This window comes from Actibacterium atlanticum (genome assembly GCF_000671395.1).
GTDB classification, from domain to species: Bacteria; Pseudomonadota; Alphaproteobacteria; order Rhodobacterales; family Rhodobacteraceae; genus Actibacterium_D; species Actibacterium_D atlanticum.
Genome location: NZ_AQQY01000003.1, coordinates 227,096 through 282,846, shown reverse-complemented (window position 1 = coordinate 282,846; position 55,751 = coordinate 227,096). Strand labels below are relative to the sequence as shown.

General features: G+C 60.0%; 57 protein-coding genes and 2 tRNA genes (2 of these 59 running past the window's edge). 27 read left to right on the top strand and 32 right to left on the bottom strand.

Annotated features, from left to right (window positions below; translation table 11 throughout):
• Positions 1-2,192, bottom strand: the 5' portion of a protein-coding gene (gene clpB / locus ATO10_RS07165) for an ATP-dependent chaperone ClpB (protein WP_035249816.1). 424 nt of this gene lie to the left of the window's left edge; only the first 2,192 of its 2,616 coding nucleotides appear in the window; it begins with the start codon at positions 2,190-2,192; the stop codon falls past the left edge of the window.
• Positions 2,193-2,408: 216 nt separating this feature from the next.
• Here clpB and ATO10_RS07160 point away from each other — a divergent pair, with 216 nt between their 5' ends.
• Both ATO10_RS07160 and pyrF read left to right on the top strand, forming a co-directional pair.
• Positions 2,409-2,684, top strand: coding sequence for a hypothetical protein (locus ATO10_RS07160; protein WP_035249814.1), 276 nt, complete (start codon positions 2,409-2,411; stop codon positions 2,682-2,684).
• A 51-nt stretch (positions 2,685-2,735) separates the two neighbouring features.
• Entirely contained in the window at positions 2,736-3,455 is a 720-nt protein-coding gene (gene pyrF, locus ATO10_RS07155) for an orotidine-5'-phosphate decarboxylase (protein ID WP_035249811.1), read from the top strand.
• On the opposite strand, the gene ATO10_RS07150 is transcribed toward pyrF, so the two are convergent.
• Positions 3,456-4,082: an NAD(P)-dependent oxidoreductase gene (locus ATO10_RS07150; protein ID WP_035249809.1), complete on the bottom strand. Its 627-nt coding sequence runs from the start codon at positions 4,080-4,082 to the stop codon at positions 3,456-3,458.
• Positions 4,083-4,184: 102 nt separating this feature from the next.
• Between ATO10_RS07150 and ATO10_RS07145 the strand changes: the two genes are divergently transcribed.
• Positions 4,185-4,556 carry a winged helix-turn-helix transcriptional regulator gene (locus ATO10_RS07145; protein WP_035249807.1) on the top strand — a complete coding sequence of 124 codons (372 nt, stop codon included), beginning with the start codon at positions 4,185-4,187 and terminating at the stop codon, positions 4,554-4,556.
• Here the strand turns inward: ATO10_RS07145 and ATO10_RS07140 are convergent.
• Entirely contained in the window at positions 4,553-4,822 is a 270-nt protein-coding gene (locus tag ATO10_RS07140) for an NfeD family protein (protein ID WP_035249805.1), read from the bottom strand. The two genes, ATO10_RS07145 and ATO10_RS07140, sit on opposite strands and share 4 nt — an antisense overlap.
• The gene (locus tag ATO10_RS07135) at positions 4,822-5,718 is read right to left on the bottom strand and encodes an SPFH domain-containing protein (RefSeq protein WP_035249803.1); all 897 of its coding nucleotides are present in this window, start codon (positions 5,716-5,718) and stop codon (positions 4,822-4,824) included. Before ATO10_RS07135 ends, ATO10_RS07140 begins: the two co-directional genes overlap by 1 nt.
• Before the next feature lie 127 nt (positions 5,719-5,845).
• Here ATO10_RS07135 and ATO10_RS07130 point away from each other — a divergent pair, with 127 nt between their 5' ends.
• Positions 5,846-7,099, top strand: coding sequence for a DNA polymerase IV (locus ATO10_RS07130; RefSeq protein WP_035249800.1), 1,254 nt, complete (start codon positions 5,846-5,848; stop codon positions 7,097-7,099).
• A 16-nt stretch (positions 7,100-7,115) separates the two neighbouring features.
• On the opposite strand, the gene ATO10_RS07125 is transcribed toward ATO10_RS07130, so the two are convergent.
• Complete coding sequence (locus ATO10_RS07125; RefSeq protein WP_051597999.1) at positions 7,116-7,973, bottom strand: N-formylglutamate amidohydrolase; 858 nt, start codon at positions 7,971-7,973, stop codon at positions 7,116-7,118.
• A gap of 153 nt (positions 7,974-8,126) precedes the next feature.
• On the opposite strand from ATO10_RS07125, the gene ATO10_RS07120 reads away from it, so the two are divergent.
• From ATO10_RS07120 to ATO10_RS07110, 3 genes are all read left to right on the top strand, one after another.
• Positions 8,127-8,201, top strand: a tRNA-Val gene (locus tag ATO10_RS07120).
• 69 nt (positions 8,202-8,270) lie between these two features.
• On the top strand, positions 8,271-8,396 hold the full coding sequence (gene ykgO, locus ATO10_RS07115; protein WP_010141322.1) for a type B 50S ribosomal protein L36: 126 nt from the start codon (positions 8,271-8,273) through the stop codon (positions 8,394-8,396).
• 182 nt (positions 8,397-8,578) lie between these two features.
• Positions 8,579-10,372, top strand: a complete 1,794-nt coding sequence (locus tag ATO10_RS07110; RefSeq protein WP_081806456.1) for a PHA/PHB synthase family protein — start codon at positions 8,579-8,581, stop codon at positions 10,370-10,372.
• A 5-nt stretch (positions 10,373-10,377) separates the two neighbouring features.
• Here ATO10_RS07110 and ATO10_RS07105 read toward each other — a convergent pair whose 3' ends face one another.
• Complete coding sequence (locus ATO10_RS07105; protein WP_035249797.1) at positions 10,378-11,310, bottom strand: GlxA family transcriptional regulator; 933 nt, start codon at positions 11,308-11,310, stop codon at positions 10,378-10,380.
• Between the two features lie 57 nt (positions 11,311-11,367).
• Between ATO10_RS07105 and ATO10_RS07100 the strand changes: the two genes are divergently transcribed.
• Positions 11,368-11,919: a cysteine hydrolase family protein gene (locus tag ATO10_RS07100; RefSeq protein WP_035249794.1), complete on the top strand. Its 552-nt coding sequence runs from the start codon at positions 11,368-11,370 to the stop codon at positions 11,917-11,919.
• Between the two features lie 70 nt (positions 11,920-11,989).
• Here ATO10_RS07100 and ATO10_RS07095 read toward each other — a convergent pair whose 3' ends face one another.
• The 10 genes from ATO10_RS07095 to ATO10_RS07050 form a co-directional block, all read right to left on the bottom strand.
• Positions 11,990-12,307: a DUF3775 domain-containing protein gene (locus tag ATO10_RS07095; protein WP_035249791.1), complete on the bottom strand. Its 318-nt coding sequence runs from the start codon at positions 12,305-12,307 to the stop codon at positions 11,990-11,992.
• A gap of 95 nt (positions 12,308-12,402) precedes the next feature.
• On the bottom strand, positions 12,403-13,620 hold the full coding sequence (locus ATO10_RS07090) for a DNA recombination protein RmuC (RefSeq protein WP_035249790.1): 1,218 nt from the start codon (positions 13,618-13,620) through the stop codon (positions 12,403-12,405).
• The gene (gene mutL, locus ATO10_RS07085) at positions 13,617-15,434 is read right to left on the bottom strand and encodes a DNA mismatch repair endonuclease MutL (protein ID WP_035249786.1); all 1,818 of its coding nucleotides are present in this window, start codon (positions 15,432-15,434) and stop codon (positions 13,617-13,619) included. Before mutL ends, ATO10_RS07090 begins: the two co-directional genes overlap by 4 nt.
• A 134-nt stretch (positions 15,435-15,568) precedes the next feature.
• A complete protein-coding gene (locus ATO10_RS07080; protein ID WP_051597998.1) occupies positions 15,569-16,882 on the bottom strand; it encodes a M16 family metallopeptidase in 1,314 nt (437 codons plus the stop codon).
• Complete coding sequence (locus tag ATO10_RS07075) at positions 16,879-18,231, bottom strand: M16 family metallopeptidase (protein ID WP_035249784.1); 1,353 nt, start codon at positions 18,229-18,231, stop codon at positions 16,879-16,881. The genes ATO10_RS07080 and ATO10_RS07075 overlap by 4 nt, the downstream gene beginning before the upstream one ends.
• Before the next feature lie 88 nt (positions 18,232-18,319).
• Entirely contained in the window at positions 18,320-18,844 is a 525-nt protein-coding gene (locus tag ATO10_RS07070) for a DUF3035 domain-containing protein (RefSeq protein ID WP_035249782.1), read from the bottom strand.
• A 53-nt stretch (positions 18,845-18,897) separates the two neighbouring features.
• Positions 18,898-19,368 carry a signal peptidase II gene (gene lspA / locus ATO10_RS07065; protein ID WP_035249780.1) on the bottom strand — a complete coding sequence of 157 codons (471 nt, stop codon included), beginning with the start codon at positions 19,366-19,368 and terminating at the stop codon, positions 18,898-18,900.
• A 9-nt stretch (positions 19,369-19,377) separates the two neighbouring features.
• The gene (gene purH / locus ATO10_RS07060) at positions 19,378-20,967 is read right to left on the bottom strand and encodes a bifunctional phosphoribosylaminoimidazolecarboxamide formyltransferase/IMP cyclohydrolase (protein ID WP_035249778.1); all 1,590 of its coding nucleotides are present in this window, start codon (positions 20,965-20,967) and stop codon (positions 19,378-19,380) included.
• Positions 20,968-20,987: 20 nt separating this feature from the next.
• Positions 20,988-22,745, bottom strand: coding sequence for a heparinase II/III family protein (locus ATO10_RS07055; RefSeq protein WP_051597997.1), 1,758 nt, complete (start codon positions 22,743-22,745; stop codon positions 20,988-20,990).
• A 77-nt stretch (positions 22,746-22,822) separates the two neighbouring features.
• On the bottom strand, positions 22,823-24,100 hold the full coding sequence (locus ATO10_RS07050) for an RsmB/NOP family class I SAM-dependent RNA methyltransferase (protein WP_035249777.1): 1,278 nt from the start codon (positions 24,098-24,100) through the stop codon (positions 22,823-22,825).
• Positions 24,101-24,171: 71 nt separating this feature from the next.
• On the opposite strand from ATO10_RS07050, the gene ATO10_RS07045 reads away from it, so the two are divergent.
• Positions 24,172-24,357, top strand: coding sequence for a DUF1674 domain-containing protein (locus tag ATO10_RS07045; protein WP_035249775.1), 186 nt, complete (start codon positions 24,172-24,174; stop codon positions 24,355-24,357).
• Here ATO10_RS07045 and ATO10_RS07040 read toward each other — a convergent pair.
• Positions 24,354-24,635 (bottom strand): dihydrodipicolinate reductase, encoded by a 282-nt coding sequence (locus ATO10_RS07040; RefSeq protein WP_238323415.1) that lies wholly within the window; start codon positions 24,633-24,635, stop codon positions 24,354-24,356. The two genes, ATO10_RS07045 and ATO10_RS07040, sit on opposite strands and share 4 nt — an antisense overlap.
• 383 nt (positions 24,636-25,018) lie before the next feature.
• Here ATO10_RS07040 and ATO10_RS07035 point away from each other — a divergent pair, with 383 nt between their 5' ends.
• Entirely contained in the window at positions 25,019-26,356 is a 1,338-nt protein-coding gene (locus ATO10_RS07035; protein WP_051597996.1) for a DEAD/DEAH box helicase, read from the top strand.
• Between the two features lie 21 nt (positions 26,357-26,377).
• Here ATO10_RS07035 and dapB read toward each other — a convergent pair whose 3' ends face one another.
• The gene (dapB, locus tag ATO10_RS07030; protein ID WP_035249770.1) at positions 26,378-27,187 is read right to left on the bottom strand and encodes a 4-hydroxy-tetrahydrodipicolinate reductase; all 810 of its coding nucleotides are present in this window, start codon (positions 27,185-27,187) and stop codon (positions 26,378-26,380) included.
• 97 nt (positions 27,188-27,284) lie between these two features.
• On the opposite strand from dapB, the gene rbfA reads away from it, so the two are divergent.
• From rbfA to ATO10_RS07005, 5 genes are all read left to right on the top strand, one after another.
• On the top strand, positions 27,285-27,695 hold the full coding sequence (gene rbfA, locus ATO10_RS07025; protein ID WP_035249768.1) for a 30S ribosome-binding factor RbfA: 411 nt from the start codon (positions 27,285-27,287) through the stop codon (positions 27,693-27,695).
• Positions 27,682-28,425, top strand: a complete 744-nt coding sequence (locus ATO10_RS07020; RefSeq protein ID WP_051597995.1) for a phosphodiester glycosidase family protein — start codon at positions 27,682-27,684, stop codon at positions 28,423-28,425. The genes rbfA and ATO10_RS07020 overlap by 14 nt, the downstream gene beginning before the upstream one ends.
• Positions 28,426-28,480: 55 nt before the next feature.
• Complete coding sequence (gene truB, locus ATO10_RS07015) at positions 28,481-29,383, top strand: tRNA pseudouridine(55) synthase TruB (protein ID WP_035249766.1); 903 nt, start codon at positions 28,481-28,483, stop codon at positions 29,381-29,383.
• A gap of 146 nt (positions 29,384-29,529) precedes the next feature.
• Positions 29,530-30,387, top strand: coding sequence for a DUF2189 domain-containing protein (locus tag ATO10_RS07010; protein WP_035249764.1), 858 nt, complete (start codon positions 29,530-29,532; stop codon positions 30,385-30,387).
• 40 nt (positions 30,388-30,427) lie between these two features.
• Complete coding sequence (locus ATO10_RS07005) at positions 30,428-30,934, top strand: DUF1643 domain-containing protein (RefSeq protein WP_035249909.1); 507 nt, start codon at positions 30,428-30,430, stop codon at positions 30,932-30,934.
• On the opposite strand, the gene ATO10_RS07000 is transcribed toward ATO10_RS07005, so the two are convergent.
• Positions 30,931-31,323 (bottom strand): hypothetical protein, encoded by a 393-nt coding sequence (locus ATO10_RS07000; RefSeq protein ID WP_035249762.1) that lies wholly within the window; start codon positions 31,321-31,323, stop codon positions 30,931-30,933. The two genes, ATO10_RS07005 and ATO10_RS07000, sit on opposite strands and share 4 nt — an antisense overlap.
• A gap of 254 nt (positions 31,324-31,577) precedes the next feature.
• On the opposite strand from ATO10_RS07000, the gene ATO10_RS06995 reads away from it, so the two are divergent.
• The 3 genes from ATO10_RS06995 to rpsO all read left to right on the top strand — a co-directional run bounded on the left by ATO10_RS06995 (position 31,578) and on the right by rpsO (position 33,299).
• Positions 31,578-32,555, top strand: coding sequence for a calcium-binding protein (locus ATO10_RS06995; RefSeq protein WP_035249760.1), 978 nt, complete (start codon positions 31,578-31,580; stop codon positions 32,553-32,555).
• Between the two features lie 69 nt (positions 32,556-32,624).
• Positions 32,625-32,909, top strand: coding sequence for a DUF5665 domain-containing protein (locus ATO10_RS06990; protein ID WP_035249758.1), 285 nt, complete (start codon positions 32,625-32,627; stop codon positions 32,907-32,909).
• A gap of 120 nt (positions 32,910-33,029) precedes the next feature.
• Positions 33,030-33,299: a 30S ribosomal protein S15 gene (gene rpsO / locus ATO10_RS06985; RefSeq protein ID WP_035249756.1), complete on the top strand. Its 270-nt coding sequence runs from the start codon at positions 33,030-33,032 to the stop codon at positions 33,297-33,299.
• Positions 33,300-33,394: 95 nt separating this feature from the next.
• Here rpsO and ATO10_RS06980 read toward each other — a convergent pair whose 3' ends face one another.
• The 5 genes from ATO10_RS06980 to ATO10_RS06960 are packed head-to-tail and all read right to left on the bottom strand — an operon-like array spanning position 33,395 to position 38,353.
• Positions 33,395-33,808, bottom strand: a complete 414-nt coding sequence (locus ATO10_RS06980) for a globin family protein (protein ID WP_035249754.1) — start codon at positions 33,806-33,808, stop codon at positions 33,395-33,397.
• A 3-nt stretch (positions 33,809-33,811) separates the two neighbouring features.
• The gene (locus ATO10_RS15935) at positions 33,812-34,237 is read right to left on the bottom strand and encodes a c-type cytochrome (RefSeq protein WP_051597994.1); all 426 of its coding nucleotides are present in this window, start codon (positions 34,235-34,237) and stop codon (positions 33,812-33,814) included.
• The gene (locus tag ATO10_RS06970) at positions 34,237-34,812 is read right to left on the bottom strand and encodes a Tll0287-like domain-containing protein (RefSeq protein WP_051597993.1); all 576 of its coding nucleotides are present in this window, start codon (positions 34,810-34,812) and stop codon (positions 34,237-34,239) included. The genes ATO10_RS15935 and ATO10_RS06970 overlap by 1 nt, the downstream gene beginning before the upstream one ends.
• Before the next feature lie 49 nt (positions 34,813-34,861).
• Complete coding sequence (locus ATO10_RS06965) at positions 34,862-36,352, bottom strand: ammonia-forming cytochrome c nitrite reductase subunit c552 (RefSeq protein ID WP_035249752.1); 1,491 nt, start codon at positions 36,350-36,352, stop codon at positions 34,862-34,864.
• Positions 36,353-36,364: 12 nt separating this feature from the next.
• A complete protein-coding gene (locus tag ATO10_RS06960) occupies positions 36,365-38,353 on the bottom strand; it encodes an FAD-dependent oxidoreductase (protein ID WP_035249749.1) in 1,989 nt (662 codons plus the stop codon).
• Positions 38,354-38,820: 467 nt separating this feature from the next.
• On the opposite strand from ATO10_RS06960, the gene pnp reads away from it, so the two are divergent.
• Positions 38,821-40,947 carry a polyribonucleotide nucleotidyltransferase gene (gene pnp, locus ATO10_RS06955; protein ID WP_035249746.1) on the top strand — a complete coding sequence of 709 codons (2,127 nt, stop codon included), beginning with the start codon at positions 38,821-38,823 and terminating at the stop codon, positions 40,945-40,947.
• Positions 40,948-40,999: 52 nt separating this feature from the next.
• Here pnp and ATO10_RS06950 read toward each other — a convergent pair whose 3' ends face one another.
• A complete protein-coding gene (locus tag ATO10_RS06950) occupies positions 41,000-41,803 on the bottom strand; it encodes a hypothetical protein (RefSeq protein WP_051597992.1) in 804 nt (267 codons plus the stop codon).
• 278 nt (positions 41,804-42,081) lie between these two features.
• Between ATO10_RS06950 and ATO10_RS06945 the strand changes: the two genes are divergently transcribed.
• The gene (locus ATO10_RS06945) at positions 42,082-42,939 is read left to right on the top strand and encodes a calcium-binding protein (RefSeq protein ID WP_035249743.1); all 858 of its coding nucleotides are present in this window, start codon (positions 42,082-42,084) and stop codon (positions 42,937-42,939) included.
• A gap of 92 nt (positions 42,940-43,031) precedes the next feature.
• On the opposite strand, the gene ATO10_RS06940 is transcribed toward ATO10_RS06945, so the two are convergent.
• The 7 genes from ATO10_RS06940 to leuC all read right to left on the bottom strand — a co-directional run bounded on the left by ATO10_RS06940 (position 43,032) and on the right by leuC (position 49,534).
• A tRNA-Pro gene (locus ATO10_RS06940) sits at positions 43,032-43,108 on the bottom strand.
• 51 nt (positions 43,109-43,159) lie between these two features.
• On the bottom strand, positions 43,160-44,104 hold the full coding sequence (locus ATO10_RS06935) for a DMT family transporter (RefSeq protein ID WP_035249742.1): 945 nt from the start codon (positions 44,102-44,104) through the stop codon (positions 43,160-43,162).
• A gap of 128 nt (positions 44,105-44,232) precedes the next feature.
• Positions 44,233-45,339, bottom strand: coding sequence for a 3-isopropylmalate dehydrogenase (gene leuB, locus ATO10_RS06930; protein WP_035249739.1), 1,107 nt, complete (start codon positions 45,337-45,339; stop codon positions 44,233-44,235).
• Positions 45,340-45,412: 73 nt separating this feature from the next.
• A complete protein-coding gene (locus tag ATO10_RS06925; protein WP_238323419.1) occupies positions 45,413-46,318 on the bottom strand; it encodes an endonuclease/exonuclease/phosphatase family protein in 906 nt (301 codons plus the stop codon).
• Between the two features lie 89 nt (positions 46,319-46,407).
• On the bottom strand, positions 46,408-47,244 hold the full coding sequence (locus ATO10_RS16610; RefSeq protein ID WP_035249737.1) for a hypothetical protein: 837 nt from the start codon (positions 47,242-47,244) through the stop codon (positions 46,408-46,410).
• A 265-nt stretch (positions 47,245-47,509) separates the two neighbouring features.
• On the bottom strand, positions 47,510-48,115 hold the full coding sequence (gene leuD, locus ATO10_RS06915) for a 3-isopropylmalate dehydratase small subunit (protein ID WP_035249735.1): 606 nt from the start codon (positions 48,113-48,115) through the stop codon (positions 47,510-47,512).
• Between the two features lie 12 nt (positions 48,116-48,127).
• Positions 48,128-49,534, bottom strand: a complete 1,407-nt coding sequence (leuC, locus tag ATO10_RS06910) for a 3-isopropylmalate dehydratase large subunit (protein WP_035249733.1) — start codon at positions 49,532-49,534, stop codon at positions 48,128-48,130.
• A gap of 407 nt (positions 49,535-49,941) precedes the next feature.
• Between leuC and rsfS the strand changes: the two genes are divergently transcribed.
• The 7 genes from rsfS to ATO10_RS06875 all read left to right on the top strand — a co-directional run.
• Positions 49,942-50,307, top strand: a complete 366-nt coding sequence (rsfS, locus tag ATO10_RS06905; RefSeq protein WP_035249898.1) for a ribosome silencing factor — start codon at positions 49,942-49,944, stop codon at positions 50,305-50,307.
• A complete protein-coding gene (gene rlmH / locus ATO10_RS06900) occupies positions 50,308-50,778 on the top strand; it encodes a 23S rRNA (pseudouridine(1915)-N(3))-methyltransferase RlmH (RefSeq protein ID WP_035249731.1) in 471 nt (156 codons plus the stop codon).
• Positions 50,779-50,839: 61 nt separating this feature from the next.
• Complete coding sequence (gene gpmI / locus ATO10_RS06895; protein WP_035249729.1) at positions 50,840-52,357, top strand: 2,3-bisphosphoglycerate-independent phosphoglycerate mutase; 1,518 nt, start codon at positions 50,840-50,842, stop codon at positions 52,355-52,357.
• A complete protein-coding gene (locus ATO10_RS06890) occupies positions 52,357-53,493 on the top strand; it encodes a murein hydrolase activator EnvC family protein (protein ID WP_035249727.1) in 1,137 nt (378 codons plus the stop codon). The genes gpmI and ATO10_RS06890 overlap by 1 nt, the downstream gene beginning before the upstream one ends.
• Before the next feature lie 6 nt (positions 53,494-53,499).
• A complete protein-coding gene (locus ATO10_RS06885) occupies positions 53,500-54,840 on the top strand; it encodes a S41 family peptidase (protein ID WP_035249724.1) in 1,341 nt (446 codons plus the stop codon).
• 95 nt (positions 54,841-54,935) lie between these two features.
• Positions 54,936-55,427 carry an RNA pyrophosphohydrolase gene (locus ATO10_RS06880; protein ID WP_035249722.1) on the top strand — a complete coding sequence of 164 codons (492 nt, stop codon included), beginning with the start codon at positions 54,936-54,938 and terminating at the stop codon, positions 55,425-55,427.
• Positions 55,415-55,751 carry the 5' portion of a hypothetical protein gene (locus ATO10_RS06875; protein WP_035249720.1) on the top strand. Its footprint extends 146 nt past the window's final position, so only the first 337 of its 483 coding nucleotides appear in the window; it begins with the start codon at positions 55,415-55,417; its stop codon lies off the right edge, out of view. Before ATO10_RS06880 ends, ATO10_RS06875 begins: the two co-directional genes overlap by 13 nt.

Sequence of the window (55,751 nt, the reverse complement as noted above, 5' to 3'; positions counted from 1 at the left end):
TCCGCCCCATCCGGTAGCTGGCTCAGCGCTTGCGCGCCAAGGTTTGACGTCAGGATGATCAGCGTTTGCTTGAAGTCCACGGTGCGGCCCTGACCATCGGTCAGCACCCCATCGTCCAACACCTGCAACAGCACGTTAAAGACATCCGGGTGGGCTTTCTCGACCTCGTCAAACAGCACCACCTGATAGGGGCGACGGCGCACAGCTTCGGTCAGCACCCCGCCTTCGTCATAGCCAACATAGCCCGGAGGCGCACCGATCAGACGGGCGACGGCATGTTTCTCCATGAACTCTGACATGTCGATCCGCACCATGGCGCCGTCATCGTCAAACAGGTACTCGGCCACGGCTTTGGTCAGCTCGGTCTTACCAACGCCGGTCGGCCCCAGGAACAGGAAAGAGCCAAGCGGACGATTTTCATCGTTCAAACCAGCCCGCGCGCGGCGCACCGCATTGGCCACGGCGGTCACGGCAGATTTCTGGCCGATGACCCGCTTGTGCAGCTCGTCTTCCATACGCAGCAGTTTTTCGCGCTCGCCTTCCAGCATCTTGGAGGTCGGGATACCGGTCCAGCGTTCCACAACCTGCGCAATCTGTTCAGGGCGGACGGCCTCTTCGACCATCATATCGCCCTCGGCCTCTTCGGCCTCAGACAGCTTGCGCTCAAGTTCCGGGATCACGCCATAGGACAGCTCGCCGGCCTTGGCCAGATTGCCTTCACGCTTGGCGCCATCCAGTTCGGCGCGGGCACGGTCCAGCTGTTCTTTCAGCTCGCGCGCGCCTTCCAGCTTGTCGCGTTCTGACTGCCATTTGGCCGTCATTTCCGACGAGCGTTCCTGTAGATCGCCCAACTCGCGCTCCAGCTTTTCAAGACGATCTTTCGACGCCACGTCGTCTTCCAGTTTCAGCGCCTCGGCCTCGATCTGCATCTGCATGATCTGCCGGTCCAACGCGTCCAACTCTTCGGGCTTGCTGTCGACTTCCATCCGCAAACGGCTGGCGGCCTCGTCCACCAAGTCAATCGCCTTATCGGGCAGGAAACGGTCGGTGATGTAGCGGTGGCTCAGCGTCGACGCCGAGACAAGCGCGCTGTCGGAAATCCGCACGCCGTGGTGCAGTTCGTACTTTTCCTTAATGCCCCGCAGGATCGAGATCGTATCTTCGACCGTTGGTTCCTCGACCATCACCGGCTGGAAACGCCGTGCCAAAGCCGCGTCTTTTTCGACGTGCTTGCGGTATTCATCCAACGTAGTGGCGCCGACACAGTGCAGTTCGCCCCGCGCAAGCGAAGGCTTGATCAGGTTGGCGGCGTCCATCGCGCCATCGGTTTTACCGGCGCCGACCAGCGTGTGCATCTCGTCGATGAACAGGATGATCTCTCCGGCGGCGGCTTCGATTTCCTTGAGGATCGCCTTCAGGCGCTCTTCGAACTCGCCGCGATATTTCGCACCGGCGATCAGCGCACCCATATCCAGCGCCATCAGACTTTTATTCTTAAGGCTTTCGGGCACGTCGCCATCAATGATGCGCAGGGCCAGCCCTTCGGCAATCGCGGTTTTACCCACGCCCGGTTCGCCAATCAGAACAGGGTTGTTCTTGGTGCGGCGGCTTAGCACCTGCATGGCCCGGCGGATTTCTTCATCCCGGCCAATGATCGGGTCGATCTTGCCCTCCCGAGCGGCCTCGGTCAGGTCGCGGGCGTATTTCTTCAGCGCATCATACCCATCCTCGGCGCTGGCGCTGTCGGCCGTGCGACCCTTGCGGATGTCGTTGATTGCCCCGTTCAGCTTTTGCGGGGTCACGGCGCCGGCCTCTAGCGCCTCGCGCGCTTTCGACTTCACCACGGCCAGCGCAGTCAGAATACGTTCTACCGGGACAAAGCTGTCCCCTGCTTTGGTGGCCAGCTTTTCAGCCTCGTCCAAGACTTTGCCGGTGGCCTGATCCAGATAGGTCTGGCCCGCGTCGCCCGAAACTTTGGCAATCTTGCCCAAAGCCTGATCAACGGCCTCGACCACGCGTTCGGGCGCACCGCCCGCGCGTTTGATCAGGTTGCTGGCGAGCCCCTGATCGTCGTCCATCAATGCTTTCAGAAGGTGTTCGGGGGCCAACCGCTGATGGTTTTCCCGCATGGCAATGGTCTGAGCCGCCTGAATAAAGCCGCGCGACCGCTCCGTGAACTTCTCTAGGTTCATCGGTCTCTCCTTTTACTAAGCGCCCCTCGTTCAAGATGCCCGCATTGCGGCACACCCCTTTGGGCCTCGGGATAAATGTGTGCTTGCCTGCGCGCGGTTTCAACCCATGCCGGTGGCAAAATTGTCACATGTTGGCCCCGCCCTGTTGGACCAGAGGGGGAGAAGTCGTCTGACTCTCCCATGCTCCCCCTTTGCCGATCCTGTCAAGATAAGCGCATGATCGAGTCCCCCGTTCCCAGTACCTATCTCGCCCGGGTCGTGGTGTCAGAATTTGACAGCGCCTGCGCCCGCCACGTCGCCCAGCTGCAGCTTACCGCATGTAGCAATGTCACGATGATGGTAACCTGCCATTCCGATCTGCCCCAAAGCACCGAGACAACGCGCTTGCATTCCGAATTGCTGGCCGATGCAAGCCGGCAACTTTCGCGCCTCCCCGAACATCGCCGCCGCGCACCGCCGCAGTTGATCTATGACGACAGTGCACAGGGTTGAAGCGCACGCAGATCGCGACTAGGCAGGAGCAACCCAGCCAAGGAGCCTGAGATGACCGCCGATGACCGCCTGATCGTAGCAATGGACGTGCCCAACGCGTTAGAGGGGCTGCAACTGGCCGAAAGGATCGGCGATGCAGTATCCTTTTACAAGATCGGGCTGGGCATGCTGACCGGTGGCGGGCTGGCTTTGGCGAACGAGCTGAAGGCCGAACACGGCAAGCGCATCTTTCTGGATATGAAGCTGTTTGATATCGGCGCGACGGTGGAAAAGGCCGTGCGCGGGCTGGCGCAGTTCGATCTGGATTTCCTGACCGTACATGGTGACCCGTATGTGGTTCGCGCCGCGAAGGAGGGCTCCGGGGGCAAGGACATGAAAATTCTGGCGGTCACGATCCTAACTTCGCTGGATCGCGCTGATCTGGACGGCGCCCTGATCAAACCCGGTCAGATCAAAGATCTGGTGCAGGAACGCGCCGGAAATGCCTTTGCCGCAGGTGCGGATGGGGTGATTGCCTCGCCGCAGGAGGCCGCGTTGATCCGCGCCCTGCCCGAGGCCGAAGGTAAACTGATTGTCACCCCCGGCGTGCGCCCGGCCGGAGCCGATCTGGGTGATCAAAAACGTGTTGCAACTCCGGCCAACGCGGTGGCTGACGGGGCAGATCACATCGTCGTCGGGCGGCCGATCTGGCAGGCACCCGATCCGCGCGGCGCGGCGCAGGCCATTCAGGCCGAGCTGGCCTCGGCCCAGGCCACGCGCCGCAATCACTGATCAATAGCCGACGGTAAAGACCTGCCCCTTATGGGCGCGGGTTTCGACTTCGTCCGCAAAGGCGATGGCATAATCCTCGGCGCTGATGTGGCTGTTGCCTTCTGCATCACTCAGCAGGGTTGTCCCACCGACGCGGAAGGTTTCAGTCCGCTCGCCCGGCTCGATCATCGCTGAGGGGGCCAGATAGGTCCAATCCAGCCCGGCCTCTTGCAACGACTCCTTCACAGCGCGAATTCCCAAGGCTTCGGGTTTGATCTCGGGCGGCAACAGGTCCATCACCGGGTTCCCATCAGGCAAGGACAGCGTGCCAGCCCCACCCACCATGATGATCGGCAGGCCGGTTTCCTTGCCAGCCGCAACCAAAGCGGCGCCCAAAGCAGCAGCATCTGCAGTGGCATCCCCGCTAAAGCGGGGCGAGCTGGCAGACAGGATCAGCTCTGCCCCTTCCGCCGCCTTGATCACGGCGTCCCCATCGGTTGCCTGCAGGGCGACCTTTGTCACCCCCGGTAAGTCAGCAATGTTTTCGGGGCTGCGGGCGGCTGCGGTGATCTGATGTCCGCGCGCAGAGAGTTCTGCCAGAATGCGCGATCCGATCATGCCGCTTGCGCCAATCAAAAACAGGTTCATATGTACGGTCCTTTAGGTTACGGTTAGTAACCAAATACGCATTTAAGACCTACAGCGGAATACGAAGGATTAGGTCTTATAGTTACCCGAAGGGAACCGCCCATGCCCGCACGCCGCGCTGTGAACTACGCCTGCCCAATCCGGGATGTTCTGGACCGGATCGGCGATGCCTGGAGCCTGTTGGTGCTGATCGAGCTGCGCAATGGACCTTGCCGATTCAACGCGTTGCGCCGGGTGATCGACGGAATCTCGCAACGGATGTTGTCGGTCACGCTGCGCCATTTGGAACGTGACGGGCTGGTCACCCGCACCGTGTTGCCCTTGGCGCCGCCACAGGTGGAATATGCTCTGACCCCGATGGGCCAATCCCTGATCGAAACCGTCGAACCGATGCGCCTGTGGGCAGAGATAAACCAAAACGCCGTGCGAGAATCCCGCGCGGCGTTCGATGCTAAACTGGCGCAGATGGCCTAATTTTTGTTGATGTCGTGATCAATGCGGCGCACGGTGCCGCCTTTCAGGCCGAAAACCTTGCGCATCGCGATCCATGCAACCAGCGACGCCATCGCAAAGATCAACAGCATCCAAGGTAGGGTCAGGCTGACGCCAATCAGCGTCAGCACAGATACAAGCGCCGCACCGGCGGCAAAGCCCAGGAAGACATAGCCGGGGATCAGGGTTTCAAGGATCGCAAGACCAACGGCCGCAGCGGCCCAAACCCACCAGTTGTCCCAAAGCATCAAGCTCTCCCCTTCAGCAGTTTGAACGCATCACCGAAGGCTTCCAAAGCTTGCGCGGGCAGCACGATGGTCTGTTTGCCATCCCCATTGCCCAGCGCGTTGAGGGCTTCGACCTGTTTCAGCGCGACCTGATACTGCGCCGCCTCGATGCCGTTTTCCTTGATTGCCTTGGCCACAACCTCCGTCGCATAGGCTTCGGCATCAGCGGCGATACGGCGGGCTTCGGCCTCTTTTTGAGCGGCGTAAAGCTCGGCTTCGGCGGACAGTTCAACCGAGCGCTTATGACCCTCGGCCTCGGTCACCTGCGCGCGGCGGGCACGTTCCGCATTCAGCTGCTGCAACATGGCTTCGCGGGTGGCCTGATCCAGATTCACATCCAGAATTTCGGCACGGGTGACCTCAATCCCCCAGTCATCTACGGCGTCTTCGACCGATTCCTTGATCTTGCCAATCAGCTGGGCGCGGTTGGATTGCACCTCGTCCAGCTCCATCTTGCCGATCTCGGCCCGCACGATCCCGGCCACGGTGGTGGCGATGGCGCCATCCACATCGCGGATCCGGTACACAGTGCGTTCGGGCTGCAAAATCCGATAAAACACGCTGGTTTCGACCTGTACCAGAACGTTGTCGCTGGTAATTGCGTCCTGGCTGGCATTGGGCAGCTGGCGTTCCAGCACGGAAACCTGATGCGCAACACGATCCAGAAACGGCACAATCAGGTTGATCCCCGGCCCCAAAACCGAACGAAGCCGGCCAAACCGTTCCACCACATGCTGTTCAGACTGGGGCACAATGCGCACCCCTTTCAAGATGACCAGAATGATGAAACCAGCCACCAGCAGGGTGACAACAGAGCCCCCCGAAAGCGGCCCGATCAATTGCTCTAATTCATTCATCTTAAACTCCGAAACCCTAAATTCAGTTGCCCCAGACATAGGGGTTTGGCCCGCGCTCATCAAGCTTGTGTGATGGTGCGCCGACGATTGCACTGTTACACTAAAGGCGGTCTAACCCTGGTGCCACATGCAAACTTTATGCCGCGATTGCCTGTCTGAAATCCCGCCTTCCCCGCGCTGCCCCGCCTGCGCAAGCCCGCGGGTTATTGCGCATGAGGAACTGTTCAGCCTGTCCATCGCCCATATGGATTGCGACGCGTTTTTCGCCAGTGTCGAGAAACGCGAAAACCCTGATCTGGCGGACAAGCCGGTGATCATCGGCGGCGGGCGGCGCGGGGTTGTATCGACCGCGTGCTATGTCGCGCGCATTCGTGGTGTACGGTCTGCCATGCCGATGTTTCAGGCGCTGAAACTGTGCCCCGATGCGGTGGTGATCAAACCCAATGGCGCACTGTATTACGAAGTGTCCAAAGACATTCGCGCCTTGATGGCGGAGTTGACGCCCGACATCGAGCCTCTGTCGCTGGACGAAGCGTTCATCGACCTGACCGGTACCGAACGCCTGCATGGCCACCCGCCTGCGGTGATGCTGGCCCGACTGGTCAAACGTATGGAAGATGAACTGGGCATTTCCGGCTCCATCGGCCTGTCACATAACAAGTTTCTGGCCAAAGTAGCGTCTGATCTGGACAAGCCGCGCGGTTTCGCGGTGATCGGCAAGGCGGAAACGATGGACTTTCTGGCTGATAAACCTGTGCGTCTGATCTGGGGTGTCGGCGCGGCGGGGGGCGCGGCGCTTGAACGGGCGGGCATTCGCACCTTCGCCGACTTGCGCCGCTGGGAGAAAAGTGACCTGCAGGCACGGTTTGGCGCAATGGGAGAGCGACTGTACCATCTGGCCCGGGGGCAGGATCGGCGGCGTATTTCTGCACGCGCGCCGATTAAAAGCATCTCAAACGAGACCACATTTTTCGAGGATACCACGGACACCGGTTCGCTGGACGGGCATCTTTGGCGGCTGTCCGAGAAAGTCGCCGACCGGGCCAAAGCCCGTGATTTGGCCGGGTTGGTGGTGACGCTGAAACTGAAACGTTCAGATCATCGCGGCCTGACCCGGCGCCAGACGCTAAGCGATCCGACGCAAATCGCTGATCGCATCTACAGAACCGCACAAGCCATGTTGAAGCCAGCGTTGAAAGAAGGGCCCTTTCGGCTGATCGGGGTTGGGCTATCGCACCTAAGCGACGCCGCCGATGCGGATCGCAGCCCGGACCTGTTGGACCCCGACGCAACGAAACGCGCGCGTGCCGAGCGCGCCACAGACAAAATTCGGAATCGGTTCGGAAAAGAGGCCATCACCAAAGGCCGCGCGTTGCGATAGCAGGGGCTGGTACGGTTTACTCTGCCGCCAGACGCAGGTCTTTGCGACCGATATCGTTGATATCGGCAATCGCCCTCGAGATCAGCGACCGGAAGGTGTCAAAGTTACGATTCGGTTTGACTTCACGCTCGTGCATATAGAGCGAGCGATTAATCTCAATCTGAATGGCGTGTTGCCCCCGGGACGGGCTGCCATAATGTTGGGTGATGAACGCCCCGGCAAAGGGGGTGTTGCGCGCAACTTTCAGGCCCGAGCGGGAAAAAACCTCTTCAAGGCGGTCCAGAATGTCCGACCGGGCGCTGGCCCCAAAACGGTCCCCCAGAACGATGTCAGGACGGATGCGGCCGTTGCGGGCGACGTTGTCCAGCGCTTCGTGCGGCATGGAGTGGCAATCCACCAGGATCGCCTCGCCGAACATCTTGTGACTTTCGCCCAGCAGGCTTTGCAGGCGGGCATGGTAGGGATGCCAGAACTTTTCGATGCGCCGTTTGGCTTCAAGCTTGGATATTTTGCCTGATCGGATCACCCGCCCGTTTGACACAACGCGCGGCACAACACCCAGCCCCGAGGCAATGCGGGGATTGTGGCTTCGGCGTTCCACGCCTTCGATCAAAGCAGGGTCCAGTTCATCTGCTGCGCGGTTTGGATCCAGATAGGCACGCGGTGCGGTCGCCGCCAATAACGGCGCGCCCTGTCGCGGGGCATCGGAAAACAGCAGATCAATGAAAGCATCCTCGGATGAACGCAACGCACGTTCCCCCAACTGCGCCGTTTTCACAAAAGACCACGGGTAATCGCGCCCACTGTGGGGCGACGAATAAACCACGCTCGTGTCTCTGTGCGCGGGCAGGGCCAGTTTATAGGGGTCAGTCACCGTAAACGCTCCTCCTGTCACAATTAGTTAGTACTGGATTTCGTTCCATGTCAAAAGGCACTTGAACAGCAATCCGACTCCTTTTATAGACCCACCACCGACGCGGGCCTGCCGCGTCATTCTTGTTTGATAGGGCAGGCAAATGTTGGTCATGGGCGGTTAGCTCAGCGGTAGAGCACTACGTTGACATCGTAGTGGCCACTGGTTCGATCCCAGTACCGCCCACCATGAATTCTTTGCCCTTGTCAGGGCTGAACTGCAACCAGGCGCCCGCGCGCCGCGAATGAGGAGAAGACCATGAAGGTTCGTAACTCGCTCCGCTCGCTCAAGCAGCGTCACCGCGACTGTCGCGTCGTGCGCCGCAAAGGCCGTGTCTATGTGATCAACAAGACTCAGCGCCGCTTCAAAGCCCGCCAGGGCTGAGCGATCTAGCAAGATCAAACGCAAAGGCCACCCTTTTGGGTGGCCTTTTGCTTTGGAGGGCCGACTCGACGCTGCGTTTCTTTGCAATCGCAGCAATTCCTTGAGCCATCTCAAGGAAAGGGCGCAAAATCAGGGGCAACACTTGCGCAGACGTACCCGTCTGTAACAGCGCGAGCGTGATGATGACCCAGACCCAAACAAGTTTACCCGCCCCGATTGCAACCGCCAATCTGCCCACCCCGTTGCCCCCGGCTTTGCCCGAACCTCCCAGCCAGCATCCAATGGACACGCTGGATCGTGCCGTGCGCGCCATGACGGCGCGGATGACCCACGGGATATCGGTGCATGCTTCCAGCGCTGCTTGGGCCGACTGGATGATGCATCTTGGGCGCGCGCCGGGCAGGCAGATGGAACTTGCCGAACACGCCTCGCGCAATGCCTGGAAGCTGACCCGCTTTGCGATGAACATGGGTGCAGGCGCGCCGCCGTTTTCACCCCATGCCGGAGATCGTCGCTTCAATCACCCGGGCTGGAACGAGTCGCCCTTCAGCCTGTGGAAGCAGAGCTTTCTGGCGTCGCAAGACTGGTGGGATGCTGCCACCGAAGAAGTGCGCGGCACCCGCAACAAAAGCACGGACCGCGTTGCCTTTATGGTGCGCCAGATGCTGGATATCGTTTCGCCGTCCAACTCTCCGATTATGAACCCCGAGATTTTACAGGAAACGTTGAAAACACACGGGGCAAATCTGCGCGAAGGGGCGCAGAACTTTGCCAAGGACATGCTGGCGCAGATCACGCAGGAACATGAGGCCCCCAAAAGTCAGTTCCACGTCGGTGAAAATCTGGCCGCGACTCCGGGAGAAGTGGTCTATCGCAACGAATTGTTCGAACTGATCCAATACGCGCCGCAAACCGAACAGGTCCGGTCCGAGCCGGTGCTGATCGTCCCTGCGTGGATCATGAAATACTATATTCTGGACCTGCGGCAGCAGAACTCGCTGATCCGGCATCTGGTTGCGCAGGGCTTCACCGTATTCTGTATTTCATGGTGCAACCCCACCGCCGACCAGCGCGATTTGTCGATGGATGATTATCGCCGCCTGGGTGTGATGGAGGCCTTGGACACGGTGTCACAGATCGTGCCCGATCAGAAAATTCATAGCTGCGGCTACTGTCTGGGGGGGACGATCCTGTCAATTGCCGCCGCGACCATGGCGCGGGATGGGGATGAAAGGCTGGCCTCTGTCACCTTGTTGGCCGCCCAGACAGATTTCACCGAAGCCGGTGAACTGATGCTGTTTCTGGACGAAAGCCAGATCGCGTTTCTGGAAGACATGATGTGGGATCAGGGCTATCTCGCGCAGGAACAGATGGCCGGGGCATTTCAGGCGCTGCGCGCCGAGGATCTGATCTGGACCCGCGCGGTGCGGCGTTACCTGCTGGCGGCCGAGGATGGCGATTTCGACATTTCCGTCTGGAACATCGACGCCACCCGCATGCCATATCGGATGCATTCCGAATATCTGCGGTCCCTGTTCATGGAAAACCGCCTGACGTCAGGCCGGTTCGCGGTGGATGGCCGGGTGATCGCGCTGAAGGATATCAAAGCGCCGTTCTTTATTGTCGGCACCGAAAAAGACCATATCGCGCCATGGCATTCCGTTTACAAAACCACGCTGTTTACGGATGGGGACCTGACCTTTGTGCTGACCAAAGGCGGGCATAACGGTGGTATCGTGTCTGAACCGGGTCACAAGGGGCGGCATTTCCGGATCGGCCATCGCGCACCGGGTGCGCGGTACATGGACCCCGATACATGGCTGGCGAGTCACGACCGCCAAGAAGGTTCATGGTGGGACGAATGGTTTGGATGGCTGCACGACAAAAGCGGCGAACTGGGCACGCCCCCTGCCATGGGGCTGGAAAGCAAACCGCTGCTGGGCAAAGCGCCGGGCAGCTATATTTATCAAACCTAAGCGGGTTACTGCACCGAGAATCGCCGCCGGTACTCCCCGGTGCTGAGCCCGCAAATGGATTTGAACGTGCGGCAAAACGACGAAAGATCCTTGTAGCCGACGCTCCAACTGATCTCGGCGGCGCTCAGAGAGGTGCGTTCTAACAAGCCTTTGGCTTTTTCGATCCGCACCTGTTGAACATAGCGATTGACCGGCAGCCCGGTGGCTTCGGTAAAGCGCCGCTGCAATGAACGCTCGGACATGGCGACCTGCCCGGCCAGCGCCGCCAGGGTCAATTCACTGTCCGGGTGGGCTTCGATCCACAGCTGAACCTGCCGCACCGCATCGTCCTTATGGGTCAGATGCGGGCGGAAGCTGCGGTATTCTTCCTGCGCGCGACCAGCTGGATCAATCAGCATGTGGCGGCAGGTTTTGGTCACCACCTCGGCCCCTTGGTACAGTTTGATAACGTGAAGCCCCAGATCGATCCACGCCATGACCCCTCCGGCGGTGACAATGTCGTGGTCGTCGATCAACAGGTGTTCGGGGCACAGCCGCGCCGCCGGAAACTTTTGCTCGAACAGCTCGGCCAGAGTCCAATGCGTGGTCACGGGCCGTCCATCCAGAACCCCCGCATGCCCCAACCAGAACGCCCCGGCACAAGCAGAACACAGAACCGCGCCCGCGCGATGCTGCACCCCAAGCCAGGAATGAAGGTCTTGGTCATCTGATCCACGGACATCTGACAGGTTGGGCGGGACGATCACCACCGCGAAACGTTCATCTGCGGACAGCGCGCCGGGACGCAGGATATGACACTCGAGCTGCGCGGCGTCACTGCCCCGGGACATATCGTTGGCCACCGCAAACAGATCGCTCAGCCCAAGCACGGCGGACATCTGCACGCCTTCATAAGCGATGATCGCAATGCTTGGCGTGTGCTGCACATCATTCGTCATAATCGCCAATCGTAGGCCCCGCCAATCCGCCTGTATACGCTACTTCAGGAGGACAACATGACCCATTCAGCACTTATACTTGTCGACATTCAGAACGACTATTTCCCCAGCTATGCGGGCGCAAAAATGCCGCTGCCCGACATGGATGCCGCGGCCGAGAACGCCGCAAAGCTACTGGCCGCAGCCCGCAGCAATGGCACGCTTGTCGTGCATGTGCGCCATATCGCGGCCCCCGAAACCATCCCGTTTTTCCTGCCCGACACACCCGGAAGCGAGACCCACGCAAGCGTCGCGCCACAGCCGGGTGAAACGGTTGTGCAAAAACATGCGATCAACAGCTTTCAGAACACCAATCTGGAAAGCATGCTGAAAGAGGCGCAAATCAGCGATGTCACCGTTTGCGGCGCCATGAGTCACGTCTGCATTGATGGAACGGTCCGGGCCGCGTCGGATATGGGCTATGCCGTGACAGTCGCGGAAGATGCCTGCGCCGCGCCCGATGTCACTTACAACGGCGTCGATGTGCCTGCCAAACAGGTTCACGCCACGATCATGGCACCGCTGGCCATGGCTTATGCACAGGTGCTCAGCACACAAGAGTGTCTATAGGCACTTCGCATGCCACCGGATCTGACCGGATACCAAAATCTGGTCAGATCACAGACCGACGGCACGAGGTTCAAAGAAACTCTTCTTCCTCGTCCGTGGGCGAGATTCCCAGCTTTTCCAAGCCGTCTTCCAGATAATCCGCAAACAAAGGCATGCCCACCAGATAATCCTCGGTTGGGGCAGTGGCTTCGGCGCGGGCGGTGGCGATGGCCTCTTCCAGATCGTCGGCATCGAAAGTGTCGCGCCCGATCCATGTAATCGCTGTCAGGCTGGCTTTTTCGTCGTCGTTCAACCCAGCGATAAAGGCGCGCAGCTCTGCCTCGGCCCAGTTTTTCTCACGGGCCTGAAAGATGATATGCACCACTTTGCGGGGGCTAATATCAAGCATGTCCGTCCTCCTTTGGCGAAGCATAGTGGGTGTCGCGCTAAGAACAGAAAGGCACATGCGCCGGGCGGGCGCAAGAAGAAGCGGCGTAGGAACGGCTACTCAGTGCGTGTTAGCGGCACAACCCGGCCGCCGTCGTCGGGGGCCAGTTCTTCGAAGTCGAAATTGTCCAGCCGCTTGGCTCGGCGCCCTGCTTTTTCAGCCGAAATCTTAATTTCCGATATGTCTTTTGAAGCCTGATGGAAGTGGCGATCCAAGTTCTCAACCCGGTCGCCCAGACGGTTCACATCGGTAAACAACATAGACAATTCCTTGCGGATCGCTCCGGCTTGTTCACGCATGCGCGCGTCCTTCAGGATCGCGCGCATGGTATTCAGCGTCGCCATGCAGGTGGTCGGCGACACGATCCAGACCCTCTTGTCGAACCCTTCGCGCACCAGTTCGGGAAAGTTCGAATGAAGCTCGGCATAGACCGCTTCTGACGGCAGGAACATCAATGCCCCATCAGCGGTTTCGCCGTCGATGATGTAGCGTTCCGAAATCGCATTTATATGCGCCTTGACCGAGGTGCGCAGCATTTTCGCCGCCTCGTTCAGCTGCCGCTGATCCTGCGCGTTGCGCAGCGCCTCATAGGCTTCCAGCGGGAATTTGCTGTCGATCACGATCGGACCGGGTGGGTTGGGCAGGTGGATCAGGCAATCGGCGCGACGGTTGTTGGAGAGCGTCGCCTGCAGGGTGAAACTGTCGGCGGGCAAAGCCTTGCTGACAATGTCATTCAGCTGGATTTCACCAAAAGCGCCACGGGTCTGTTTGTTCGACAGAATGTCTTGCAGGCTCAGAACATCGCCTGACAGTTTTTCGATATTCGCCTGCGCTTTGTCGATTGTGGCCAGGCGTTCTTGCAGCTCGGTCAGCGACTTGGTGGTTTTCTCGCTGTTTGCGCCCAGAGTTTTATCGAGCTTCTCGTTCAGGTCCGCCATGGTGCGGACCGATTTTAGTGCACTGGCATGAAGGGTGTCGTTCATCCGCTGCTGCACTTCGGCAAGGCGCAGTTCCATGGTCTGCAAAACCTGCGACTGGCTGTTGGCCTGCGCTTCGGACACATGGTTCAACCCACCCGCCAGCTGATGCTGACCGTCCGAAAGCGATTGCACCCGTTTGTCCAGCTGGTCCATTTGGTAAATCAATGGCGCACTCATCTGAGCTGATTGCCCGGCACGGCGCACCGCCATGAACAGCAGAATCAACACCAAAAGGGCAAAGCCACCGGCGGCCCAGATCAGAGGATTTTGGGAAAGGGCGTTCAGATCAGTCATGTGCGGCCAAATAATTTTTCGATATCCGCCAGCTTTAGTTCAACATAGGTCGGGCGGCCATGGTTGCACTGGCCAGAATGGGGCGTGGCCTCCATTTCGCGCAGCAAGGCGTTCATTTCCTCGCCACGCATCCAACGGCCCGAACGGATAGAGCCATGGCAGGCCACGCGGCTTAAGATCGCCTCGATCTTGGCTTTCACGCTTTGGCTGTCGCCCAGATCGGACAGTTCATCCAATACATCGGTCAACATGGCTTTGGCGTTCACCTCACCCAGAACAGCGGGCGTTTCGCGCACTGCAATGGCGGCCCCGCCGAAGGGTTCGATCACCAGCCCCAGCTTGGCCAATTCATCGGCGATCTCAAGCAAACGCGCACAATCCCCCACGCTGAACTCGACAATCTCGGGGATCAGCAGCGCCTGCGAGGCCACCCCGTTTTCCGCCATCTGGCGTTTCAGCTTCTCATAGACCAGCCGTTCGTGGGCGGCGTGCTGATCGACAATCACAATTCCATCGCCCGTCTGCGCGATGATATAATTCTCATGCACCTGCGCGCGGGCGGCGCCCAGCGGCAGTTCCTCAACCGGTTGTGGCGGTTCAATGACTTCCTCAACCCGAGCCGAAGGCGCCATGGTTTCCGCAAACCCCGGGCTGGGCGGCATAGGGCGCTGGCCAAGGCTGGGCCGATCCATCTGATACACCCGCGGTTCCATCGGTTCAGGCCGCATCGCGCCCAAGGTCGCTCCGGCAACAGTGGTCGAGGCCCGATGCCCCGCGTCAGCCAAGGCATGGCGTAAGGCCGATACGATCAGCCCGCGCACCAAGCCCGGTTCACGGAACCGCACTTCGGATTTCGCGGGGTGAACGTTCACATCCACCCGATGCGGATCACAGGTGATGAACAAAGCCGCAGCCGGGTGACGGTCCCGAGACAAGAAATCGGCATAAGCGCCGCGCAACGCACCGATCAACAGCTTGTCACGCACCGGGCGGCCATTGACGAACAGGTACTGCGCCACGGCAGACCCACGCGAATAGGTCGGCAAGGCGGCATAGCCGGTCAGGCGGATGTCTTCGCGTTCGGCATCAATCGCCAACGCGTTCTCGGCGAACTCAGCGCCCAGAATACGAGCCAGACGCCCATGCAGGGCTTCAAACATATCTCCGGTTTCGGGGTCGGCGCGGAACGTCACCCGCCCCTCACCACCGCCTGACACATCGCGCAGTGTGAAGCCCACGTGCGGCTCAGCCATGGCAAGGCGCTTCACGACGTCAGAAATCGCCTGCATCTCAGCCCGGTCCGTGCGCAGAAACTTCAACCGCGCGGGCGTGGCATAAAACAGGTCGCGCAATTCCACGACCGTGCCTTTGCCCAAGGCCGCCGGACGTACCGTTTCATGCGCGCCGCCTGAAACAACGATTTCTCCGGCAGCAGCACCTGCACGCGACGTAATCTTCAACCGCCCGACCGCTCCCAAACTTGGCAACGCCTCGCCGCGAAACCCAAAGGAGTGGATATTCAGCAGGTCCGTGCCATCAATCTTGGAAGTCGCATGACGGCTCAGCGCCAAGGGCAGGTCTTCTGGCGCTATGCCATGACCATCATCAGTCACGCGGATCAGCGTCTTGCCGCCATCGGCGATGCAGACCTCAATCCGCCCCGCACCCGCGTCCAGAGCATTCTCAACCAACTCCTTCACCGCCGAGGCAGGCCGCTCCACAACTTCGCCCGCCGCAATCCGGTTGATCGCCGCTTCATCCAGCTGCCGAATAACGGGCCGATCTGGGCTTATATTGGGGTTGGGTGAGTTCATAACACTAGAACTAGCATACCCATGGCCGATTCGCCCATGCAAGAATTCTACTCACCACGGTGCGGCACCCACCCGCCCGAGCCGCCCCGCGGCGAGATATCTCTTCGCCCGCAGGGCGTCCGCTTAACAACGGATCAGTTGGTGCTCTCCAGCCCCTCGGGCTGACCAACGACGACAAAGAACAGGTTCTCAGGATCCAACAATTCTGCTGCCACGCGGTTCACGTCTTCCAGCGTCACTGCCCGGACCTTGTCGTTACGTGTCGCAATGTAATCCAGGCCCAATCCGTCCAATTGCATCCCGGCCAAGATATTGGCGATCCGACCATTGCCATCAAATCGCAGCGGATAGGCGCCCGTCAAATAGGTCTTGGCGCGCTCCAGCTCTTCGGCGCTCAACCCCTTGGACGCGGCTTTCGCCCATTCTGCGCGGATCACATCCACCGCCTCGGCCACCCGGTCATTGGCCGACGCCACCTGACCCATGATAATCTCAGCGTGATCAAAGCTCGCCAGATAGGAATATACCCCATAGGTCAGGCCCCGCTTTTCACGCACTTCTTCCATCAGACGCGAGGTCAGCCCGCCTGCCCCCACAACCGAGTTCAAAATGAACGCAGCAAAGAAATCGGGATCGTCCCGTTTGATTCCGCGCTGTCCGAAAATCGCGACGGACTGTGGCGTATCAAACGGCACCACCTGCACGCCCCCTGCCAGATCATAGATCACATCCTGAGGCATCGGTGCGCCGGTCTCGGGCAAGCCATCAACCAGTTTGTCCAGCAAGGCACCCAATGTTTCGGCGTCAATGTCTCCGACTGCCGACACCACCAAACGGTCACGTGCCATAACACGGGCCTTGGCGCTTAACAGATCATCCCGGGTCAACGCCTCGACGGTTTCCAGGGTCCCCTCGGTGGGAAGCCCATAGGGGTGATCCGGGAAAGCCAGCTCACGGAAAGCCCGCGCGGCAATGGTATCCGGGTCTTTCAGGTCAGACCGCAACGACGACATGACCTGACTGCGCACGCGTTCAAGAGCCGCGTCTTCGAACTTTGGATCCACCAGTGCCATGTGCAGAAGGTCCACTGCCGCATCCTGCGTTTCGGTCAGAAACTGCGCTGATACCGACATCGCATCGCGGCTGACATCAAAGCTGAACGACGCCGCCATGGCGTCGCGCGCCTTGGCAAACCCGCGTGCATCCAGATCGCCAGCCCCCTCTTCCAACAGGCCCGCCATCAGGTTGATTGCCCCGGTCTTGCCCGGCGCATCCAGACTGGCCCCGCCCTTGAACCGCAACTCAAGTGACACAATCGGAATTTCCGGCGCTTCCACCAGCCACGCGGTAATGCCACCGGGTGACGTGATCTCCTGAATGTCGACATCGGCCTGAACGGGCAGCGCGACCAATGCGGCGAAAGCCGCTGTCAAAGCAAAACGGATCATTGGGTCACCTCTACCGATTCAGCACGCTGCAACCAACCAGTCACGGCTTTGTTGCGATCAAAGATCATTTCAGCCGCCGCCATAACGTCTTCACGAGTCACCGCCTGCAGCACATCCGGCCAGGCCTGAACATCCTGAACGGTCAGCCCCGACGTCAGTGCTTCGCCATATTTGCGGGCAAGTCCCTGAATGCTGTCTTTTTCATAGATCGCGCTGGCGCGCAGTTGCATCTTAAGGCTTTCGAACAGCTCTTCGTCGATGCCGGTTTCCATGAAATCCGCAATCACCGCATCCATCGCGTCCTCGATCACTTGCAGGCCCACGCCTTCGGCAGGCACAACGATCAGGTTGAATGTCGTGTCATCCAAACGTGTCCCGTCATAGAAAGCCGCGCTGTAAATCGCGGATTTCTGTTCGAACTCAAGCTTTTCGCCCAGCACCGAGGTCGCCCCTTCGCCGCCCAGAATAGCCGCCAGATAAACCAGCGCAGCCGAGGTTTCCTGATCGCCCGGATCGCGTTCAGGGGCCAGATAGCTGCGGCTGACATAGGGCTGCGAAACGCGGGGGTCGCTGAACGCGATCCGCCGTTCGGCCAATTGTGGCGGCTCTTGCGGACGCGCCCGCGGCGCCAGATCAGGATTCGCCGGAATGCCACCGTAATAGGTGTCGGCCAAGGCCTTGACCTCTTGCGGCTCAACATCGCCAGCGACCACCAGAATGGCATTATTGGGCGCGTATTTCGCCCGATAGAACGCCAAAGCATCTTCGCGGTTTAGCGACTCGATCTCAGATTTCCAGCCGATGATCGGTATGCTGTAAGGATGGTTCAGATATTGTGCCGCCAGACGTTGTTCGCCGAACAAGGCGCCGGGGCTGTTTTCGGTGCGCTGGTTGCGCTCTTCCAGCACCACATTGCGTTCGGGCAGTACATCTTCGTCTGTCAGGGTCAGGCCGGTCATCCGATCTGACTCCATCTCCATCATCAGCGCCAGACGGTCCGCTGCGACACGCTGAAAATACCCCGTGTAATCCCACGAGGTAAACGCATTGTCCGATCCGCCATTGGCTTCGACGATGTCACCAAACGCGCCGCCGGGAAAAGCCTCTGTGCCTTTGAACATCAGATGTTCCGTAAAATGCGCGATGCCGGATTTTCCCGGGGGTTCGTCAGCTGCGCCGGCACGATACCACACCATATGCACAACGACCGGTGCGCGGTGATCCTCGATCACAACGACATCCATACCGTTGTCGAGCGTGAAACTGGTCACCTCGTCGGCCAGCGCAGGCAGGGCCATGAACGGGGCGCAGGCAAGCGCTTTCAGACACTGCCGAATAAATCGAGGCATGCGGATCTCCTGAATGACATATGTAGAAAGCTACGTCTTGATGGCGAAAAATCAATTGCCACCTACGCGGTTGTGACCGGGACAGATTTTACTGCGCCTCGGGCGGAGCACCAACATTGCGCACACCAAGACGGCGCCAACGTTCAAGCTCGGCGCGCTGATCAAGCGATTGCTCTGAATAGGCACGATAGTAAACGCTGACATTCAGCAGGCGTTCCAAAACGCGGCCCCTGTTGTCACGGCGAAACTCGAGGTCTTCTGCCGCAAGGGTTTGCCGGATGCCGGCGGCGGTGCCAAAGCGCGCGGCCTGACTGACCAGCGCACTGTCCGAACGCGGTACGCCTGTTTCCGCCAAACGGGCAGGATTGCCGCCCAGTGCAGCTACCAAATCGGCCTGTGGCGTTGGATCAACCCGGTTGGCGCCGCCCGGGGTGGGCGCAGGCAAAGCCGCCAGATCCTGAGGCAGTTCAATCGGTTTGTTGGGTAGAATCGCAAATTCGTCGGGGCCATCCGAGCGGATATTCATCAACTGCGGCGTCTTATCGCCACGCGAACAGCCTGACAGAACACCTGCCACTACGGCGATCAACGCTACGATCTGCACTGCACGCATTGAACTCTCCTTAACCCTTCTGGCGCTCTGTTTAACGCAAGCAGCGCGGCGCGTCACGTGGTCTTGTCACCATCGGCAAAAGCAATCAGCCCCAACGCCCCGACAAAGATCGTGATGTCGGCCAGATTGAACGAATAGGGGTTGGTAAAACCGCAACAGGACATGTTCAGAAAATCGGCGACAGCGCCAAACACCACGCGGTCCACAGCGTTGCCCAGCGCTCCGCCCACCAGCAAACCAACCGACAGGTAAACGCGCGTGCTGCGTGGGGCCCGCGCCGCCCAGACCAGCACGAAACCGCTGATTAACACCGCAATCGCGATCAAAACCCAGCGCATCACATCGGCGTCCGAGGTGAACAGGCCAAAGTTCACGCCGCGATTCCACGCCATGCGCAGATTCAGGAAAGGCGGCAGAACATCCACCGCCAACCTGTTTTGCAAATCCAGCCCATAGACCACAGCGTATTTCATCGCCTGATCGGCGATGAACACAATGGCGGCAATCAGGGCGGTCAAACGCATGAGCGAACCTTAGTGGCGGAAGTGGCGCATGCCGGTCATGACCATGGCCAGACCGGCCTCGTCTGCGGCTTCGATCACTTCTTTGTCGCGCATCGAGCCGCCGGGCTGGATCACGCTGGTTGCCCCCGCCGCTGCGGCTTCAAGCAAGCCGTCGGGGAAGGGGAAGAACGCATCCGACGCCACGGCCGAGCCTTGGGTCAGCGGTGCAGGCAGGCCCAGGGCCTCGGCCATGCGTTCAGCCTTTTTGGCGGCGATCAGGGCACTGTCGACGCGGCTCATCTGACCGGCGCCCACACCCACGGTTGCCTGATCTTTGACATAGACAATCGCGTTGGATTTCACGTGCTTGGCGACTTTCCAAGCAAACAGCAGATCGCGCATCTGTTCCTCGGTCGGGGCCTTTTTGGTGACGACCTTCAGGTCATCCATGCCCACAAAACCGGCATCCTTGTCCTGCACCAGCAGGCCACCAGCAACCTGACGCACGGTGTTCGAGCCAGCCAGCACATCGGGCAGGCCATCGGTGGTCAGCAGGCGCAGGTTTTTCTTGGCGGCGAAAATCTCTTTTGCCTCGTCCGAAGCACCCGGTGCGATTACCACCTCGGTGAAAATCTGGCTGATCTCGCGCGCGGTATCAGCGTCCAGCGGCTGGTTCAGCGCGACGATCCCGCCAAAGGCCGAGGTCTGATCGCAATCAAACGCGGCTTTGTAAGCCTCGGTCAAGGACGCGCCCTTGGCCACGCCACACGGGTTGGCGTGTTTGATGATGGCACAGGCTGCAGTGTCCGTCGGGTCAAACTCAGCAACCAGTTCAAACGCGGCGTCCGTGTCGTTGATGTTGTTGTACGACAGTTCCTTGCCCTGATGCTGCTGTGCGGTGGACACGCCGGGGCGGGCCGAACCGTCGGTGTAAAACGCCGCCGACTGGTGCGGGTTTTCACCGTAACGCAGGGTTTGCGAGATGGTGCCGGCAAAAGCGCGCCGGCGCGGGGCCTCGACGTTGATCGCATCGGCCATCCAGTTGCTGACCGCCGCGTCATAGGCCGCGGTGCGGGCATAGGCGTTTTGCGCCAGCTTCTGGCGGAAGCCCAAGGAGGTTTGGCCGTCATTGGCGTCCAGCTCAGCCAGAACCGCGCCGTAATCTTCGACATCCACCACCACGTTAACGAAACCATGGTTCTTTGCCGCCGCACGGATCATCGCCGGGCCGCCAATGTCGATGTTTTCAATGCAGGTGTCGTAATCGGCACCTTTGGCAACGGTTTCTTCGAACGGATAAAGGTTCACCACCAGCAGGTCGATGGCGTTGATGCCGTGTTCCTGCATGGCCGCGACGTGGTCATCGTTGTCGCGCAGCGCCAGCAAACCGCCATGCACCATCGGGTGCAGGGTCTTGACGCGGCCGTCCATCATCTCGGGAAAACCAGTGACCTCGGCCACGTCGGTCACGGGCAGGCCTGCGTCGCGGATTGCCTTGGCCGTGCCGCCCGTCGACAACAACGCCACCCCGCGCGCATCCAGCGCTTTGGCAAAGTCGATCAGCCCGGTTTTATCGGATACGGAAATAAGGGCGCGGCGCAGCGGCACGAGGTCGGTCATGAACGGTTCTTTCTCTAGGCTCATTCAAGCGACAGAGGGTCATCCATCGCCAGATCACGAATCCCCTGCGGTGTATCCTGTGCCTTCGCCAGCGTCCAGTTGATCTGGCTGGCATGTTTGGTTGCGCGGGCCGCCAAAACGATCTGTTGCGAGGCGCGCGGCTTTAAACGCCCGGTTTCCAGATAAACCGAAGGCTCTAACAACAGTTCGGCGTGGCCGTCATGGCGGAACACCCAGATCTCGCCGCTTTTCAGCGCAAGCGACACAGCCGTGCCGCCCATATCCAGCGCCGCGTCCACATCCGGGTGCAGATGGAACCGCAAAGCATAGGCGATGCCTTCGTTTCTGGACCCTTCGAACCGGCGGTCGAACATCTCGCGCTGTGCCCGGTTAAAGGCCCCCAGCGTATCCTCGCCGCCTAAAGACCGCCCGTCCGGCGACAAGGTCAGATCACGCGCATGCACAAGACCATGAGTCCGCCCATAACCGTTGTGCCAAACGGTCAAGGCATGGCCGCTTTCATCATCCACCTTCTGCATGCCGACCTCAGAAGGGGTATCAACCAGCAGTTCGCGCGCATGGCCCGCAATCAGGCGTTTGGGCCCCAACCGGGCCGAGGAATATCCTTCAATTGCCAGGGTCGAGTGGCTTTGCGTTGCCCGCCCCGCTCGGCGCCATTCCGGCCCAAACGAGGCCCCCGAGCCGCAGTTGACGATCAGTGGGCGACGTCCAGAGGTCAGTTCAAACGCCAGTGTCGAAGCATGGGCATTATAAGACACCTCCGCCATGGGTGGCCCACTGGCGTCTACAATCACCGAGGTGCGCCCGGCAGACAGCCGTCCATACCCCATCGATAATCCGGTGTTGGTGCGGGCCCGCACGCCAGATGCGGCCAGCGCATGATCCAGCCGTCCTTCCATGCCGCGGCCACCGCCGTGGAAGCGCGCCAAACCGCCATCGGCATGGCGCAGCGCCCGTAAGGTAGGGGCGATACGTTCAATCGCCTCCATATGCGCTTGCGAGGGCGACCGCCCCGCCGTTGCCAGTGCCTGCGCGGCCCAGGTCAACAGGGTAAACACATCAAGCAACTCTTCTGGGTTGCGGGTCGGGATACCGCCTTGATCATCGACCTGCTCGGCACATTCGCGGGCCAAGGCCTTGATCGCCGGGCCAACGTGTTTGTCCATGCCTTCCAACGCCAGCCCGGCATAAATCAGCCCGGTCAGCGCTTCGAACCGGGGCAATCCGGGCGCTGCGCTTTTCCAGCGGCGCGACAAAAAGATCGTTTGTTGGCCCAGCGAACGGAAAAACTCCCTAGAGGCGTCACTTTCCTGGCCAGACAGCAAAAACAAAGCGTGGTTGATCCATCGGATCAACCGGCGCCCGGTCAGATCAGGCGACCAGCCAACGCCCCGCCCGCGCCCATGACGCGCGATCCATTCCTGTGTCCAACCTTGCGCCCGGGCCCGCGCAGGCGCATCGCCCACCGCTGCAAGGTCATCAAGCCAGGTAAAGCCGTGCAGTTCTTCCTCGAACACTTCGGACGGCATGGGCAGATCCCAGACCATCGTATCCGGGGCTTCGACCAGATAGCCGGCAAGCAGGATATTACCGGCGCACAACTGTCGGCCTCGGGCAAAACTGCCAATGGTGCGCGGCTCTGGCTGCGAGGTGAACCCGGTCGCCGGCTCGGCCCGGGTGGCCAGCCGCGCATGCACCTTGTTCAAAAAGCCGCTGCGCCGGGTTTTCCAACTGCCGCTATGCGATGCCGTTACCATGGGGTCTGCTCTGATTGATCGCCGTTTTCGCGCGACCATACGCGGCGCGGGGGCCGCTGTCACCGATCAAGTCCGCCTTAGGCCGATTTGCGCAGATATGCGATATAGAAGCCATCCATCCCGCCACGTTCAGCCCAGAAATCAGGCCGCAACCGCAGGCCACCTTGCGCATCGCGCCAGCCATCCTCGATCCATTCGTGGCTCAGGGCTTCGGTGGACAGATCCGCATGACGCTCCAAAGCGCCTTTCAGCTGATCCTCGCCCTCTTCCGGGAGCAGCGAACAGGTGCAGTAAACCATGCGCCCACCGGGTTTAAGCAGGTCAACGGCCCGGTCGATCATCTGCGCTTGCAGTTCAAACAAGGGTTTGATGTCTTTGCCGTTGCGCACATGGGGCAAGTCGGGATGGCGGCGCAGGGTACCGGTGGCCGAACAGGGCGCATCCAGCAGAATCGCGTCGAACGGCCCTGCCGTCCACGTCAGAAAATCACCACGCTGAACCTCGGCTTTCAGCTTGGTACGGGTCAGGTTTTCGTCCAGCCGCGCCAAACGCGATTTGGAAATATCCAGCGCCGTCACATCCGCCCCGGCCGCAGCCAGTTGCATGGTTTTACCCCCCGGCGCAGCGCAGATATCGGCGACTTTTTCGCCTGGTTGCGCGTTTAACAGTTTGGCGGGCATTGCAGCAGCGGCATCCTGCACCCACCAATCGCCGGTATCGAATCCGGGCAGTTTTGACACTTGTTTGGCGTCTTGCAACCGAACCGAGCCTTGCGGCAAGGCCTCGCCGCCCAACAGGTCTGCCAATTTGGCGGCGTCGCCATCCTTGGGCGTCAGGTCCAGCGGCGCGGGTTTGGCATGGGCAACCTCAAGCGACACCACGCTGGCGCGTCCCAGCTTGCTTTCCAAGCGGCCTCGCAGCCAGCCTTTCATCCGAGTCGGTTCCAACGCCTGCCATTGTTCGGGCGTGTATTCAGAGGCGCGGCGCAGCACCGCATTGGCCAGCCCCCCCAATGATCGGGTGCGGGGGTGCATGTTCAGCAGATCGACGCAGGCGCTGACCACCCCATGCGGGGCAGAGCCTTCTTCAAGCATCTCGACAATGCCCAGATACAGGACCAGCCGCACATCCATCGGCGGGTGCTTGCGTAGCAGCGGCTTCATGATGGCATCTGCCTTGCCCATGTGGCGCAGTGCCGACAGGGCCAGACGTTGCGCCCGCGCCTTTGCGGCGGGCTCCATTCCGTCCAGCGGCCCAAATTCACCCGTCATTTCAGCCATCGACAGGCGCTCTTCCAACACGCCATGCATCAATTGCACCGCCGCGAGCCGTATCTGATCAGGTGCTTTTGCCATTAAGGGGCCTCATCTTGCCGAACCATCTGCTGCACGTATATCAAGGCAGACAAGCCCACAAGGAGTCGAAAATGTCGCAAGACACGCCCAAAGACCTGCCCCCCGCCGCCCAGCGCGCGCTGGCCGAGGCCGCAGAACGCCGCAAGAAGGCCGAAGCCGAAGCCCAAAAGCGCCCGGTGGAACTGGGTGGGCGCGATGGCCCCGAGCCTGTCCGCTACGGCGATTGGGAGAAAAAGGGAATCGCGATTGATTTCTAACGCAGGCGCAGATCAGCCCTGTCGCCCTGCCCGCGGTCAGAAATAAACCGCAGCGTATCATCGCGCTCCAGCACCATCTGGCAATTGTCCGGCACATCGCCCGAACCATAGCTCATGGTGCGGCAGAAATAGCCGTTCTCCCACCGCCACTGGCCGGTGATGTCATAGCCAAAAGCGCTGCCTGCTATGGCACCTTCCGGTGACACCCGCAGAACAACCCCAAAACGTTTCAGGTTTTTATCCTGAATCAGTTCCACAAATCGGTTTTTATCTGTCACTGGCTGAAATCCGTCCGCCATCGCCGAGGCAGGCAACAAACAAAGTAAAAAGACTGAAATTACGCGCATCTTCATGCCCTCCTACTTGCTCTACGCAAAGAGTGCGGGTTTGGATCACTCTTGCTTTTTCCCCAATAACCTATAGATCAGCCCTATCGCTGCGCTGCCGCGTGAGCAGGCCGCGCCCCGGATTTGATACCGGCGGGCGCAACAGCGATACCTCCCGGTTCCCATCACGCAGGGTTCTGTTGGCCGGACCAGTCCATGCAGGAGTCGCCTGTATGTGTCCTTGATTTCGGCGAACCCTGACTGCGCCGCCCACGGTGGGCGGCCTGATATTGGTGCGCGGGCAATGGCCTGTTGCGCCTCGCAAAGGATGACACGTGTCAAATTTCCCCTCGCTCGGGCTTAGCCCCGCGATATTGACGGCGTTGGAGAACGCCAACTTCACCCAACCGACCCCGATTCAGCAAAAGGCGATCCCGCTGGCGCTGGATGGGCATGATATTCTGGGCCTCGCCCAAACCGGCACTGGTAAGACGCTGGCCTTTGGCCTGCCGATCGTCGACCAGCTGCTGGCTGAACAAGGGCGCCCAGCGCCCAAAACCGCCAAAGCACTGGTGCTGGCGCCGACTCGCGAACTGGTCAACCAGATCGCCGACAACCTGCGTCCGCTGGTGAAAGGCACCAAAACCAAGGTCACGACCATTGTCGGCGGCCAGTCCATCAACCGTCAGATCAACGCCTTAGAGCGCGGCACCGATATTGTGGTTGCCACACCGGGCCGTTTGATCGACCTGATGGATCGCGGCGCAGTAAAGCTGTCGACCGTGCGCTATCTTGTGCTGGACGAGGCCGACCAGATGCTGGACATGGGCTTTATTCATGCGCTGCGCAAAATCGCGCCCCAACTGGGCACGCCGCGCCAGACCATGCTGTTTTCGGCCACCATGCCCAAGCAGCTGGAGCAGCTAAGCCAGCAGTATCTGACCAACCCTCAAAAGGTTCAGGTCTCGCCCCCGGGGAAAACCGCGGACAAGATCGAACAAGCGGTCGAATTCTTGGAGCAGGGGCAAAAGCCGCATCGCTTGCGTGAAATCCTTTCCGAGGATCTGGATGCGCTTACGCTGGTCTTTGCCCGCACCAAACACGGCGCTGAGCGGCTGATGAAAAAGCTGGTCGCCGATGGCTATAACGCCGCCTCGATCCATGGCAACAAAAGTCAGGGTCAGCGCGACCGCGCGATCAAAGCCTTCCGCGAGGGCGAGATCACTATTCTGGTCGCCACCGATGTGGCCGCACGCGGCATCGACATCCCCGGCGTGGCCTATGTGATCAACTATGATCTGCCCAATGTGCCCGAAAGCTATGTCCACCGCATCGGCCGCACCGCGCGCGCCGGACGCGAAGGTAAGGCGATTGCCTTTTGCAGCAACGAAGAACGCCTGCTGCTGCGCGACATCGAAAAACTGGTTGGCAAGAACTTTGGCGCAATGGATGGCGAGGGCGCGGCTCTGGCAAAATCCAAAAAGCCAGCCAAGAAGCAGGGCAATCGCAACAAAAGCCGCCGCAACCCGGCGCCTAAATCCGAAGCACGCCGTGAAGGCGCCCCTGCAAAGCGTAACCGCAATCGGCGTCGCCGCGGCAAGGGTGGCAACTCGGGCGGGGGCGATGCACCCCGTGCCGGTTTGACCCGGATGCTGGGCGCAGACGGCAGCTAAACCAAGAAAACAGTGTTGGGCTTACAGGCCCAACACATCCACCATGTCATATTCGCCGGGATGCTTGTCCTGGCCCCACAGGGCGGCTTTCAGCGCCCCGCGCGCAAAGATACGACGGTCGGTGGCGATGTGGCGCAGCACGATGCGCTCGCCATCCGCGGCGAACAACACGTCATGTTCGCCCACGATATCCCCGCCCCGAATGGCACTGTAACCGATGGTGCCGCGTTCACGCGCGCCGGTGATCCCGTCGCGGCCCCGCACGGCCATTTCATCATGATCCACCCCGCGCCCTTCAGCGGCGGCCTCACCCAGCATCAGCGCAGTGCCCGAAGGCGCATCAACCTTGTGACGGTGGTGGCCTTCGATGATCTCAATGTCGAAATCGGCATCCAGTGCGGCGGCGACCTTTTTGGTAAGCTGGGTCAACAGGTTTACACCCAGGCTCATATTGCCTGCACGCACAACAATCGCATGGCGGGCGGCGGCTTTGATTTTGGCCAGATCGTCGGGCATCAACCCGGTGGTGCCGATCACATGCACGGCGCGCGCCTGCGCCGCCAAAGCGGCGAATTCGACTGTCGCGGCGGGGCTGGTGAAATCAATCACCGCCTGTGCCTTGGCCATCGCCTCAAGCGGGTCATCGGTGACGGTGACGCCCAAATCTTCTTCGCCGATCAAAACGCCCGCGTCCTTGCCGATGTATTCGCTTCCCGCACGCTCCACCGCACCCACAAGGCGCGCGTCCGGGCTTTCCACCACGGCGCGCAGCAACATCCGGCCCATCCGGCCCGAGGCACCGGCGATTACGATACCGGGAAGATCAGTCATGGCACTCTCCTGCATTCGACCCGCACGGTTTAGCCCAGCCACCCGCCCAAGCAAAGCCCCGCTTGCGCGGCCGCGTTCAAAGCCTTAGATGCAGCCCATGGCAAAGAACAACTTTAATAGCGGCCGCGGGCCGTCGCAGCGCCAGTTGCGCGTGGGTGAACTGATCCGCCGGACCTTATCCGAGGTGTTGGCGCGCGGCGATGTGCATGACCCGGAACTGGGCCGGATGTCGATCACCGTGGGCGAAGTGCGCACCACGCCTGATCTGAAAATGGCCACGGCCTTTGTGCTGCCGCTGGGCGGGGAGCATGCCGAAGAGGCTTTGTCCGCCCTGCGCCGCAACAAATCGGAGCTGCGCCGTCTGGTCGGCAAGCAGATGGCGTTGAAACACACGCCGGACCTGAAGTTTCAGCTGGATGTGACCTTCGATCAGATGGACGAAACCCGCCGTCTGTTGTCGCAAGACAACGTGCGGCGTGATCTGGGTAGGGACAATGAAGAGGCTTAAGCGCCTCTGCCTGTCCTTGTTGCTGCTGGCTGTGCCAGCAATCGCCCATGCAGACTGCCGCGACCTGACCAAGGACGGCAATTCCTATACCGTTTGCAGCTTTGACCCTGCCCGCGCTGATCTGCGTCTGTTCAGGGTTGATGGCGACGACCTTCTGGGCAGCTTTCGCCGTGTTGATCAAATGCTGGAACGCGACGGCAAAGCGCTGAGCTTTGCGATGAACGCGGGCATGTTTCACCAAGACCGCAGCCCGGTCGGCCTTTATGTCGAAGAGTTTGACCAACAGATGCGGATCATCACCTCGGAAGGGCCGGGGAACTTCGGCTTGCTGCCCAATGGGGTGTTCTGTCTTGCGCCGGGCGGCAGTGCCGCCGTGATCGAATCGCGCGGCTTTGCGGATCGCGAAGGGACATGTCGTTTCGCCACGCAGTCCGGGCCGATGCTGGTAATCGACGGCGCGTTGCACCCCCGTTTTCTGCCCGAAAGCGACTCTTTGTACACCCGCAACGGGGTGGGCGTGGATGAACAGGGATTGGTACATTTCGCGATCTCAAACCAGCCGGTGCGGTTTTATGATTTCGGCCTGCTGTTTCGCGATGCGCTGAAAACACCCAATGCGTTGTATTTCGATGGCAAGGTCTCGCGCCTTTATGCGCCGGACCTGAACCGCCACGACGGTGGCTTTCCGATGGGGCCGATTGTCGGCGCCGTCGTTGATTTGCCCCGTTGACGGGCGCGCATCGCTTTTGTAGCACCCGCAGCTTATCGCAATCGGAGACACGCACATGGGCCGCCGCAAGGGACGCGACATTTCTGGATGGTTGGTGGTGGATAAACCCGCCGGGATCAGCTCGAACGCTGTGGTCAACAAGGTGCGTTGGGCGCTGAACGCGAAAAAGGCCGGGCACGCGGGCACGCTGGACCCCGAGGCCACCGGTGTTCTGGCCGTCGCCGTGGGCGAGGCCACCAAGACAGTGCCCTACATCACTGACGCTTTGAAAGCCTATGTTTTTGACGTGCGTCTGGGGCAGGCCACCAACACCGACGATCAAGAGGGCGAAGTGATCTCTGAAAGCGATCTGCGCCCATCGGATGATGACATCCGCGCTGCCCTGCCCCAGTTCATTGGCGATATCATGCAGATCCCGCCCAAGTTCTCGGCGGTGAAAATCGACGGCGAGCGCGCCTATAAATTGGCCCGCGACGACGAAGAATTCGAGATCGCCGCGCGTCCGCTGTTCGTGGAAAGCCTGGTCATGCTGGGCCGCCCCGATGCCGATCACGTAACGCTTGAGATGGTCTGTGGCAAAGGCGGCTACGTTCGTTCGATTGCCCGCGATCTGGGCGACGCGCTGGGCTGCTTTGGCCATGTGCGCCAACTGCGCCGGGTATGGTCCGGCCCGTTTGAGGCCAAAGATGGCATCACCATGGAGCAGGTCGACGCGCTGGCCAAAGACCCGGCGCTGGACGCGCATCTGGTGCCGCTGGAAACCGGGCTGGCCGACTTGCCTGAACTGACCTGCACCCCTGAAGGCGCCGCAAAGCTGCGCAACGGCAATCCGGGCATGGTGATCGCCTCGGACGTGGAATATGGCGACGAGGCTTGGGCATCTTATCAAGGCAAAGCCGTGGCCGTGGGCCGCTATAAGGCGGGCGAACTGCACCCCAGCCGCGTGTTCAACCAGTAACCTCTCGCGGTTGTGTTCGAAAAAAGTTCGAAAATCTGATAGGTTAGGACAAACGGGTTCGCCGCGGCCTTCCGCCAGCCTTGCCCAACCCGCACCATGGCGGAACGCCGAGACGGCCTATCACGGCCAGTCTAGGGAGGAACATCATGGTCAAAACTATCGGAAACCCACTTAGCTGGAGCGTCGATGCCATTGGCGCGACGGGACGCTATGTCGGAGAAGCCGCCGCCCATGTCGGCGGCGATCGCGAACATGCCCCGCCCAAAGTGCAAAAGATCGAGCTTCAGGATATCAGCATCGCGCTGCGCAAAGGCGTGCAGGACTTCGTCGCGCTGCGCACTGATGTGATGTTTATCGTGATCATGTACCCGCTGATCGGCGCGCTAATGGCGCTTGCCGCGTTCAACAGCAGCTTCGCGCCCTACCTGTTCCCCTTCGCGTCGGGCTTTGCCTTGCTGGGTCCGCTTGCCGCCATCGCGCTGTATGAAATGAGCCGACGGCGCGAAATGGGGCGTCCCAGCACTTGGGCGCATGGGCTTCATGTGATCAGATCGCCCCGGATCGGGCCGATTGTCGTGCTGGGCATGTATCTGGTGGTGATTTTCACCGCCTGGATGATCGCCGCCCATGTGATTTTGCGCGAAACCGTTGGGCCGGTTTCCGGAATGGGGCTGATGGCCTTCATGGAAATGGTCTTCAGCACCGAAGCCGGGGCTGGGCTGATCCTCATCGGCGTGCCCGTGGGCGCCCTGTTTGCGGCGCTGGTGCTGGTGGTGGGCAACGTGGCCTTTCCGCTGTTGCTGGACCGTAATGTCGGCGTGCCCCAAGCCGTAGCCACATCCATCAAAGTGGCCCGCAAAAACCCCGTGACCATTGGTGCATGGGGCTTTGTCATCGCCGTGCTGCTGGTGCTGGGTTCGCTGCCGATGTTTCTGGGCCTGATCGTGGTGATGCCCGTTCTGGGCCACGCCAGCTGGCATCTCTATCGCCGCGCGGTGCACTGACCGCTTGCAAAGGATCATGGCGTTTGTCACACCTTGCGCCATGATCACCCGGACCTTTCAAAAAGACGATGCCGCCTCGACCGCAATCTACTCCGACTGCGAGAAATACCGCTATGCCCTGACCCGCATCTGGGCGCCAGAGGGCCGCAAGGCGCTGTTCATCATGCTGAACCCGTCAACCGCGACCGAGGTCCAGAATGACCCCACCGTTGAACGCTGCGAACGCCGCGCACGGGCGCTGGGTTTTGGGGCTTTTCGGGTGACCAACATCTTTGCCTGGCGCGATACAGACCCGCGCAAAATGCGCGCGGCGGCTGATCCGGTGGGGCCGGAAAATGATCGCACCATTCTGGACAGCTGCCCTTGGGCCGATCAGATCGTCTGTGCCTGGGGCACGCATGGCGCGCATCTGGATCGTGGCGCGCGGATGGAGAGCCTGCTGCGCGAAACCGGCCTGCCGCTGTATCATCTGGGGCTGTCCAAGGCGGGGCATCCCAAGCATCCGCTCTACATTGCCTATACGCAGCAGCCCGAACTCTGGGCTTAACCCGCGCGACCCATAAATACATCCGCAGGGTCCAAGCCCGCATTCGCGTCGACGGCGGCAATCACCGCGCCATTTAGCCAAAGCTCGGTCAGGGTCTGGGTCTGTCGTAATTCGATTTCTTGCGTCTCCGCGTCCGCATCATCGTCCAACAGCACAACCAACACATCTTCACCGGCTACAAAATCAGGGATTACCGGCACCTCGGCCAGAGGCGGAACAGGTTCTGCCAAGGTCTCTTGTATGTTGATGTCGTCCAAAAGGTTCTCTTCGGGCCGCTGCGCCTCCTCGGCCTCGGGTTCAGACGTTGAAGACTCCTCAGAGTCCGAGAACGCGTCCATCACCATCCCGGCGGTCAGGTACCCCAGCATCAGCAGCAATGCGGCAATCATAGGCGTGCACTCCTTTAGACAGCGCAGCCTATCACGTTCAGGCAGAGCCGCCAAAATACCGGCGCAAGCCCGCGATTTTACGCGTCAAACAGCGTGATCACCCGGTTCTGTTAACCAATTGGAAACCAATTCGGGATTTCACAGCAACACTCGTTTAACCATCGAATCACAAACATCTACCTCGGGATTTGTGTTGGTGATATGATCTGGTTGACTTTCCCGCTATGGGCGAGTCGAGTTGCAAGGAACGTAACATGTTGGGTTTGGCCGGTCTTCTTGGCGCTTTGATGGTTGGAATGTCTCTGGACGTTGGCGATTTGCTGGGCAAAGGCGAAAACGGACAAGAGGATGATCTAGATACCAGTCGCGACGAAAATGGCGACGATCAGATGCCGATTGAAGGGACCGATGAGTCCGAAACGCTGCAGGGCGGGGCTGGCGACGACTCGATCTATGCCTTCTGGGGCAATGATGTCGGATATGGCTCGGCCGGGGATGACATGCTGGACGGTGGCGCGGGTGACGACACCCTGCTGGGCGGCGCAGATGACGATATCCTGCTGGGCGGCGAAGGTGACGACCTGTTGGAAGGCGATACTGGTGACGACACCATCATCGGTGGGAATGGATTTGATGAACTGCTGGGCCAATCCGGGGATGATACTCTGGAGGGCGGTGCAGGAAATGACACCCTGATCGGCGGCCCTGGCCATGACCAACTGGATGCGGGCGACGGGGATGACAATGCCATGGGGGGCGAAGGTGATGACACCGTCATCGGCGGCACGGGCATGGACAACGTGAACGGCAATCTGGGGGATGACGTGCTGGTTGGCGGCACGGTGGATGCCGATACTGGTGAGATTTCAGACGACGGTGTACGGGACTATCTGAACGGCGGTGAAGGCGATGATCTGCTGGTTTTGGGCAGTGACGACTATGCCACCGGCGATCTGGGTGCCGATACCTTTGCGGTTGGCGACTGGATAGATGATGCCCCTGCTTTCATTGCAGATTTCAACAGTGATGAAGATGCCTTGGTGGTTCTTTATGATGACACCGCCCATCCGGACCCCGAAGTGACGATCGAGCCTTCGGCTGAGAACCCGGACAATGTCATCGTGTTGTTGGACGGACTGCTGCTGACCGAAGTTGCCGGGGCCGATGGATTGGCAAGCGATCACATCACGCTGGTTGCCGAAAGCACGCTGAACGCTGCAATAGCGGCCTGATCCGCCCTTGGCGCTGCGCGGATCGCGGGGTAACCTGCCCCCGATCATTTCGCAGCAAGGGTGCGGGTTTTGGAACAAAATCAATCAGATACCGAAAGTTTGAGGGCAGAACTGGCCGCGCTGCGGCAGGAGCTGGACCTGCTGAACAACCACCGTTTCGTGCGCGCGCATGACTCGTGGTTCGGGCTGGTGGGTTTCAATTTTTTGCGCGGCCTGGCGATGGGGTTGGGCACGGTGATCGGCGCGACTTTTCTGGTTTCTGTCGCGGTTTACTTCCTAAGCCAGATCGAATTGATCCCGATCATCGGCGAATGGGCCAAAATGATCGCTCAGGAAATACAGAACGGGCAGTAACCCCTTCCCATCACCGACAAAATCCCCTATACGCGCGCATCCGGTCGATTCTGACCATTCCCTCCATGGGCCCTGCTGGACGACATCCCGGCTTGCGCCATCAACAAGAAGGAGACCCCGATGTCGATTACTGTTGAAGAAAAAACACGCCTGATCAAAGAGTTCGCGACCAAAGAAGGCGACACCGGTTCGCCCGAAGTTCAGATCGCAATCCTGACCTCGCGCATCAACACCCTGACCGAGCACTTCAAGACGCACAAGAAAGACAACCACGGCCGTCGCGGCCTGCTGAAAATGGTTGCTCAGCGTCGTAAGCTGCTGGACTACACCAAGGCCAAAGACGAGGCGCGTTACACCGACCTCATCCAAAAGCTGGGCATCCGCCGCTAAGGCCAAGGTTTACAGAATGTATTAACGAACCCGCCCTTTTGGGGGCGGATTTTTTAATGGTTTAAACCTTTGAAGACAGCCCGTATCGGACCGGCTTACTCGGGGTAAGCGGCTTCGATCATCACCGAGGACAAGGTGCCATAAGCGGTGGTCCAGGCCGATTTGACCTCGGGTGTGAACGCCTCGCCCAGACCCTTTTCAAGGGTGCGCAAAAGCGACGCGCCGACCTTGCCATAGTCTTCGGCTTTCACGCCGTAGTCGACATGGCCGATGGCCAGCTGCTGTGCGACGGGCACGATCTTGTCCAGATCGCGCAGCCCGTTGACGACAACGCCCAACGTTGCCATCAGCTTGGAGCCTTGTTCTTTCATGTCCGAGTTGGCGAAATAGGGCTTCACCTCGGGCGCGGTTTCGAAAAGATCCGCATAGAAAATCTCGGCGGCGGCGTCCTTGATGGGCACCACTTTGGCAAAGCTTTCCTGGATCAGTGTGATTTCAGAATCGTTCATGTCTCATTCCGTTGCGATGTTTTGCTCGGCATATGGAATGGCGCTGTCCGCTCCGCCACTTGCCCAGACCATAAACGCCACCGCGGCTTTGACCGCGTCGTCGCTGAGATCCGAGTTCCCCCCACGGGCCGGCATTTCTTTGTAAGTTGGTCCAATGAACCCGTCGATTGCATGGGCGACCAGTACGTCCATGCCTTTTTCGATCCGCCGCGCCCAAGCCTTGTCAGAGGTGATCTTGGGCGCGCCAGTAAGTTTGTTCCCGCCATGGCAGTTTTCGCACGTGTCTGCCCAAACCTCGCCCCCCATCACAAGGGCGGGCAAGTTGGGATCAGGCAGACGATCACGCGTGATGAAACCTTCCAGTTCCTGCGCTTGCGCCACAGAAACCGGAAGGCTCAGCAAACCCGCAAGAAACAGCGGGCGCAGCATCAGCTATCCATCGGGATGCGGATGACCACGCCGCCCATTACGTCACCGGCTTCAAAGTCGGTTTTCGGGCTGTCTTTGTGATCGTTGTGGCAAGCCCAGCAGGCTTCGGCCACGGCCACGTCCGGGTAAACGGCGGTGAAGTAGGTGGTGCCACCCAGTTCTTCTTCGCCATAGAAGTTTTCACCGGGGTTCGCGGCGATATATTCCAGACCTTCTTTTTCCATGTCGGTGGTCGGTGCGTTCTGCTTGTTGATCGGCCACAGCGACAGCAGCGAGTAGGAGAATGCGTCGGTTTCTTCAGCGACCATTTCCGAGCCAAAGCGGAACATCTGCGCCGGCAGAACCAGTGCTTTGTCATCTTCGAAGTGTTCCGAAGCTTTGATCACGCCTTCCTGAACGGCCAGACGGTTCACGATCATGCGCGTATAGACCGTACGGTCCGAGCTCATGACCAGGTGCAGAAGATCAGTAACTGTCTGAAATTCCATACCTTCTGCCGAAGCGCTGGTGCCAGCGCCCAGTGCAAGTGCACCGCTCAGAAAAGCGGCTTTGATTTTTCCCAATTTTACACCCATTTTGAGTACTCCTGTTCCTTCGGGGTTGCAGGGGAGCGTGGCCAGCTGGTCATTGGTTGGCGCCTTCGTCCGGCTGGTCCACGCGATTCACCGCCCAATCCATACTTTGGATGTGGCGATCCGGTTTGCCCGCAAAGTTCCGTTTCACCAGCTCTGCATCGGCCAGCGCGTCGATCGAGAATTCGAGACTGTGGCATTCAAGGCAGGTGGCGCGGATCATTTTTTCATTCGGGCGTAAAGTTTCATTCTGGTTGTGGTTGGTCGTGACCGTGTCTTTTCTGACGGTTTTGGGCATGTGGCAGGTGGCGCATGTGACGCCCGAGCCGGGCGGCAGGTCCCCGGCCAATTCTGCGGTCCACAGCGCGTGGTGTGGGCTGCCTTCGTAGGCCGCGCTGTGATCATCTGAATGGCAGGTCAGGCAGGCGCCGGTAGACGCAAAGGTCAGGTCTTGTTCATGCGGCTTGTGACAGGTGTTGCAGGTGACTTCCAAACCATGCGCATCCTCGTGCAGCGGCACGCGGGCTTCGGCGGTGCTCATCAGAGGGGCGGGGGACGGATCATCCAGATAGGCCTCAATCGCGGCGATGGCACTGTCGGGCGGGTCTTTCAGGCCCAGACGTTTCAGCATCGACTTGGCCTTGCGGGGCTTGGCGATTTCGGGGTGACGGCGCATGCCGTGGCGCCCCATGGCGAAGGTTTTCATTTCGGCCCGGTGGCAGGACGCGCAGACTTTTTCGCCCGGGGCGTCGATCCAGTTGGCTTCGATTTCTTCTTCGGTTTCCATCTTGGGCGCATGGCACCCGGCACAGCCAACGTCGGCGGCGGCATGGGCCGAGGCGGCCCAGTGGACCTCAACTTCGGCGTCGCGATGGGCGACGGGGGCGGCGGCTTTGGCCAGGTAGGTTTCGATCTCGTCCAGCGCGGGGCGCGGACGGGCGCGGGCCATGGATTCACCGGCGTGGGTGGGATCGTCTTTCAGCCAGGGCTGGCCTGCGTGTTTGACCAGAAAATCTTCGTACAGGGCGCGATTGTCATGAAAGTTATGGCAGCCAGCCGAGGCGCAGGTGTCAAATTCCAGCCCGGCGTGGCTGGGCCGGTTCACGCGAACGTCCTGTTCCCCCTCGGAGTGGCAGGCGACACAGAAATCTCCGGGCAGCGTGACAAGGCCGGCGAGGGTGATTTCCGGCTGGTGTTCAGAGTGGCACGAGGTGCAGAATCGCGCGTCGATCCGATCCCAATAGGCCGCCATGCGCGGGTTTTTGAACTTTTTGATCGGGTGGCTGTCGTTGGCTGCTTTCAGCTCTTCTTTGTGGCAGGTGGTGCAGGTCTTGTTGATGTCCTTGCGCACTTTCGACTGTTTGGCGAAGGGTTTGGAGGTGTGGCAGGTTTCACAGGCCAGTTCGATCTGGTGGTGCACACCGGCGGTTTCACCGGGCAGGAATGTGGTGCGCTCGCCGCCCAGATAGAGCCGCGCGAAGGCGCCGCCGGCAAGCACCAGCGTAAAGGCAATCCAGATTATCCAAAGCGTGCGGGTCTTCATCTTTGTCTTTCCTTAGAACGCATAGGAGGCCAGGACGTGGAACAGCAGCAAAGCTGGCAGCGGCCACAGCGTCAGGATGTGCACCCATGTGGGCAGTTTGCGGGGCGGTTTGCGCGAAGAGCCGATCCGGCGCGCGCGCAGTTCGTGATCACCACCGGTGGCAAGGCCAGCCACCGCACCGATCAGGATCGAGCCAACAAAGGTCAGGCCCAGCGCCAGATTCCAGCCCGAGCCCAGATTGAAGCCGGTATGGGCAAAGAAACCTGCCAGCGCGGCCAGTCCGATGACGTTGTGCACCAGCCGCCATCCGGCGAAGCCGCCCAGACGATCCATGAACCGGATGCGTTTACGCAGGCCCAGTACAAAAGCGGCCAGTGTCATCCCCAGCAGGATGAAGCCGCTCCATTGTTTGACGATGTTGTCGCGCCACAGCCACGTGCGCAGGCTGTCGGCATCATAGCTTTCCGGCAGCGGCACATAGCCCAGCAGCAGCGGATATATGGCGCCCAGAAATGCCAGCGCTGAAAAGGCCAGAACCGGTTTCCACAGCGGCAAAGGCTGTGGTTTGGCCCCGGCATCGACCAGCTCTTCTATTAAGGGCCGGCAGGTGCCACACACGCCGCCTGCGCCGGTCTCAAGGCTAACAGCGTCGACGGAGGTGCAGCCACCTGCCAGCGCACCACGCACCTGCCCACAGGTTACCCCGGTACAGTTGCACAGCGTTGCGGTATCGGGCATCCCATCGGGCGCCAGATCTTCTTCGGGCCAAAACACACCCGTGCGGCGGAATCGGAACAGGTTCCATGGATAGATCGAAAGGCCTTGTTCGACGGCATCCTGAATGCGGCTGGCCTGGCTCCAGCCACCCACGGCGATGGCCCCTGCCAAGGTGCCTCGATCAATAAAGACCCGGCGATAGGTACCGTCTTCGCTCCAGCTGTAGCTTTTGACACCGGGTTTGACTTCAAGCTGCTCGACCTCACCCACGGAAAACACCTCGGCACCGATCACCTTAAGCTTGGTGGCGGGCAGTTGCGGGGTGAAGCGGGATTCTTGCCCGGTCAGTGTGGCGACGGCCACATCGGCCTGCGCATAGCCGGGGCCAACCAGCCCATAAAGCTGCGACTGATGTTCGGCGCATTCGCCGACTGCAAAAATATCAGGGTCAGACGTGCGCATCTGATCATCGACAATGATGCCCCGGTTGAAGGCCAACTTGGACTCTTGCGCCAGTTTCAGATTGGCGCGCACGCCGGTACAGATGATAACCGTGTCACAGTCGATGGTTTCCCCGTTCGACAGCGACAGACCGGTCACGCGATAGGGGCCAGAGATTTCTTTCACCGCCTGCCCGGTGACAACCTGAACGCCGATCTCTTCGATTTTGTCTTTCAGACGCGCGCCGCCCTGTGCATCCAGCTGGCGCGGCATCAGGCGGTTTTCATGTTCGATCACGGTGACGTCGCAGCCGCGCTGGCGCATGCCGCGCGCGGCCTCGAGCCCCAGCAAGCCCCCCCCGATGACCGCGACCCGACGGGCCGAGAACGACCGCGCCAACAGGGCCGAGGCATCCTCGGCACTGCGGAAGGTATAAACGCCGGGCAGGTCCTTGCCGGGAATGCCGGGCACAAAGGCCGAAGAGCCTGTGGCGATGATCAGCGTGTCATAGGTCCAGACCGAGCCATCCGCAGCGATGACGCGTTTGTCTTCGCGTTCGATCCGGCGCACGCGCTGGCCCAGCTCAAGGTGGAAAGAGTCAGAATTTTCGGGCGCATCCGGCAGGGTGATTTCACCAAACTGCACATCACCGCCCAAAAGCGGTGTCAGACGGACGCGGTTATAGGGGGGAAGGGCCTCGGCGCTGAGCACGGTCACGGATTGACCGGCGCGCTGAAGGCTTTGTGCAGCCCGCATTCCCACGGGACCACCACCAATCACCAGCACGGGGGCATGGGTCGGTGTCTGTTGAAGACCTGGCGTTTGTTCAGTTCGCGTTAGCATTGCTCAGCTCAAGATAGGTGGCCACCCGAAGGTGCTACCGATAGAGAGCAACGTTGCCCGAATTGAATGCCAGTGACCGCCATTGGCCGCAGCACGTTCAATCCGATGCAGTTAACCATTGAAGTCAAGTTCTGCGCTGCAGAGAAAGCCGCGTTGCCCGAGATGGCGACGGCGTTTACACCGCATTGCCCGCGATTTAGGCGCGAAATGAATCGTTAACCTTTTGCATGCCGTCGGGAGCAGCGACAGATTCGGAGCCGAAATTGCCGCGCTTGCAAAGGCAATGGTTGCGCAAACTCCCGGCTTTCCAAATCACTGATTTTCCTATATGGCCCTTCCATCCAAGACCATGGCGCACGGGCCCCGACGCGATGGACGGATACGACAACAGGGGCCGGCGGCAATGGGGCCGTCATGCAAAACGGGAGACCCGGAGGGCCGGGTGTGCTCCCAACTAGGAAAACACGATGTTCAACGAAGTTAAGAAAAGCATGCAGTGGGGCGATGAAACGCTGACACTGGAAACGGGCAAGGTTGCCCGTCAGGCAGACGGCACTGTGATTGCCACGCTGGGCGAAACCAGCGTCATGGCGAACGTGACCTTTGCCAAGGAACAAAAGCCCGGTCAGGATTTCTTTCCGCTGACCGTGCACTATCAGGAAAAATACTATGCTGCCGGTAAAGTCCCCGGTGGTTTCTTCAAGCGTGAGGCCCGCCCCACCGAGAAGGAAACTCTGACGGCGCGTCTGATCGACCGTCCGATCCGCCCGCTGTTTGTTCCCGGCTTCAAGCACGAAGTTCTGGTGATGTGCACCGTGTTGAGCCACGATCTGGTCAATGACCCCGACATCGTTGCGATGATCGCTGCGTCGGCTGCGCTGACGATTTCGGGTGTGCCGTTCATGGGCCCGATCGCCTGTGCCCGCGTTGGGTTTGTGGATGGCGACTATGTGCTGAACCCCGAAGTGGATGACATGCACGATCTGCGCAACAACCCTGAACAGCGTCTGGATCTGGTTGTTGCCGGCACCAAAGACGCCGTGATGATGGTTGAATCCGAGGCCTATGAACTGACCGAAGCCGAGATGCTGGGTGCGGTGAACTTTGCCCACGCGCAAATCCAGCCGGTCATCGACCTGATCATTGATCTGGCCGAAGAAACCGCCAAAGAACCGTTCACCTTTGACGCGCCCGACTACAGCGAACTGTTTGAGGTGGTGAAAGCCGCAGGCGAAGAGCAGATGCGCGCCGCCTATGCGATCACTGACAAGCAGGAACGCGTTGCAGCCGTGTCTGCCGCCAAAGAGGCCATCAAAGCTGGCCTGACCGAAGAGCAACTGGAAGACCAGAACCTGGGTTCGGCGCTGAAAAAGCTGGAATCGAGCGTTCTGCGTGGGTCGGTTGTGAAAGAAGGCAAGCGGATTGACGGTCGTGCTCTGGATCAGGTGCGCCCGATCGTGTGCGAAACCGGCCTGCTGCCGCGGACCCATGGTTCGGCCCTGTTCACCCGCGGTGAAACGCAGGGTCTGGTTGTGACCACGCTGGGCACTGGCGATGACGAACAGTTCATCGACGCGCTGCACGGCAACTTCAAATCGAACTTCATGCTGCACTATAACTTCCCGCCCTATTCGGTTGGTGAAGTTGGCCGCGTAGGTGGCCCCGGCCGCCGCGAGATCGGTCACGGTAAGCTGGCATGGCGTGCGCTGCAGGCTGTTCTGCCCGCCGCGACTGACTTCCCGTACACCCTGCGTCTGGTGTCGGAAATCACCGAATCGAACGGCTCGTCCTCGATGGCGTCGGTCTGCGGTGGCTCGCTGTCGATGATGGACGCTGGTGTGCCGCTGAAAGCTGCTGTGGCCGGTGTGGCCATGGGGCTGGTTCTGGAAGAAGATGGCTCGTACGGCATCCTGACCGACATTCTGGGTGACGAAGACCACCTGGGCGACATGGACTTCAAGGTCGCCGGGACCGAAGCGGGCATCACCTCGCTGCAGATGGACATCAAGGTCGCAGGCATCACGCCCGAGATCATGGAGAAAGCCCTGGCACAAGCCAAGGAAGGCCGTCTGCACATTCTGGGTGAGATGAACAAAGCCCTGTCGGGCACCGCTGAGTTCAGCGTGCATGCTCCGCGCATCGAAACCATGACTGTCCCCACCGACAAGATCCGCGAAGTGATCGGCTCGGGTGGTAAGGTCATCCGCGAGATCGTGGAAGTTTCGGGTGCCAAGGTCGACATCAACGACGACGGTGTGATCAAGATCGCTTCGCCCGATGGTGAGTCGATCAAGAAGGCCTATGACATGATCCATTCGATCGTGGCCGAGCCCGAAGAAGGCAAGATCTATAAAGGTAAGGTCGTAAAGATCGTCGACTTCGGCGCCTTTGTGAACTTCTTTGGCAAGCGCGACGGTCTGGTGCACGTCAGCCAGATCGAAAACCGCCGCCTGAACCACCCTTCGGACGTTCTGAAAGAAGGTCAGGAAGTCTGGGTCAAGCTGCTGGGCTTTGACGATCGCGGCAAGGTTCGCCTGTCGATGAAAGTCGTCGATCAGGCCACCGGCGAAGAGGCCAAGCAAGAAGACGCGTAAGCGACTTTCTAAACCAAACATCGGAAAGCCCCGGCCATCGCGCCGGGGCTTTTCAGTTTCCGGGCTGTGGTGGCTTGCGCTCGATCCTATCAAGCGGGTTGAACACGTCGCAATAGGTGTTGCGGCCGACCCAGAAGCCTTCGAAATACGCGGCGGGATTTGCGCGGCGCTTCATGTCGTCGGTCAGCGCCAGCAGTCCGAAAACATCATCGTGTGACCAACACAGTACCATCCCCGGTGCGGCAACGGCACAAAGCATCTTGCCTTTAACATTGACACAAGGGGCGCCTTTGCGCAGCAAACTCACCGGCTTAGTCTCTACCGCCTGTCGCCATTCATCCCAATAGTCGACCTGCTCCTGCCCTAGCGCCGACAGGTACTGCTCAAGCGTGGGTTCCAGAACAGCTGCAAGCGTATCATCCTCGGGCGGGTAAGTGCCCGTTTCCCTTTGGTAATGATCCAAGGCTTTGTAGATTGCCGGATCGGTGTCGTTGCGCGTGACCTGAACGGCCCATAGCCAGGCGTTTCGTGCAAAGGTCTGGAAATCCTGCACCCCGATGGCCTTCTGGACCTCAGCCCAGGGCACAATCTGGCCGGTTTCCTTGATTATATCGTCAAAATCTTCGGGGGCCTCGTTGGGGCGCGGCTGATGGGGCCGTGTTACCAGTTCTACAATGTCGGTCGCGCTGGTAACGTCAGATCGTATAGGGCCATAAGCCGCCGTCGCTGGCGTGTAGCCCGGCACGCGAAAGAACGGGTTCAGCACAACGAAAACATGGTCATAGCACCCGGCCCACCAATCAAGGATGGGAATATCGACTGGTGGTTCCGCCAAATGGCGCGGTGTCTTTGTCATGGGGAATCCGTCTCAATGAAAGGATGTCAAAAACTGGTTTATTGAAAACCATCTCTTTTAAGTGGCTGGGCTTCAACCCTGTCGGCAGAACAACCGATGAGTTCGCGATCACAACACCAAAAGGCCCGTTTGATTCCGGTCATATCGGCCTCTAAACCAATGTTATAAATTGAATATGTTTCAGGGTTTATACCGCCCGGCCTATGGGACCGGTGCCAAGGCGCGGTTAGCGTCAGCTTGGGGAACGGAAGCGCGCGCATCGAGGAAAGGACACTGGGATGAGAACAAGCACCCAAACCGGCGCGTTGGCCGCCGGGGCATGGAATTTTGAGATCGGCACCCAGAACGCAGATGTGCTTGTGGGATCAGGCCTGCGCGATCTGTTTCTGGGACGCGGCGGGGATGACCGGCTGATTGCCGGGGCGGGCAATGATATTCTGATCGGAGGCCATGGTGGGGACTCCTATGAAATCTCCACAACGGATGGCGGTACCGATCTGATCTGGGATCGCGGCAGCGCGCCGACGGGCACCGGATACTATGCCACGGGCGAGGACCGGGTCGTGCTGGATGGGTTCACCTCGACGGACGCTGCGCTGCACAGCATTGGGCTTCAGATCAGTGGCGACGACCTGATCCTGACCTATGACAACGCAGGTACCACCGGGCAGATCGTGATGCGCGACTTTTACGCCGGGAACGGTTTCTTCATCGAAGAACTGGATATCGGCACCGGCGCGCCCGCGTATCACTTCTCTTATCTGAGTGGCGATAACCACACCTATAGCGTCCACAGCGGCCCTGATCAGGGCGGTGAGGACATCGTGGTCGGGTCAAACGCCAGCGAAGAGATTTACGCAGGCATCGGCAATGACATCATCTTTGGAGGGGGCGGTGCGGATACCTTCATGTTCCACGACGAAGAAGAGGCCGGCGGTGGCACGGATATTATCCTCGACTTTGACCCTTTGTTCGACGCCATTGATTTCACCGATATTCACACGTTGAACATGTCGGGCGTGGCCGTCACAGAAAACAGCTATGGCAATGCGGTGATCACTACCGACTATGGCGTCATCGAGCTGGCCGGTGTCAGCGCCGTGGATGTTACCGAGGATATCTTCAACTTTGCCTGAACGCCGTAAGCAGCGTCGTTGTGCCCTGCCGGCTTGAACCCAAAGGGGCATCCGCGTTGCGCAGGCTTAGGGGCTGTTATGTGATGTGAATTTGGTCGGAGTGAGAGGATTCGAACCTCCGACCCCTGCCTCCCGAAGACAGTGCTCTACCAGGCTGAGCTACACTCCGACCGTGGCGGGCGTCGTACGCCTTTCGATGGGGCTTGGCAAGCCCAAATGCTTAGGATTTCCGGCGCAATGCGACGGAAATCCTGAACGCACCGGGGGTAAAGCCACGGGTGCGCGTCCGCAGCACCGGCGTTTCCACCGAGGTGCCGCCTGCGGCTTCGCGCACCACGATATAAAGGCCGCTTGCGACGATGATGCTGGTGCCGAGGATCGTTGTTGTATCAACCAGTTCGTCGAACAGCACATAGCCATAAAAAGCGGCCCAGATGATCTGGGAATACTGCATTGGGGCGACGATGGCGGCCTCGGCGTGCGTGTATGCCGCGACCAGAAAGAAAGACGCAATAAAGCCAAGCAAGGCGATGACGGCCATGCTGCCCAGATCAATCAGCGGCATTGGTTCATAGGTCAGGGCCAAGGCGCCCCCCATCATCAGAAAGGTTGTCGCCAGCGGAAACAACAGCATCACCACGCTGCGTTCTTTGGAGCCAATGCGGCGCGCGATGATGGATTGCACCGCGTTGAACATCGCTGCCAGAAAGGCCGCGGCGTGGCCCAGCCCCAGTTCCGTAGAGCCGGGTCGCAGAACCACGATAACCCCGGCCATCCCGACCAGTACGGCCAAAGACCGGTGCAGCCCGACCTTTTCGCCCAAAAGCGGGATCGCCAGCATTGTGATCAGCAAGGGCGAGGCGAACAGGATCGCATAGACCTGCGCCAGCGGCAGCACGGTGAAGGCATAGAAAGCGCACAGGCCGACCAGCGCCATCGAGACAGATCGCGCCGCGATCCACCACGGGTGGACCGGACGCAAGTTGCCCTGCGTAGGGTCGCGCACCAGCATCAGAGTGATCAGTGGAAAGGACATCAGCGAGGTGAAGAACAGGATCTGCACCGGCGAGTAGTCTCCGCCGAGCAGGCGCACGATCACATCGTGGCCCGAGAAGATCGCGAAGGCCAACAGGGCCATCAGCGCGCCTTTGACATTGCTTCCCATGGGGGACTCCTTCCACACTAAAGCGACGTTAGCGCAATCAATGCCGCGCAATCCAGCCGTTTCAAAGCCCTGAAAGCAAGAAACCCGGCGAAATCGCCGGGTTTCCGTTTCGGGATATCCGGGTGGGATCAGATGCTGGCGTCCAGCGCCGCGATGACAGCATCGCCCATCTGGCTGGTCGACACAGGGTCAACGCCCTCTTCGCCCAGCAGGTCAGCGGTGCGCACACCATCGGCCAGTACTTTTTCAACGGCTTCCTCAAGGCGGTCAGCCTCGGCCCCCTGATCAAAGCTGTAGCGCAGCGCCATGGCGAAGCTGAGGATACAGGCGATCGGGTTGGCTTTGCCTTCGCCCGCGATGTCAGGGGCGGACCCGTGGACCGGCTCATACAGCGCCTTCGGGCGACCGTTGGCCATCGGCGCACCAAGGCTGGCCGAGGGCAGCATGCCCAGCGAGCCGGTCAGCATCGCCGCCGCATCCGACAGCAGGTCGCCGAACAGGTTGTCGGTGACGATCACGTCGAACTGTTTGGGCCAGCGGCACAGCTGCATGGCGCCCGCGTCGGCATACATGTGCGACAGTTCCACATCGCTGTATTCGGCCTGATGCACTTCGGTCACCACGTCGCGCCACAGGATACCGCTTTCCATCACGTTGGCTTTTTCCATCGAGCAGACTTTGTTGCCACGACGCCGTGCCAGTTCAAACGCCGAGCGGGCCACGCGGGCGATTTCAGATTCGGTGTAACGCTGGGTGTTGATTCCCACACGCTCGTTGCCTTCTTCGATGATACCGCGGGGCTCACCAAAGTAGATGCCCGAGGTCAGTTCGCGCACGATCATGATGTCCAGACCGGCGACCACGTCTTTTTTCAGCGAGCTGAAATCGGCCAGCGCGTCAAAACACTGGGCGGGGCGCAGGTTGGAAAACAGGTCCATTTCCTTGCGCAGGCGCAGCAGGCCGCGTTCGGGTTTTACGCTGAAGTCCAGATCATCGTATTTGGGGCCGCCCACGGCGCCCAGCAGAACGGCGTCAACCTGTTGCGCCTTTTCCATGGTTTCATCGGCCAGAGGCACACCGTGCTTGTCATAGGCAGCACCGCCGACAAGATCTTCGGACACGTCAAAGCCCAGGTCGCGCTTTGCGCCGTACCAGTCGATGATCTTGCGTACTTCGGCCATGACTTCCGGGCCGATACCGTCACCCGGCAGGATGAGAATGGAAGGGGTGCTCATCTGAAATTCGTCCTTGCTTTTCTGGTTGCGCAGGGCTTATTCGCTTGCCCCGCTGGGGTCAAGCCAGATGCCTTTAAGGCAAGGCGATATCGACCCAGACAAGCCGGTGGCGAGAGCCTGCTTCGGGCTGGGCAGGCCAGTCCACCCCGGCATCCAGAATGCGCAGATCGGCGGACGGCAGAACATAGTCCACCCGCAGTTGCCCCGGTCCGTTGGGCCAGTCCACCGTGTTCAGCCCGGCCTGCGCGCTGCTGGGGCGCGGGTCCTGCAGGCGCGGATCGGCCAGCATATCGCGGATCGCAGCGCGCAACCCGTCACTGCGGTCCGGGTCAAGGTTGGCGTCCCCGGCAATCACAAAGGGCGCAGCGGGGGCTTGAAAGGGCAGCGCGCCGTCCAGCAACAGTTGCCAGAACCTGATTTCATCATGGTTGCGTTTGCCGTTTCGATCTTCGGGGCCGTCAAACACCGGCGGGCCAGAATGAAAAGTCAGAACATTCACCACGGTGTCCCCAATCAGAACGGGCACCAGCCAATGCCCGACAGAAGACAGGCGTTGTACCTCCTGAACCTGTTTCGAAGGGAAGGGAGCGCCGTCAACATGCGGCAAGAGCGCGCCGGGCAGGTCTTTCCACAGATAGTCCGAGAAATCCTGTACCTCGCCCAGTGGGTAGCGTGACAAAACGGCCATCCCGCCCTGCCCTGAATACCACCCAAACCCCTGTGCATCGCGCGGGCCATCGGCATATCCGTCACCGTCATGGTCCAAACCCGTGCGCCACCCTGAATTGGGTCGGGCGGCAAAGACATAGGGCAAGTCGTGTCCGGCCTGCGCAAGGGCGGCGCCCAAGGCCGCAAGGGTCGCGCCGCTCAGGTCATAATCCAGCCCCTGAAGCGCGATGACATCGGGTTTGGTCCGGGTGATGGCATCGACCACGGCAGTGATTTGCGCATCGCCGCCTTTGTTGAAGGCATGCAGCAACAGCCCCGGCCCTTTGCGGGACAGTTCGGTATTGTAGGTGCTGATACGAAGGGATTGCGCGGCTGCGGGAACAGCCAGCGCAAAGGCAATCAGACTGGCTGCAACGAGGCGTCTTCTTCGGGGTTTGCGCTTTGACGGGCGCGGTCGATCAGGGCCGCGACCCGCAAGATCGCCATGCCGCGCATAATCAGGCTGGAAGGTAGCATCGCCCATCCGGTCGCCATCCAGATCAAAGTTTGCGGGTCTTCAAGGCGCAACGGCCCTGAAAACACCATCGAGGCGGTCACTGCCGCTGGAAACAGGAATGGCAGCAAAAAGCCTAACGAAATGTTAACCCACGCGGCGCGCTGGAGGCGCATCACCACGTCTCCGCCTGCGGTGGGGTCAAAGGTGGGCAGGTTAACCCAGACGTTGAACGTGCCGTTGTTCATCGGCCAATTCAGGATGCGAACGGCGGCAACAAACACCAGAATGGACAGCACTGACATCAGGTAGGCCAGACCCGCGACGCCGTTCACCAGCTGTTGTTGGGCGGGCGCGATATCGTTGGCTGGCATCAGTGTGAACAGATGCACCGGGCTGTAGGGGAAATCCAGAACCTGCCCCGTGATCACGGCGATGGCCTGCACGAACTTGGTCAGCGCATTGGCATCTGCCATCGGCAGGCAGGTCACGCTGAGCAGGAAAACAGTGACGAACAAGGCGCCAAAGCGGATGCGGTTGAACGGTGGGGCATCGCGGAATTCGACAAGGCCCGGATAGATGGCCATGTATTCAAACAGGGTCAGTGCCGCCCCGGAAATCGCGACAAGTGCCACGATTTGACTGGCGTCCGACGAAATCGACGGAAGCAGCAGCGACGGTGTCGCCACCAGCACCAAAACCAAAAATGCACGCGCCAGCGCACCTGTTATCTGAGCGATCACTGCTCTTGTTCCCCAATCCGGACGAACGCGATGCGATGCCGCGCCCTTGTTCCAACTGGAATTCCGCACATTATGGCGGAGTGCCTCAACTTTGCCCAATTTTTGCCTACTTTCACTTCATCCGGCAAGACCTTGTTAAAGTTAATGAAATCTTTATGGCGAATTGAGGGAGAAACTGTCGCAGCTTTGCATCATTCCCAAAGCAGCAAAAAGCCGCCCTTGTGGGCGGCCTTTCATTTTTCGCTAAATCTGGTGGAACCGCGGCTTAGACCCAAGGGTGGGCGTCGGCGTAGCCAGATTCAAATGTGTCGATCTTGTCGGCCTTTTCCATGGTCAGGCCGATGTCATCCAAACCGTTCAGCAGGCAGTGCTTACGGAATTCATCCACATCAAAGGCAATGACCTGCCCGTCCGAGGTGGTGATTTCCTGTGCTTCCAGATCGACGGTCATGCGGGCGTTTTCACCCTTTTCCGCATCTGCCATCAGAATATCGACCTGCTCTTGCGGCAGGACAACCGGCAGGATGCCGTTCTTGAAGCAGTTGTTGAAGAAGATGTCAGCAAAGCTGGTCGAGACCACGCATTTGATGCCAAAATCCGCAATCGCCCACGGCGCGTGTTCCCGCGACGAGCCACAACCGAAGTTGTCCCCAGCGATCAGGATCTCGGCGCTGCGATAGGCAGGTTTGTTGAGAACAAAATCCTCAATTTCCGAACCATCGCGGTTGTAACGCATCTCATCGAACAGGTTCTTGCCAAAGCCGGTGCGGGCGATCGACTTCAGGAATACCTTGGGGATGATCATGTCGGTGTCGATATTCACCAGCGGCATGGGCGCGGCGATTCCGTGCAGTTTTTGAAACTTTTCCATTGTGCTGGCTCCTTACATCAGCTCGCGAACGTCGGTCAGGTGACCGGTCAGGGCGGCGGCGGCGGCCATGGCGGGGCTCACCAGATGGGTGCGGCCCTTAAAGCCCTGACGCCCCTCGAAGTTACGGTTCGAGGTGGAAGCGCAACGCTCGCCCTCGGACAGCTGATCGGGGTTCATCGCCAGACACATGGAACAGCCCGCCAGACGCCATTCAAAACCGGCTTCTTTGAAGATCTCGGCCAAGCCTTCTTCTTCGGCCTGCGCACGCACAAGGCCTGAGCCGGGCACGATCATGGCACGCATGCCGTCTTTGATCTTCTTGCCCTTAACGATGTCGGCCACGGCGCGCAGGTCTTCGATCCGACCGTTGGTGCACGACCCGATGAACACGGTGTCAATTTCAATGTCGGTCAGTTTCTGACCGGCCTCAAGACCCATGTATTCGATCGAACGGCGGGCCGCATCGACCTTGCCGCCTTCAAAGCTTTCGGGCGCAGGCACAACCGACGAGATCGGCAGCACGTCCTCGGGCGAGGTGCCCCAGGTCACAACTGGCTCGATCTCTTCGCCTTTCAGGGTGACGACCTTGTCGAAATGCGCGCCTTCATCGGTGAAGAGCGTTTTCCAATAGGCCAGTGCCTGATCCCAATCGGCGCCTTTCGGTGCGTGGGGGCGGCCTTTGACATATTCAAAGGTGGTTTCGTCCGGCGCGATCAGGCCAGCGCGCGCGCCGCCTTCGATGGCCATGTTGCAAACGGTCATACGGCCTTCCATCGACAGATCGCGGATCGCTTCGCCGCAATATTCGATGACGTAGCCGGTGCCGCCACCGGTGCCGGTTTCGCCGATCACCGCCAGGGTGATGTCCTTGGCGGTGACGCCCGGGCGCAGCTTGCCGGTGATTTCCACCTTCATGTTCTTGGACTTTTTCTGGATCAGCGTCTGGGTGGCCAGAACGTGCTCGACTTCCGATGTCCCAATCCCGTGGGCCAGCGCACCAAAGGCGCCGTGGGTCGCCGTGTGGCTGTCGCCGCAGACAACAGTCATGCCCGGCAGGGTCCAGCCCTGTTCGGGGCCAACGATGTGAACGATGCCCTGACGGACGTCCGACACCGGATAGTAGTGAATGCCAAATTCCTTGGCGTTCTTATCCAGCGCTTCGACCTGAATGCGGGACTCTTCGTTTTCGATGCCCTTGGCGCGGTCCAGCGTGGTCGGCACGTTGTGATCCGGCACAGCGATGGTTTTTTCGGGCGCACGCACAGTGCGGCCCGCCATGCGCAGCCCTTCGAAGGCCTGCGGGCTGGTCACCTCGTGAACAAGGTGACGATCAATATACAGCAAGCTGGTGCCGTCTGCGTCTTCATTGACCAGATGGGCATCCCAGATTTTATCGTAAAGCGTTTTTGGCGCGGTCATGTGGCTATCTCCCGCTTGAGTTCGGAGTGTGAAGTGAACAGGGTTAGGGGGGCGCAGACCTTATAGGTGCGCCAGCGCCATATGCTCCGCACCAAAGAACCGCCAAGGCAGGCGGGCGCGGTCATCCATGTCAAAAACCTGTTTCATGTGGGGTCAGATACCTATTTGAACCGAGTCTAGCAAGGGCCGGGGCGCGGATTCGCCTTGAACAGCCGGTGTTTCGCCCTGTGCGCCCTTTGCCACGCCTGATTCACATGGTCTTTGCTGTGGTTGAGATTCCCATTTGGCGGTGTTACCTTTTTCACATGCCCAGCGCCGGGGCTCGGACGGCGCTTTCGAAGGAGGACAATGAACTGTCCCATCATACAGATGCGGCCCCGCTTGATGCCGCAACCCCGGGTCTGCCCATGACGCAGGTCCCGACAGAACTGACAAGCGAAGCCCTGCTTGATCACATTCTTGCCTCGCTCGACAGCGACAAAGCCGAAGACATCGTCACCATCGACCTTCAGGGGAAATCCTCTGTGGCTGATTACATGGTGGTGTGCTCGGGTCGTTCGACCCGTCAGGTGACCGCGATCGCTGAAAAGCTGACCGCTAAGCTAAAGCAGCAGTTCGACCGCGCGTCGAAGATCGAGGGCAAGGATATGGGCGATTGGGTGCTGATCGACACGGGCGACATTGTTGTCCACGTCTTCCGCCCCGAAGTGCGCGAATTCTATCAGCTTGAAAAGATGTGGCTGCCCGCAGGCGAAGCGGCAAGCAAAGCTTAAATGCGTGTTCATGTCTGTGCTGTCGGGCGCTTGCGCAAAGGGCCCGAGCTTGACCTGATTTCCGATTATACCACCCGGTTTGACCGCACGGGCCGCGCCCTTGGGCTTGGCCCGTTGTCTGTGCATGAGGTCGAAGACCGCAAAGGCGGCGGCATGGCCGCCGAGGCCGGGTTGCTGGAACGTGCGATCCCCAAGGGCGCGCTGATCTGCACCATGGATGAGCGCGGCAAGGTGATGTCGTCACCTGATTTTGCCAATTTGCTGGGCCGCTGGCGCGACGAGGGGCGCGGCGACGTGGCCTTTGTGATTGGCGGTGCGGATGGCATCGACCCGGCCCTGCGCGCCAAGGCGGACACCAGCCTTTCGTTCGGCAAGATGGTCTGGCCGCATATGCTGGTGCGGGTGATGCTGTCAGAACAGCTCTATCGCGCGGCCTCCATTCTGTCAGGGGCGCCTTACCACCGGGCCTGAGGCGGTTGTATTTCGTGGCCCGTCGCGTAAGTAGAAATCAACTCTATAGAAGGCGCCCAAGATGACTGCTCCGAAACCTGTTGTTCTTTGTATTCTTGATGGCTGGGGTATTGGCGAAGATACCACCGCCAACGCACCGGCTTTGGCCAATACGCCCAATTTTGATGCGATCATGTCGAAAGGTCCCCATGCCAAGCTGATCACCCATGGTCCTAACGTTGGCCTGCCCAGCGGGCAGATGGGCAACTCCGAGGTTGGGCACACCAATATCGGCGCGGGCCGGGTGGTGGCGATGGATTTGGGTCAAATCGACCTGGCGATCGAGGATGGGTCGTTCTTTGAAAACGACGCCTTGGTCGATTTCATCGCCAAGGTCAAAGCGACCGGTGGCAAGGCGCATATCATGGGCGTGATTTCCGACGGCGGGGTGCATGGCCATATCGTGCATACTCTGGCCGCTGCCAAAGCGATTACCGATGCGGGCGTGCCGGTTGTGGTGCATGCGGTGACGGATGGGCGCGACGTGGCGCCCAAGTCGGCGGATGCGTATATGGCAGAATTCGTCTCTAAACTGCCGGATGGTGCCGAAATTGCCACCGTGACCGGGCGCTATTACGCCATGGACCGCGACAACCGGTGGGAGCGGGTTTCACTGGCTTATCACGCCATGATCAATGGCATGGGCGAAGAGGTGTCCGGCGCCGAAGAGGCCGTGGCCGCCGCCTACGCCCGTGGCGAAACCGATGAATTCATCGAGCCTTCGGTCATCAACGACCCCGACGGCGTGAAAGATGGCGACGGGTTCTTCTGCCTGAACTTCCGCGCTGACCGCGCCCGTGAAATTCTGCGCGCCATTGGCGAGCCGGGTTTCGCGGATTTTGAAACTGGCAAGCGCCCGCAACTGGCGGCGCTGTTGGGGATGGTGGAATATTCGGACGGACACAATGAATATATGACCACCGCCTATCCCAAGCGCAAAATCGTCAACACGCTGGGCGCATGGGTTGCCAAGAAGGGGCTAAAGCAGTTCCGTCTGGCCGAGACCGAGAAATACCCTCATGTCACCTTCTTTTTGAACGGCGGCGTTGAGGTGCCCGAAGAGGGCGAAGACCGGTTCATGCCAAAGTCGCCCAAGGTCGCGACCTATGACCTGCAGCCCGAGATGAGCGCGCCCGAGGTGACCGACAAGTTCGTCGAGGCCATCGAGGCTGGCTACGACATGATCGTGGTGAACTATGCCAACCCCGACATGGTCGGTCATACCGGTGATCTGAACGCCGCGATCAAGGCCTGTGAGGCCGTCGATCAGGGCTTGGGCAAAGCCATCGCCGCTTTGGAAAAGGCCGGTGGCGCGATGATCGTGACCGCCGATCACGGCAACTGCGAGATGATGTTTGACCCCGAAACCGGCGGGCCGCACACCGCGCACACGCTGAACCCGGTGCCCGTGGCCTTGGTTGGCGGGGCCGAGGGCGCGCAGCTGCGCGATGGGCGGTTGTCAGATCTGGCGCCGACAATTCTGGCGCTGATGGGGCTGGACAAACCCGACGAGATGACCGGCGAAAGCCTGATCGTCTGATGCGGATCTGGGCCTCAGCACTTGCAATCTGGGCCGGGCTGGTTTTGCCCGCGATGGCCCAGACCGATCCGGTGTTTGAGGCCCGCCGCGCGGCACAGCAGATCGACATGGCTGGTCTGGCCCTGCAAGACGCGAAAGGCGCGCAAGACCGTGTTGCCGCGCTGACGCAAACCGTGCGCGCCTATGAATCCGGTCTGGTGGCTCTGCGCGAAGGACTGCGCCGCGCTGCCATCCGACAACAGGCGATCCAACTGGAACTGGACGCCCGCCACGAAGAGGTCGCGCAGCTTTTGGCGGTGTTGGTGACGATGGAACGTTCGCCCGAAACGCTTTTGTTGTTGCACCCTTCCGGGCCGGTCGGCACAGCGCGTTCCGCCATGGTGTTGGGCGAGATCACCCCGGCCCTGCAGGCGCGGGCTGAGGCGCTGCGCAGCCAGCTGGAAGAGGTTGCTCTGCTGCACGATTTGCAGGTGAATGCCGAACAAACCCTGTCTGACGGGCTGCAAGGGGTGCAAACCGCCCGAACCGCATTGTCGCAAGCTATTTCAGATCGCCGCGACTTACCGCAACGGTTTGCGGCTGATGCAGACAAGCTTTTGCAGCTTTTGGAAAGCTCGGACACGCTTGAAGCCTTTGCAAGCGGCCTGACCGGGTTAAGTGCCGACGACGCGCTTCCGCCGGCGAGCAATGGGTTTGATCAAGCCAACGGCGCCCTGCCCCTGCCGGTTCAGGGCGTGGTGCTGCGCAAGTTCCAAGAATCCGACGCCGCCGGAATCACGCGTCCGGGCATGTTGTTGGCCACCGCCCCGCAAGCCCTGGTCACGACCCCCGACGCCGCGACGATCCGTTATTTGGGGCCTCTGCTGGACTATGGCAACGTGATCATTCTGGAGCCCGCAGGCGACACATTGCTGGTTTTGGCCGGGATGGATCAGGTGTTTGGAAGCGTCGGTCAGGTGTTGCCACCGGGCGCACCTGTCGGATTGATGGGAGGTATTGACCCAAAAGTGACCGCAAATGGCGCCAATCTCTCAGAAGGCGGTGGTAGCGCGCGCACAGAAACGCTTTATATAGAGTTGAGAAAGGCCAACACCCCCGTGGACCCGGCCCCGTGGTTCCGTGTGAGGAAGGAATAAATTGCCATGAAGAAATTCGTGATGGCCGCCATGGGCGGCACCCTTGCAGGCGCGATCCTGACCACGCAATTCGCCGGTCCGCTGATCGCCCAGCAGGCGGAAAAGACAAGTTCTGTCTATGAACAGCTGGACCTGTTTGGTGACATCTTTGAACGCATCCGCGCGCAATATGTCGAAGAGGTCGACAGCGCCGATCTGATCGAGGCTGCAATCAACGGCATGCTGACGTCTTTGGATCCGCACTCCAGCTATCTGCCGCCGAAAGATTTCGACGACATGCAGGTGCAGACCCGGGGCGAGTTCGGCGGGCTGGGCATCGAAGTGACGCAGGAAGAAGGCTTTGTGAAAGTCGTCTCGCCGATCGACGACACACCGGCTGATGCTGCGGGCATCGAAGCGGGCGATTTCATCACCCATGTCGATGGCGAAAGCGTGTTGGGCCTGACGCTGGACCAAGCCGTGGAAATGATGCGCGGCCCGGTGGGCAGCGACATTATCATCACTGTGGTGCGCGAAGGGCTGGACGAGCCCTTTGATGTGACCATCACCCGCGACACCATCAAGCTGACCGCTGTGCGCTCACGCGTGGTGGGTGACACGGTTGTGCTGCGCGTGACCACGTTCAACGATCAGACCTATCCCAATCTTGCGAAAGAGCTGGAAGAAAGCATCGAAGAACTGGGCGGCGCTGACAATGTGAACGGTGTGGTTTTGGACCTGCGCAACAACCCGGGCGGCTTGCTGACTCAGGCGATCAAAGTGTCGGATGCGTTTCTGAATGCCGGAGAGATCGTATCGACTCGCGGCCGCAACCCGCAGGACAGCGATCGGTTCAATGCGGTCGAAGGCGATCTGACCGGCGGCAAACCGATGGTCGTTCTGATCAACGGCGGGTCGGCCTCGGCGTCCGAGATTGTGGCAGGTGCGCTGCAGGATCACCGCCGCGCCATCGTGGTGGGCACCAAGAGCTTTGGCAAAGGCTCGGTTCAGACCGTCATGCCGCTGAGCGGCAATGGTGCGATGCGCCTGACCACGGCGCGCTATTACACCCCGTCAGGTCGGTCGATCCAGGCCTTGGGCGTTTCGCCCGATATCGTGGTCGAACAGCCCCTGCGTCTGCCCGCTGATGCAGAGACCGAGGAAGAAACCACGCGTCGCAGCCGCTCGGAAGCGGACCTGCGCGGCAGCCTGGATAATGACTCGATGACCGAAGACGAGCGCAAGCAAGCTGAAGAAGAGCAAAAGCGCGCTGAAGAGGCCGCCGAGCTGCGCGAGGACGACTATCAGCTGGCCTATGCTGTCGACATTCTGAAAGGTCTGTCGGCCCTGGGCGGCGCACAAGACTAAGCCAAGGGGGCAGCGCCTGCCCTCCCGCTGGGAGGAACTGGCGCTGCCCGGTTCGCTGCGCGAACCGCACCACCAAGTGGTTACGGACGAGAAAAATGACCCCGCAAGACACCACCCAATTGCCCTATCGCCCCTGTGTCGGTGTGATGCTGATGAATGCGAAAGGCGACATTTTCGTCGGTCAGCGCAAGGATTCCGAGGTTGCCGCGTGGCAAATGCCGCAGGGCGGGATTGATCCCGGAGAAGACCCTTCTGACGCCGCATTGCGGGAGTTGTGGGAAGAGACCGGCGTGACCGGTGATTTGGTGGAAGTTGTCGGGCAGACCGCGGACTGGCTGTTTTATGACCTGCCCGATCATCTGGTTGGCAAGGTCTGGAAGGGCAAGTATCGCGGGCAAAAGCAGCTATGGTTTTTGATGCGGTTCAAGGGCGACGACAGTCAGATCAACATTGAAACCGACCACCCGGAGTTTTCCGAATGGGTCTGGTTGCCCGCCGATCAGCTGGTCGACAACATCGTGCCGTTCAAACGCGATGTTTACGCCGCTGTCGTCGACAGTTTCAAAGGTGACCTTTGCGCGGTTTAGCCGCTGCACTGGCGCTGTGTGCCACGCAGGCGCAGGCGTTGAGCTGCGTGCCCGCTGACCCCGTCGCCAGCTATGTTAAGGCGCGCGACAGCGAAGAAGTCTATGTGGTGGTGCGCGGCTCGTTGAGCGGGCGGCCAGATTTGCCGGCTCCGGACCTGTCGGATAACGCCCCGGAAAGCAGCCTCTATACATCACATTTTCAAGGGTATCGGATCGCGACCAATGGATTCACGGTGCTGTTTGAGACTCGGGTCGAGGTAACCGAACTTTGCTTTGCGGTGTGGTGCGCGCATGTACCCGATCAAGACGATGCGGTCATGTTTT

Excerpts from the sequence above, each read along its gene's own strand:
- ATO10_RS07160 (WP_035249814.1), top strand. The coding sequence starts at position 2,409 with ATGATCGAGTCCCCCGTTCCCAGTACCTATCTCGCCCGGGTCGTGGTG.
- ATO10_RS07095 (WP_035249791.1), bottom strand. The coding sequence starts at position 12,307 with ATGCTTGATATTAGCCCCCGCAAAGTGGTGCATATCATCTTTCAGGCC.
- pnp (WP_035249746.1), top strand. The coding sequence starts at position 38,821 with ATGTTCAACGAAGTTAAGAAAAGCATGCAGTGGGGCGATGAAACGCTG.
- ATO10_RS07105 (WP_035249797.1), bottom strand. The coding sequence starts at position 11,310 with ATGACGAATGATGTGCAGCACACGCCAAGCATTGCGATCATCGCTTAT.
- ATO10_RS07055 (WP_051597997.1), bottom strand. The coding sequence starts at position 22,745 with ATGGTAACGGCATCGCATAGCGGCAGTTGGAAAACCCGGCGCAGCGGC.
- lspA (WP_035249780.1), bottom strand. The coding sequence starts at position 19,368 with ATGCGTTTGACCGCCCTGATTGCCGCCATTGTGTTCATCGCCGATCAG.
- ATO10_RS06950 (WP_051597992.1), bottom strand. The coding sequence starts at position 41,803 with ATGACAAAGACACCGCGCCATTTGGCGGAACCACCAGTCGATATTCCC.
- ATO10_RS07020 (WP_051597995.1), top strand. The coding sequence starts at position 27,682 with ATGAAGAGGCTTAAGCGCCTCTGCCTGTCCTTGTTGCTGCTGGCTGTG.
- ATO10_RS07145 (WP_035249807.1), top strand. The coding sequence starts at position 4,185 with ATGCCCGCACGCCGCGCTGTGAACTACGCCTGCCCAATCCGGGATGTT.
- ATO10_RS15935 (WP_051597994.1), bottom strand. The coding sequence starts at position 34,237 with ATGCTGCGCCCGCTGTTTCTTGCGGGTTTGCTGAGCCTTCCGGTTTCT.
- ATO10_RS06995 (WP_035249760.1), top strand. The coding sequence starts at position 31,578 with ATGTTGGGTTTGGCCGGTCTTCTTGGCGCTTTGATGGTTGGAATGTCT.
- ATO10_RS06880 (WP_035249722.1), top strand. The coding sequence starts at position 54,936 with ATGACCCCGCAAGACACCACCCAATTGCCCTATCGCCCCTGTGTCGGT.
- leuB (WP_035249739.1), bottom strand. The coding sequence starts at position 45,339 with ATGAGCACCCCTTCCATTCTCATCCTGCCGGGTGACGGTATCGGCCCG.
- ATO10_RS07005 (WP_035249909.1), top strand. The coding sequence starts at position 30,428 with ATGATCACCCGGACCTTTCAAAAAGACGATGCCGCCTCGACCGCAATC.
- ATO10_RS06970 (WP_051597993.1), bottom strand. The coding sequence starts at position 34,812 with ATGGGTGTAAAATTGGGAAAAATCAAAGCCGCTTTTCTGAGCGGTGCA.
- leuD (WP_035249735.1), bottom strand. The coding sequence starts at position 48,115 with ATGGAAAAGTTTCAAAAACTGCACGGAATCGCCGCGCCCATGCCGCTG.
- truB (WP_035249766.1), top strand. The coding sequence starts at position 28,481 with ATGGGCCGCCGCAAGGGACGCGACATTTCTGGATGGTTGGTGGTGGAT.
- rsfS (WP_035249898.1), top strand. The coding sequence starts at position 49,942 with ATGACGCAGGTCCCGACAGAACTGACAAGCGAAGCCCTGCTTGATCAC.
- rlmH (WP_035249731.1), top strand. The coding sequence starts at position 50,308 with ATGCGTGTTCATGTCTGTGCTGTCGGGCGCTTGCGCAAAGGGCCCGAG.
- ATO10_RS07010 (WP_035249764.1), top strand. The coding sequence starts at position 29,530 with ATGGTCAAAACTATCGGAAACCCACTTAGCTGGAGCGTCGATGCCATT.
- ATO10_RS07075 (WP_035249784.1), bottom strand. The coding sequence starts at position 18,231 with ATGCCTCGATTTATTCGGCAGTGTCTGAAAGCGCTTGCCTGCGCCCCG.
- ATO10_RS07070 (WP_035249782.1), bottom strand. The coding sequence starts at position 18,844 with ATGCGTGCAGTGCAGATCGTAGCGTTGATCGCCGTAGTGGCAGGTGTT.
- mutL (WP_035249786.1), bottom strand. The coding sequence starts at position 15,434 with ATGAACTCACCCAACCCCAATATAAGCCCAGATCGGCCCGTTATTCGG.
- ATO10_RS07130 (WP_035249800.1), top strand. The coding sequence starts at position 5,846 with ATGCAAACTTTATGCCGCGATTGCCTGTCTGAAATCCCGCCTTCCCCG.
- purH (WP_035249778.1), bottom strand. The coding sequence starts at position 20,967 with ATGACCGACCTCGTGCCGCTGCGCCGCGCCCTTATTTCCGTATCCGAT.
- ATO10_RS07110 (WP_081806456.1), top strand. The coding sequence starts at position 8,579 with ATGACCCAGACCCAAACAAGTTTACCCGCCCCGATTGCAACCGCCAAT.
- leuC (WP_035249733.1), bottom strand. The coding sequence starts at position 49,534 with ATGACCGCGCCAAAAACGCTTTACGATAAAATCTGGGATGCCCATCTG.
- rpsO (WP_035249756.1), top strand. The coding sequence starts at position 33,030 with ATGTCGATTACTGTTGAAGAAAAAACACGCCTGATCAAAGAGTTCGCG.
- ATO10_RS07090 (WP_035249790.1), bottom strand. The coding sequence starts at position 13,620 with ATGACTGATCTGAACGCCCTTTCCCAAAATCCTCTGATCTGGGCCGCC.
- ATO10_RS06890 (WP_035249727.1), top strand. The coding sequence starts at position 52,357 with ATGCGGATCTGGGCCTCAGCACTTGCAATCTGGGCCGGGCTGGTTTTG.
- ATO10_RS07080 (WP_051597998.1), bottom strand. The coding sequence starts at position 16,882 with ATGATCCGTTTTGCTTTGACAGCGGCTTTCGCCGCATTGGTCGCGCTG.
- ATO10_RS07100 (WP_035249794.1), top strand. The coding sequence starts at position 11,368 with ATGACCCATTCAGCACTTATACTTGTCGACATTCAGAACGACTATTTC.
- rbfA (WP_035249768.1), top strand. The coding sequence starts at position 27,285 with ATGGCAAAGAACAACTTTAATAGCGGCCGCGGGCCGTCGCAGCGCCAG.
- ATO10_RS07135 (WP_035249803.1), bottom strand. The coding sequence starts at position 5,718 with ATGAATGAATTAGAGCAATTGATCGGGCCGCTTTCGGGGGGCTCTGTT.
- ATO10_RS06980 (WP_035249754.1), bottom strand. The coding sequence starts at position 33,808 with ATGAACGATTCTGAAATCACACTGATCCAGGAAAGCTTTGCCAAAGTG.
- ATO10_RS07150 (WP_035249809.1), bottom strand. The coding sequence starts at position 4,082 with ATGAACCTGTTTTTGATTGGCGCAAGCGGCATGATCGGATCGCGCATT.
- ATO10_RS06965 (WP_035249752.1), bottom strand. The coding sequence starts at position 36,352 with ATGAAGACCCGCACGCTTTGGATAATCTGGATTGCCTTTACGCTGGTG.
- ATO10_RS07045 (WP_035249775.1), top strand. The coding sequence starts at position 24,172 with ATGTCGCAAGACACGCCCAAAGACCTGCCCCCCGCCGCCCAGCGCGCG.
- pyrF (WP_035249811.1), top strand. The coding sequence starts at position 2,736 with ATGACCGCCGATGACCGCCTGATCGTAGCAATGGACGTGCCCAACGCG.
- ykgO (WP_010141322.1), top strand. The coding sequence starts at position 8,271 with ATGAAGGTTCGTAACTCGCTCCGCTCGCTCAAGCAGCGTCACCGCGAC.
- dapB (WP_035249770.1), bottom strand. The coding sequence starts at position 27,187 with ATGACTGATCTTCCCGGTATCGTAATCGCCGGTGCCTCGGGCCGGATG.
- ATO10_RS07000 (WP_035249762.1), bottom strand. The coding sequence starts at position 31,323 with ATGATTGCCGCATTGCTGCTGATGCTGGGGTACCTGACCGCCGGGATG.
- ATO10_RS07140 (WP_035249805.1), bottom strand. The coding sequence starts at position 4,822 with ATGCTTTGGGACAACTGGTGGGTTTGGGCCGCTGCGGCCGTTGGTCTT.
- gpmI (WP_035249729.1), top strand. The coding sequence starts at position 50,840 with ATGACTGCTCCGAAACCTGTTGTTCTTTGTATTCTTGATGGCTGGGGT.
- ATO10_RS06885 (WP_035249724.1), top strand. The coding sequence starts at position 53,500 with ATGAAGAAATTCGTGATGGCCGCCATGGGCGGCACCCTTGCAGGCGCG.
- ATO10_RS06935 (WP_035249742.1), bottom strand. The coding sequence starts at position 44,104 with ATGGGAAGCAATGTCAAAGGCGCGCTGATGGCCCTGTTGGCCTTCGCG.
- ATO10_RS06960 (WP_035249749.1), bottom strand. The coding sequence starts at position 38,353 with ATGCTAACGCGAACTGAACAAACGCCAGGTCTTCAACAGACACCGACC.
- ATO10_RS07050 (WP_035249777.1), bottom strand. The coding sequence starts at position 24,100 with ATGGCAAAAGCACCTGATCAGATACGGCTCGCGGCGGTGCAATTGATG.
- ATO10_RS06945 (WP_035249743.1), top strand. The coding sequence starts at position 42,082 with ATGAGAACAAGCACCCAAACCGGCGCGTTGGCCGCCGGGGCATGGAAT.